The organism is Porticoccus sp. GXU_MW_L64 (assembly GCF_052983295.1).
Genome location: NZ_JBRKJK010000011.1, coordinates 57,672 through 114,145, shown reverse-complemented (window position 1 = coordinate 114,145; position 56,474 = coordinate 57,672). Strand labels below are relative to the sequence as shown.

At 55.3% G+C, this 56,474-nt stretch carries 54 protein-coding genes (1 of these 54 only partly in view); 42 read left to right on the top strand and 12 right to left on the bottom strand.

Translation table 11 applies throughout. From position 1 onward, the window contains the following. From petA to ACVBEJ_RS10585, 7 genes are all read left to right on the top strand, one after another. A protein-coding gene (gene petA / locus ACVBEJ_RS10615; protein ID WP_447129604.1) for a ubiquinol-cytochrome c reductase iron-sulfur subunit crosses the window boundary here: on the top strand, positions 1-500 show its 3' portion. It extends 91 nt beyond the left edge of the window; the window shows 500 of its 591 coding nt (coding positions 92-591); its start codon lies off the left edge, out of view; the stop codon is at positions 498-500. Further along, positions 500-2,581 carry a ubiquinol-cytochrome c reductase gene (locus ACVBEJ_RS10610; protein ID WP_447129603.1) on the top strand — a complete coding sequence of 694 codons (2,082 nt, stop codon included), beginning with the start codon at positions 500-502 and terminating at the stop codon, positions 2,579-2,581. Before petA ends, ACVBEJ_RS10610 begins: the two co-directional genes overlap by 1 nt. An 88-nt stretch (positions 2,582-2,669) precedes the next feature. Continuing rightward, complete coding sequence (locus tag ACVBEJ_RS10605; protein WP_447129602.1) at positions 2,670-3,302, top strand: glutathione S-transferase N-terminal domain-containing protein; 633 nt, start codon at positions 2,670-2,672, stop codon at positions 3,300-3,302. Between the two features lie 31 nt (positions 3,303-3,333). Then, on the top strand, positions 3,334-3,765 hold the full coding sequence (locus ACVBEJ_RS10600; RefSeq protein ID WP_447129641.1) for a ClpXP protease specificity-enhancing factor: 432 nt from the start codon (positions 3,334-3,336) through the stop codon (positions 3,763-3,765). A 117-nt stretch (positions 3,766-3,882) separates the two neighbouring features. Then, a complete protein-coding gene (locus ACVBEJ_RS10595; RefSeq protein WP_447129601.1) occupies positions 3,883-5,061 on the top strand; it encodes an acetyl-CoA C-acyltransferase in 1,179 nt (392 codons plus the stop codon). 149 nt (positions 5,062-5,210) lie between these two features. Beyond that, positions 5,211-6,392 (top strand): enoyl-ACP reductase FabV, encoded by a 1,182-nt coding sequence (gene fabV, locus ACVBEJ_RS10590; RefSeq protein WP_447129600.1) that lies wholly within the window; start codon positions 5,211-5,213, stop codon positions 6,390-6,392. A 126-nt stretch (positions 6,393-6,518) separates the two neighbouring features. Then, the gene (locus ACVBEJ_RS10585; RefSeq protein WP_447129599.1) at positions 6,519-7,352 is read left to right on the top strand and encodes an MBL fold metallo-hydrolase; all 834 of its coding nucleotides are present in this window, start codon (positions 6,519-6,521) and stop codon (positions 7,350-7,352) included. Between the two features lie 86 nt (positions 7,353-7,438). On the opposite strand, the gene xrtK is transcribed toward ACVBEJ_RS10585, so the two are convergent. The 3 genes from xrtK to nadC form a co-directional block, all read right to left on the bottom strand. Further along, entirely contained in the window at positions 7,439-8,170 is a 732-nt protein-coding gene (gene xrtK, locus ACVBEJ_RS10580; protein WP_447129598.1) for an exosortase K, read from the bottom strand. Then, the gene (locus ACVBEJ_RS10575; RefSeq protein WP_447129597.1) at positions 8,154-10,136 is read right to left on the bottom strand and encodes a VIT domain-containing protein; all 1,983 of its coding nucleotides are present in this window, start codon (positions 10,134-10,136) and stop codon (positions 8,154-8,156) included. The genes xrtK and ACVBEJ_RS10575 overlap by 17 nt, the downstream gene beginning before the upstream one ends. 140 nt (positions 10,137-10,276) lie before the next feature. Next, positions 10,277-11,119: a carboxylating nicotinate-nucleotide diphosphorylase gene (gene nadC / locus ACVBEJ_RS10570; protein ID WP_447129596.1), complete on the bottom strand. Its 843-nt coding sequence runs from the start codon at positions 11,117-11,119 to the stop codon at positions 10,277-10,279. 268 nt (positions 11,120-11,387) lie between these two features. On the opposite strand from nadC, the gene ACVBEJ_RS10565 reads away from it, so the two are divergent. The 4 genes from ACVBEJ_RS10565 to ACVBEJ_RS10550 all read left to right on the top strand — a co-directional run bounded on the left by ACVBEJ_RS10565 (position 11,388) and on the right by ACVBEJ_RS10550 (position 17,592). After that, positions 11,388-13,559, top strand: a complete 2,172-nt coding sequence (locus tag ACVBEJ_RS10565; protein WP_447129595.1) for a DUF1631 family protein — start codon at positions 11,388-11,390, stop codon at positions 13,557-13,559. A gap of 107 nt (positions 13,560-13,666) precedes the next feature. Next, on the top strand, positions 13,667-15,820 hold the full coding sequence (locus ACVBEJ_RS10560; RefSeq protein ID WP_447129594.1) for a DUF1631 family protein: 2,154 nt from the start codon (positions 13,667-13,669) through the stop codon (positions 15,818-15,820). 82 nt (positions 15,821-15,902) lie between these two features. Next, on the top strand, positions 15,903-16,451 hold the full coding sequence (gene ampD, locus ACVBEJ_RS10555; protein ID WP_447129593.1) for a 1,6-anhydro-N-acetylmuramyl-L-alanine amidase AmpD: 549 nt from the start codon (positions 15,903-15,905) through the stop codon (positions 16,449-16,451). 226 nt (positions 16,452-16,677) lie between these two features. Then, complete coding sequence (locus ACVBEJ_RS10550; protein WP_447129592.1) at positions 16,678-17,592, top strand: hypothetical protein; 915 nt, start codon at positions 16,678-16,680, stop codon at positions 17,590-17,592. Positions 17,593-17,694: 102 nt separating this feature from the next. On the opposite strand, the gene ACVBEJ_RS10545 is transcribed toward ACVBEJ_RS10550, so the two are convergent. Both ACVBEJ_RS10545 and ACVBEJ_RS10540 read right to left on the bottom strand, forming a co-directional pair. Next, complete coding sequence (locus tag ACVBEJ_RS10545; protein ID WP_447129591.1) at positions 17,695-18,687, bottom strand: ABC transporter permease; 993 nt, start codon at positions 18,685-18,687, stop codon at positions 17,695-17,697. A 1-nt stretch (position 18,688) separates the two neighbouring features. Next, entirely contained in the window at positions 18,689-19,588 is a 900-nt protein-coding gene (locus ACVBEJ_RS10540) for an ABC transporter ATP-binding protein (RefSeq protein WP_447129590.1), read from the bottom strand. Between the two features lie 82 nt (positions 19,589-19,670). Between ACVBEJ_RS10540 and ACVBEJ_RS10535 the strand changes: the two genes are divergently transcribed. Continuing rightward, the gene (locus tag ACVBEJ_RS10535; RefSeq protein ID WP_447129589.1) at positions 19,671-21,035 is read left to right on the top strand and encodes an AmpG family muropeptide MFS transporter; all 1,365 of its coding nucleotides are present in this window, start codon (positions 19,671-19,673) and stop codon (positions 21,033-21,035) included. Here the strand turns inward: ACVBEJ_RS10535 and ACVBEJ_RS10530 are convergent. After that, the gene (locus tag ACVBEJ_RS10530; protein WP_447129588.1) at positions 21,032-21,340 is read right to left on the bottom strand and encodes an MGMT family protein; all 309 of its coding nucleotides are present in this window, start codon (positions 21,338-21,340) and stop codon (positions 21,032-21,034) included. The two genes, ACVBEJ_RS10535 and ACVBEJ_RS10530, sit on opposite strands and share 4 nt — an antisense overlap. Before the next feature lie 247 nt (positions 21,341-21,587). On the opposite strand from ACVBEJ_RS10530, the gene ACVBEJ_RS10525 reads away from it, so the two are divergent. The 9 genes from ACVBEJ_RS10525 (at position 21,588) to sbcB (ending at position 31,367) form a co-directional block, all read left to right on the top strand. Then, entirely contained in the window at positions 21,588-22,028 is a 441-nt protein-coding gene (locus ACVBEJ_RS10525; protein WP_447129587.1) for an FxsA family protein, read from the top strand. Positions 22,029-22,306: 278 nt separating this feature from the next. After that, on the top strand, positions 22,307-22,600 hold the full coding sequence (locus ACVBEJ_RS10520) for a co-chaperone GroES (RefSeq protein WP_447129586.1): 294 nt from the start codon (positions 22,307-22,309) through the stop codon (positions 22,598-22,600). Positions 22,601-22,648: 48 nt separating this feature from the next. Beyond that, entirely contained in the window at positions 22,649-24,295 is a 1,647-nt protein-coding gene (gene groL / locus ACVBEJ_RS10515) for a chaperonin GroEL (protein ID WP_447129585.1), read from the top strand. Positions 24,296-24,553: 258 nt separating this feature from the next. Then, complete coding sequence (gene sodB, locus ACVBEJ_RS10510) at positions 24,554-25,132, top strand: superoxide dismutase [Fe] (protein ID WP_447129584.1); 579 nt, start codon at positions 24,554-24,556, stop codon at positions 25,130-25,132. A 135-nt stretch (positions 25,133-25,267) separates the two neighbouring features. Further along, positions 25,268-25,909, top strand: a complete 642-nt coding sequence (locus ACVBEJ_RS10505) for a urate hydroxylase PuuD (protein ID WP_447129583.1) — start codon at positions 25,268-25,270, stop codon at positions 25,907-25,909. 148 nt (positions 25,910-26,057) lie between these two features. Then, on the top strand, positions 26,058-26,819 hold the full coding sequence (locus ACVBEJ_RS10500) for a hypothetical protein (RefSeq protein ID WP_447129582.1): 762 nt from the start codon (positions 26,058-26,060) through the stop codon (positions 26,817-26,819). A gap of 144 nt (positions 26,820-26,963) precedes the next feature. Further along, complete coding sequence (locus ACVBEJ_RS10495; protein ID WP_447129581.1) at positions 26,964-28,481, top strand: fumarate hydratase; 1,518 nt, start codon at positions 26,964-26,966, stop codon at positions 28,479-28,481. A gap of 222 nt (positions 28,482-28,703) precedes the next feature. Beyond that, on the top strand, positions 28,704-29,708 hold the full coding sequence (locus ACVBEJ_RS10490; RefSeq protein ID WP_447129580.1) for an OmpA family protein: 1,005 nt from the start codon (positions 28,704-28,706) through the stop codon (positions 29,706-29,708). 237 nt (positions 29,709-29,945) lie between these two features. Then, positions 29,946-31,367, top strand: coding sequence for an exodeoxyribonuclease I (gene sbcB / locus ACVBEJ_RS10485; RefSeq protein ID WP_447129579.1), 1,422 nt, complete (start codon positions 29,946-29,948; stop codon positions 31,365-31,367). Between the two features lie 241 nt (positions 31,368-31,608). Here the strand turns inward: sbcB and ACVBEJ_RS10480 are convergent, their stop codons facing one another. Genes ACVBEJ_RS10480 through ACVBEJ_RS10470 form a run of 3 tightly spaced genes read right to left on the bottom strand, consistent with a single transcriptional unit; the run spans position 31,609 to position 33,310 of the window. Beyond that, complete coding sequence (locus ACVBEJ_RS10480) at positions 31,609-32,193, bottom strand: SCO family protein (RefSeq protein ID WP_447129578.1); 585 nt, start codon at positions 32,191-32,193, stop codon at positions 31,609-31,611. A 20-nt stretch (positions 32,194-32,213) separates the two neighbouring features. Then, complete coding sequence (locus ACVBEJ_RS10475) at positions 32,214-32,513, bottom strand: c-type cytochrome (protein WP_447129577.1); 300 nt, start codon at positions 32,511-32,513, stop codon at positions 32,214-32,216. Continuing rightward, the gene (locus tag ACVBEJ_RS10470; protein WP_447129576.1) at positions 32,510-33,310 is read right to left on the bottom strand and encodes a formate/nitrite transporter family protein; all 801 of its coding nucleotides are present in this window, start codon (positions 33,308-33,310) and stop codon (positions 32,510-32,512) included. Before ACVBEJ_RS10470 ends, ACVBEJ_RS10475 begins: the two co-directional genes overlap by 4 nt. A gap of 257 nt (positions 33,311-33,567) precedes the next feature. Between ACVBEJ_RS10470 and ACVBEJ_RS10465 the strand changes: the two genes are divergently transcribed. From ACVBEJ_RS10465 to ACVBEJ_RS10445, 5 genes are read left to right on the top strand one after another with little or no spacing between them, the layout of a single operon-like run. Continuing rightward, positions 33,568-34,104, top strand: a complete 537-nt coding sequence (locus tag ACVBEJ_RS10465) for a hypothetical protein (RefSeq protein ID WP_447129575.1) — start codon at positions 33,568-33,570, stop codon at positions 34,102-34,104. A 10-nt stretch (positions 34,105-34,114) separates the two neighbouring features. Beyond that, entirely contained in the window at positions 34,115-35,578 is a 1,464-nt protein-coding gene (locus tag ACVBEJ_RS10460; RefSeq protein WP_447129574.1) for a cbb3-type cytochrome c oxidase subunit I, read from the top strand. Next, positions 35,575-36,201, top strand: a complete 627-nt coding sequence (locus ACVBEJ_RS10455; protein WP_447129573.1) for an SCO family protein — start codon at positions 35,575-35,577, stop codon at positions 36,199-36,201. Before ACVBEJ_RS10460 ends, ACVBEJ_RS10455 begins: the two co-directional genes overlap by 4 nt. Next, positions 36,198-36,806 (top strand): hypothetical protein, encoded by a 609-nt coding sequence (locus ACVBEJ_RS10450; RefSeq protein WP_447129572.1) that lies wholly within the window; start codon positions 36,198-36,200, stop codon positions 36,804-36,806. Before ACVBEJ_RS10455 ends, ACVBEJ_RS10450 begins: the two co-directional genes overlap by 4 nt. Then, positions 36,797-37,216, top strand: coding sequence for an Rrf2 family transcriptional regulator (locus ACVBEJ_RS10445; RefSeq protein WP_447129571.1), 420 nt, complete (start codon positions 36,797-36,799; stop codon positions 37,214-37,216). Before ACVBEJ_RS10450 ends, ACVBEJ_RS10445 begins: the two co-directional genes overlap by 10 nt. Before the next feature lie 230 nt (positions 37,217-37,446). Here ACVBEJ_RS10445 and ACVBEJ_RS10440 read toward each other — a convergent pair whose 3' ends face one another. The 3 genes from ACVBEJ_RS10440 to flgA form a co-directional block, all read right to left on the bottom strand. Beyond that, the gene (locus tag ACVBEJ_RS10440) at positions 37,447-37,932 is read right to left on the bottom strand and encodes a flagella synthesis protein FlgN (RefSeq protein ID WP_447129570.1); all 486 of its coding nucleotides are present in this window, start codon (positions 37,930-37,932) and stop codon (positions 37,447-37,449) included. A gap of 3 nt (positions 37,933-37,935) precedes the next feature. Next, a complete protein-coding gene (gene flgM / locus ACVBEJ_RS10435; RefSeq protein ID WP_447129569.1) occupies positions 37,936-38,262 on the bottom strand; it encodes a flagellar biosynthesis anti-sigma factor FlgM in 327 nt (108 codons plus the stop codon). Positions 38,263-38,460: 198 nt separating this feature from the next. Beyond that, positions 38,461-39,162 (bottom strand): flagellar basal body P-ring formation chaperone FlgA, encoded by a 702-nt coding sequence (gene flgA / locus ACVBEJ_RS10430; RefSeq protein WP_447129568.1) that lies wholly within the window; start codon positions 39,160-39,162, stop codon positions 38,461-38,463. Between the two features lie 224 nt (positions 39,163-39,386). On the opposite strand from flgA, the gene flgB reads away from it, so the two are divergent. The 16 genes from flgB to ACVBEJ_RS10350 all read left to right on the top strand — a co-directional run bounded on the left by flgB (position 39,387) and on the right by ACVBEJ_RS10350 (position 56,167). After that, positions 39,387-39,776, top strand: a complete 390-nt coding sequence (gene flgB, locus ACVBEJ_RS10425; protein WP_447129567.1) for a flagellar basal body rod protein FlgB — start codon at positions 39,387-39,389, stop codon at positions 39,774-39,776. Positions 39,777-39,797: 21 nt separating this feature from the next. Continuing rightward, the gene (gene flgC / locus ACVBEJ_RS10420) at positions 39,798-40,208 is read left to right on the top strand and encodes a flagellar basal body rod protein FlgC (RefSeq protein WP_447129566.1); all 411 of its coding nucleotides are present in this window, start codon (positions 39,798-39,800) and stop codon (positions 40,206-40,208) included. A 13-nt stretch (positions 40,209-40,221) separates the two neighbouring features. After that, positions 40,222-40,908, top strand: a complete 687-nt coding sequence (locus ACVBEJ_RS10415; protein WP_447129565.1) for a flagellar hook assembly protein FlgD — start codon at positions 40,222-40,224, stop codon at positions 40,906-40,908. Between the two features lie 120 nt (positions 40,909-41,028). After that, the gene (gene flgE, locus ACVBEJ_RS10410; protein ID WP_447129564.1) at positions 41,029-42,294 is read left to right on the top strand and encodes a flagellar hook protein FlgE; all 1,266 of its coding nucleotides are present in this window, start codon (positions 41,029-41,031) and stop codon (positions 42,292-42,294) included. A 24-nt stretch (positions 42,295-42,318) separates the two neighbouring features. Next, a complete protein-coding gene (locus ACVBEJ_RS10405; protein WP_447129563.1) occupies positions 42,319-43,056 on the top strand; it encodes a flagellar basal body rod protein FlgF in 738 nt (245 codons plus the stop codon). An 11-nt stretch (positions 43,057-43,067) separates the two neighbouring features. Continuing rightward, positions 43,068-43,850 (top strand): flagellar basal-body rod protein FlgG, encoded by a 783-nt coding sequence (gene flgG / locus ACVBEJ_RS10400; protein WP_447129562.1) that lies wholly within the window; start codon positions 43,068-43,070, stop codon positions 43,848-43,850. Between the two features lie 252 nt (positions 43,851-44,102). Next, positions 44,103-44,795: a flagellar basal body L-ring protein FlgH gene (flgH, locus tag ACVBEJ_RS10395; protein WP_447129561.1), complete on the top strand. Its 693-nt coding sequence runs from the start codon at positions 44,103-44,105 to the stop codon at positions 44,793-44,795. 24 nt (positions 44,796-44,819) lie between these two features. Further along, positions 44,820-45,950, top strand: a complete 1,131-nt coding sequence (locus tag ACVBEJ_RS10390) for a flagellar basal body P-ring protein FlgI (protein ID WP_447129560.1) — start codon at positions 44,820-44,822, stop codon at positions 45,948-45,950. After that, on the top strand, positions 45,950-46,951 hold the full coding sequence (flgJ, locus tag ACVBEJ_RS10385; RefSeq protein WP_447129559.1) for a flagellar assembly peptidoglycan hydrolase FlgJ: 1,002 nt from the start codon (positions 45,950-45,952) through the stop codon (positions 46,949-46,951). Before ACVBEJ_RS10390 ends, flgJ begins: the two co-directional genes overlap by 1 nt. Positions 46,952-46,956: 5 nt before the next feature. Then, on the top strand, positions 46,957-48,885 hold the full coding sequence (gene flgK, locus ACVBEJ_RS10380; RefSeq protein ID WP_447129558.1) for a flagellar hook-associated protein FlgK: 1,929 nt from the start codon (positions 46,957-46,959) through the stop codon (positions 48,883-48,885). 165 nt (positions 48,886-49,050) lie between these two features. Next, entirely contained in the window at positions 49,051-50,253 is a 1,203-nt protein-coding gene (flgL, locus tag ACVBEJ_RS10375; RefSeq protein WP_447129557.1) for a flagellar hook-associated protein FlgL, read from the top strand. A gap of 361 nt (positions 50,254-50,614) precedes the next feature. After that, positions 50,615-52,411 (top strand): flagellin N-terminal helical domain-containing protein, encoded by a 1,797-nt coding sequence (locus ACVBEJ_RS10370; protein WP_447129556.1) that lies wholly within the window; start codon positions 50,615-50,617, stop codon positions 52,409-52,411. Between the two features lie 95 nt (positions 52,412-52,506). Further along, positions 52,507-52,881 carry a flagellar protein FlaG gene (locus ACVBEJ_RS10365; protein WP_447129555.1) on the top strand — a complete coding sequence of 125 codons (375 nt, stop codon included), beginning with the start codon at positions 52,507-52,509 and terminating at the stop codon, positions 52,879-52,881. 201 nt (positions 52,882-53,082) lie between these two features. Further along, on the top strand, positions 53,083-55,128 hold the full coding sequence (fliD, locus tag ACVBEJ_RS10360; protein WP_447129554.1) for a flagellar filament capping protein FliD: 2,046 nt from the start codon (positions 53,083-53,085) through the stop codon (positions 55,126-55,128). A gap of 329 nt (positions 55,129-55,457) precedes the next feature. Beyond that, complete coding sequence (gene fliS / locus ACVBEJ_RS10355) at positions 55,458-55,844, top strand: flagellar export chaperone FliS (RefSeq protein ID WP_447129553.1); 387 nt, start codon at positions 55,458-55,460, stop codon at positions 55,842-55,844. A 5-nt stretch (positions 55,845-55,849) separates the two neighbouring features. After that, a complete protein-coding gene (locus ACVBEJ_RS10350; RefSeq protein WP_447129552.1) occupies positions 55,850-56,167 on the top strand; it encodes a flagellar protein FliT in 318 nt (105 codons plus the stop codon). Positions 56,168-56,474 lie beyond the last annotated feature (307 nt).

Genomic DNA, 56,474 nt, shown 5'->3' with positions numbered 1-56,474 from the left:
TGCCATTTGTCGGCTCCTGGGCGCCCAGTGCCAAGGCCAAAGCTGCCGGTGCGCCGGTCAAGGCTAATATTGGCAAGCTGGAACCGGGTCAGATGATGACTGTGGAGTGGCGCGGCAAGCCGGTGTATGTGGTGCGCCGTACCGAAGCGGTACTGGAATCTCTGCAAAAAACCAAAGACCGGGTTCGCGACCCCAATTCTGAGAAGTCCAAACAACCCGCTTACGTAGACCCTTTTAACCGTGCCATCAAACCGGAGTATCTGGTTCTTGTCGGTTTGTGCACTCACTTGGGTTGTGCTCCGCAGTTTCAGCCTCAGGTTGGGCCCATGCCGTTTAATGCGGATTGGCAGGGCGGTTTTTTCTGCCCTTGCCACGGTTCCATGTTCGATTTGGCCGGGCGGGTGTTTCAGGCAGTTCCTGCACCGACTAACCTGGAGGTTCCGCCTCATCGGTTTGAGGGTGACATACTCGTAGTTGGCGAAGATCAGGAGGCCGCATAATGAATAAACTGGCCCAGTTGGGAGCCTGGTTCGACTCCCGTATGCCCATGCTCCAAGTGGAGTGGAACAAACACATGGCGCAGTACTACGCGCCCAAGAATTTTAACTTCTGGTACTTTTTTGGCGTTCTGTCACTGCTGGTGCTGGTAAACCAGATCGTAACCGGTATCTGGCTCACCATGCAGTACACCCCCAGCGCTGAAGCCGCGTTTGCTTCGGTGGAATACATCATGCGTGATGTGGACTGGGGCTGGCTGATTCGCTACATGCATTCCACCGGTGCCTCCATGTTCTTTGTGGTGGTGTATTTGCATATGTTCCGCGGTTTGCTGTACGGCTCTTACAAAGCGCCCCGCGAGCTGGTGTGGATTTTCGGCATGGCCATCTACCTGGTGCTGATGGCGGAAGCCTTTATGGGCTACGTATTGCCCTGGGGCCAGATGTCCTACTGGGGCGCCCAGGTGATTGTATCTCTGTTTGGCGCTATTCCCGGGATTGGCGAAGGCCTGGTGGAGTGGGTGCGCGGTGACTTCCTGATTTCCGGCGCTACCCTCAACCGCTTCTTTGCCCTGCATGTGGTGGCCTTGCCGCTGGTGCTGCTGGGCTTGGTGGTCATGCACATCTTTGCCCTTCACGAAGTGGGTTCCAATAACCCGGACGGCGTGGAAATCAAAAAGAACAAAGACGAGAACGGTGTGCCCCTCGACGGCATCCCCTTCCACCCCTACTTTACCGTGCACGATATGGTGCCGGTGGTGGTATTCTTCTTTGTCTTTGCCTTTATCTGCTTCTTTGCCCCGGAAATGGGCGGTTTCTTCCTGGAATACGCCAACTTTGAAGAAGCCAATGCCCTGAAGACTCCAGAGCATATTGCCCCGGTTTGGTACTTCACCCCGTTCTACTCCATGTTGCGGGCGGTGCCGGACAAGCTCGGTGGCTTTATCTGTATGGGTGCAGGTGTGGCTGTTCTGTTCCTGTTGCCTTGGTTGGACAAGAGTCCGGTCAAGTCGATTCGCTACAAGGGCATTGTCAGTCGTATAGCCCTGCCAGTCTTTGCTGCCAACTTTATTATTCTGGGTGTATTGGGCGTTAAAGCCCCCACTGACGCCCGTACCGTTTTGGCACAGATTTGCACCATTATTTACTTTGCCTTCTTTATTTTGATGCCTTTCTGGACTGCACGGGAGAAGGTGAAACCTGAGCCTGCCCGCGTGACCATGAATGGTGGAATGGGTGCCTGGAAGTCTCTGCTGGTATGGATAGGTGTGGCTTTGCTGGCCTTCCTGCCGCTGAAAGCTGTGGGTGCAGGCGGTGCGCACCCCTGTGGCACCATCGACTGCGACCCATTTGTGAATCCGGCGCTGGTTGATATAGCGGATGACTTGACCAAAAGTGACTTCAAGCGCCTGGAGCAGGAATCCCGCCAGCGCGGTGTGCAATTGTTTGCCAACTACTGCATGGGGTGTCACTCCGCCAAGTATTCCCGCTACGAGCGCGTTGCCGACGACCTTAATATGCCCCACCAGTTGGTGTTGGATAACCTGGTGTTTAACGACGGCAAAATTGGCGATCTGATGGAAATTTCCATGCCGCCGCGCAAGGCCAAGGCCTGGTTTGGCGCTACGCCGCCGGACCTGACGCTGGTGGCTCGCGCTCGCAATCCGGAGTGGCTTTACACCTACCTGCGTCACTTCTACAAAGACGACAGCCGTCCTCTGGGGGTGAACAACAAGGTATTCAAAGACGTGGGTATGCCCCATGTGTTGATGGAACTGCAGGGCTTGCAGGAGTGTGCGCCGGGGCCATCGCTGGATGCGCACGGCAACCCGAAAACTGATCCGTTAACCGGTGCTCCTATACTTGATGATGACTGCGGTGATTACAAAATTGTTCAGCCGGGTACCATGACCACGGCGGAATACGATCAGGCCATGTACGATCTGGTGAACTTCCTCGAATACGTGGCCGAGCCCATAGCTGAAAAGCGTCAGAGTATGGGCGTTTATGTGTTGCTGTTTCTCGCCTTCCTGTTTATCTGGGTGTGGTTGCTGAACCGCGAGTACTGGAAAGATATTCACTGAGTTCGGTTATATTTTTGGGCCGCCCACAGGTGGGCGGCCTTTGTTGTTTTAATAAGTGTTTTTACTGTACCAATAGATGAGGTTCCCCATGGGGGTTGTTGCTAAACGTTCTTCGATGACATTTTTTTCCGATCCACAATGTCATTACTGCCACCGGGTTCGCATCGTGCTGGCTGAAAAAGGCGTGACTGTGGATATTGAAACCGTTGATCCGGCCAACCCGCCGGAGGAACTGGCGGAAGTCAGCCCCTACAACTCTGTGCCAACCCTGGTAGATCGCGACCTCGCCCTGTACGAATCCAAAGTGATGATGGAATACCTGGACGAGCGTTTCCCCCATCCGCCGTTGCTGCCCGCTTACCCGGTAGCCCGCGCCCTGAATCGTCAGTTTATGTTTCGCATTGAGCGCGACTGGTGTCAGATGGTGGATTTGATCACCGCCAAAGGCAGCACCAAAGAGGCGGACGCGGCTCGCAAGCAGTTGCGTGACGAACTGGTGTCCATCGCCCCCATCTTTGCGGAAACCCCTTATTTTATGAATGAGGAATTTTCTCTGGTGGACTGTTGCCTGGCACCGATTTTATGGCGTTTGAACTGGTTGGGTATTTCGCTGCCCAACAACAAGCAGGTAAAACCCCTGCACGCTTATATGCAACGTATTTTCGAACGTCCGTCAGTGCTGCAAAGTTTGTCAGAAATTGAACGGGAAATGCGCCCCTGATCGTACGGGACAGGAGTATTCCATGTCTTCGATGAGTTCCAATCGGCCCTACCTGATCCGCGCCTTTTACGACTGGATTGTCGACAACGACTGCACCCCCTACGTGGTGGTGGACGCCTATTACGATGGCGTTGAAGTGCCCCAGCAGCACGTCAATGATGGCCAGATTGTGCTCAACTTGTCCCCCCGGGCCGTGGCGGGTTTTTCTCTGGAAAATCAGCAAATTCGTTTCAGCACTCGCTTTGGTGGCGTGCCTACGGATATCCGCTTGCCCGTGGAGTCGGTGCTTGGCATCTATGCCCGGGAAAATGGCCAGGGTATGGTGTTCCAGCGCGAGGAACCGGCAGTGGCCCTGGCTCCGGTACAGCCGGTTCCCGACGACAATGGCGATGAGCCCACGCCTCCGGACACGCCCCCGTCTGGGCCCTCCGGCCCACGGCCCACACTAAGAGTGGTTAAATGACACTCTGGTGTCATCCTGAGCGCAGCGAAGGATCTCACAACGATCAAATATTGATATCCTCAGGTCGGCTGCGCCACCTCAGGATGACAGCTACACGAAAAACTCCGAGGTAACCCAATGAATGACCCAATTGTAATTGTCGGTATGGCACGCACCCCTATGGGGGGCTTTCAGGGAGACTTCAGCACCGTGTCTGCCACCGAACTGGGTGGAACGGCCATTCGCGCAGCGGTTGAACGCGCCGGCGTAACACCGGATCAAGTGGATGAAGTGCTGATGGGCTGTGTGTTACCTGCAGGGCTGGGTCAGGCTCCGGCCCGCCAAGCGGCGCTGGCTGCCGGCCTGCCGAAAAGTGTGCCCTGCAGCACCGTGAACAAAGTCTGCGGTTCCGGCATGAAAACCGTAATGATGGCCGCCGCCGAACTGCAAATCGGCAGTGCCGATGTGGTGGTGGCCGGTGGCATGGAAAGCATGACCAATACCCCCTATATGCTGCCCAAGGCCCGCAGCGGTCAGCGCCTGGGTCACGGTGAAGTGCTCGACCATATGTTTTACGACGGCCTGCAGGATGCCTACGCCGGTGGCCTGATGGGAGCCTTTGGCGAAAACTGTGCTGACAAATACCAGTTTACCCGCGAACAACAGGATGAGTACGCCATCGAATCCCTGCGCCGTGCGAATGCGGCTATTGAGGGGGGCCATTTCAAAAATGAGATCGCTCCGGTGGTCGTGAAGAGTCGCAAAGGCGATACCCTGATCGATACCGACGAACAGCCGGGCAAGGCGCGCCCGGACAAGATTCCCGCTTTAAAACCTGCCTTTAAAAAAGACGGCACCATCACCCCGGCCAACGCCAGCTCCATATCCGATGGCGCGGCGGCACTGGTGCTGATGCGCCAAAGTGAGGCGGAAAAACGCGGCCTTAAACCCATCGCCGCCATTCGCGGCAGTAGCCAGCACGCCCATGAGCCGGAATGGTTTACCACCGCACCGGTAGGCGCCATGCAAACATTGCTGCAAAAACTCGATTGGTCAGTAGCGGATGTGGACCTGTTTGAAGTGAACGAAGCCTTTGCAGTGGTGAGCATGGCAGCCATGACTGAACTGGATATCCCCCACCATAAAGTCAATGTGCACGGTGGTGCCACCGCCCTGGGCCACCCGCTGGGTGCCAGCGGTGCTCGCATACTTGTCACGCTGATTGCGGCCCTGCAAACCCACGGCAAAACCCGCGGTATGGCGTCCCTGTGTATCGGCGGCGGCGAGGCCACTGCTATTGCGGTGGAGTTGCTGTAAGTCATCGCGCCTTGGCAACATGTAGCCCGGGTGCGCCCCGCTCTCAGCGGCTGAAAAAAAACCACTTTGCGCGTATCATTGCGCCCTGTTTACCCAATCACACCGACAGGCTGCCGGTTGCAGCACGCTTAATTACTGGAGACTGCTGAATGATTATCAAACCCAAAATCCGCGGTTTTATCTGCACCAATGCGCACCCGGCGGGTTGTGCCGCCAGCGTTCGTGAACAGATCGAATACGTCAAACAACAGGGCACCATCGACAGTGCGCCCAAAAAGGTTTTGGTGATTGGTGCATCCACCGGTTACGGTTTGGCATCGCGGATTACCGCGGCTTTTGGCGGCGGTGCAGATACCCTGGGTATCTTCTTTGAAAAGCCCCCCACCGAAAAACGCACCGCCTCTGCCGGTTACTACAATTCTGCGGCTTTTCACGAGGCGGCGCGGGCGCAGGGACTGTATGCCGAAAGTCTCAATGGCGATGCTTTCTCTGACGAGCTGAAAGAGCAAACCATCGCCAAGCTAAAGGCGGAAATGGGCCCGGTTGATATGGTGGTATACAGCCTGGCATCGCCGCGCCGCACCGACCCGAAAACCGGTGTGACCTACAGCTCTACCCTCAAGCCGGTGGGCCAGAGCTACACCACCAAAGGTTTGAACACCGACACCGAAGTGGTGAACGAAGTTACCGTAGAGCCCGCCAGCGACGAAGAAATTGCCAACACCGTCAAGGTGATGGGCGGCGAAGACTGGGAGTTGTGGATCGACGCCCTGTCCGACGCCGGCCTGCTGGCGGATGGCTGCAAAACCGTGGCTTACACCTATATTGGCAAGGAGCTCACCTGGCCCATTTACGGCAAGGCCACCATCGGCAAGGCCAAGGAAGACCTGGACCGCGCCTCCAGCGCCATCGCCACCAAACTGCAGGCCATTGGTGGTGAGTCCAAAGTGGCGGTTCTGAAAGCCGTGGTTACCCAGGCCAGTTCTGCCATTCCGGTTATGCCCCTGTATATCTCTCTACTGTTTAAAGTGATGAAAGAGCAGGGCAGCCACGAAGGGGTGATTGAGCAGATTTACGGCCTGTTTGCCGATCAGTTTTACACCAGGGGCGAGCGAGATACCGACGAAGTGGGCCGCCTGCGTATGGACCTGAAAGAGCTGGACGACTCCATTCAGGACAGGGTCAAGGAGTTGTGGGCTCAGGTATCCACTGAAAACCTGCGCGACCTGTCCGACTACGCCGGATACCACGAGGATTTTCTCAAGCTGTTTGGCTTCGGCTTTGACGGCGTGGATTACGACGCCGATATCAGCCCGCTGGTTGAGTTGTAAATCAGCTGCTTTCTATCCGCTGTCATCCTGAGCGTAGTGAAGGATCTCTGTACTGCTTCCTGGTGCGAGACTCTTCGTTGCGCTCAGAATGACAGATACCCACCGCGTAGCCCGAAACTCGTTGTTATGTTAAAACAACTCTCACCCTTGGTCCGCCGTATCACCGCCCCCAATCCAGGCCCCATGACCGCTACGGGTACCCACACTTACCTGGTGGGGGGGGAACAGGTTGCAGTGATCGACCCCGGCCCGGCCATTGATTCCCATATTCAGGATATTCTCGCCGCCTGTGGTGACAGGCTCAAATGGGTGGTTGTTACCCATACCCACCCGGACCATTCCCCGGCGGCTCAGGCGCTAATAGCAGCCACCGGTGCCGAGCCCATCGGCCAGGTTATGCCGGACGACGGCCACCAGGACAGCAGTTTTCAGGTGGACCGCAATATCGCCGATGGCGAATGGCTGGAGTGTGGTGAGTTTCGTTTGCAGGCTATCTACACACCGGGCCATGTGGGTAACCATGTGTGTTACCTGCTGGAACAGGAAAAAACCCTGTTTGCGGGCGACCACCTGTTTGGCGGTGGCTCGGTAGTAATTATTCCCCCCAGCGGTGACATGAAAGACTACCTGTCATCACTGCAAAAACTGCAGACACTGGATATCGACACCATCGCCCCCGCGCACGGCGGCCTGATAGATGAACCCCGGGAAAATATCGAACAACTGATCGAGCACCGTTTGAAACGGGAGCGCAAAGTCATCTCCGCTCTTGAGCAATTGGGGGAATCCAGCCTGGAAGCACTGCTGCCGGTGGTATACGGCGATGTAAGTGCTCACTTGCACAAAGTCGCCAGTTACTCCCTGTGGGCGCATTTGTTAAAACTGGAAAAAGATGGGGTCGCTCAGAAAACTATTCACAAACACTGGGCCTTTGGTGAGGAACATTGGGTGTTGGTTTGAACCACACAAGCCGTTTTTGTAGGGGGGATTAGCCGAAGGCGTAATCCACCAAGGGTTTGGCAGAATATTTGCTGGATTACGCTGCGCTAATCCACCCTGCGTGCTGGCTTGAGGGCGCGGTGAACGACAACTACTGCTCCAGTTAATACCACCAATATCGCAATCAGGCTGATATGTTGCGTAAAGAACAGTGGCTGCCGAAAAGCATTTCCGGTAATCAACGGCACAGCCACCATTAACAGCGCGTACAACACAACCGGTAATACCAGTGGCAGATACCCCCGCCGCTGCTTCAGCATCATTTGGGCTGACAACAGCGGCAGGTAAACCAGTAAACCAATCAGCCGGTGTTGTTGGCTGGCATCAATGCCCAGTGCCGACCAATCCCACTGCTGCCTGGCTGCTGTCATGGCGAGCAGAATACGCAGGCTGTTGGCCAGCAGGCAGGTCGCCCAGGCCGCTATTGCCGCAGCCGGTAACGCCAGTACCTGAAGACCTGGCTTTTTGGGTTGCCATACCCAGCAGTACACCAGCAATGACAGAATCATAAAATTAATACCGGCGCAGCCTTTTACCAGGCGCACATCGGCGCTGTAGCTAAACCATTCCAGGTTGTCGCTCTGCAAAAACCGATGGCCGCTGAGCCACTCCAGCAAGAGCGCCAGTGGTTGCATGATCCAGTTGAGGTCGGCGATGGAGGCAACGCTATAGTGGTGTTTCAACAGCAGGGCCAGCCCCAGCGACAGCGTCCACCACAGCCACCCCGTTCTCAACAAGGCCCAGCCTTGCTCCAAAAGCGGCTTAGCGGGCCAGGGCATAGTGCGCTCTGCGTCGATGCAACAGGGTTGCCAGTAGTAATGCGATCAGTGCCAGCAGGTACAGCTCCGGCTCCGGCATGGGTTTGCCTACTGCGTGGTTGCTGACTCCCTTGGGTAAGGGCAGGGGTTGTTTGACGTCTTTGCTGTTGCCGGTTGTATTGCGCACGGTTTCGTCAACGGCCACAAAAGAGGTGTGCCGTGTGAGCAATGAATATCTCAGGCCAATGTCGACAATGCTTTGGCGTTGCCGGTCGGCATCCTGGTCAGCAATAACATACATTCGTTCCAGCCGCTTGCGTGCCCACAATTGTGGCAGGGTATGGTCCGCTGCTGCGGACTCCTGCAGTGCAAATGACCACTGGTGTTCCCCCTGGCCGTTGTTTCCTTTCAGCCCGATGGTGGCCTCGGGCCCGGCGTTGCGGTATTTCCCCAGCACCATAACCGCGCGCTGTGCCAACATGTCCGGTACCCTGGCCGGCTCCATATCGTACAGTTCTACATCCTTGGCAGTTACCTGGATATTGGTGAGCGCCGGGGCAGCAATATAGTTGAAGAAGCGCTTTGCCTGGCGGTTGGCCTCGGCCCGGTTAGTGACTACAAATGCCTCTGACCGGCCAGCCTTGGCAATGCCTTCGATCAAATAGCGGTTTACCGACGAACCGATACCAAACGCAAATACATTGTTGCGGTGCAGGTTCTGGTCAATCAGCGAAAACACCCGCTGTTCGGCGCTGATGTAGCCATCGCTGATCAGCACAATATTGCGCGAACTGTTTTCGTCGCCATTCATGGCGAGGGCTTTTTGCATGGCAGAGTAGAGATTGGTGCCGCCGCCACCGGACTGGTTGTTCATCATGGCGCTGGCGCGGGCGATATTTGTGGCGGTTGCCGCCAGCGGTTGCGGTGACAACAGGCGAGAGCCCCCGGCGAAAAACAGAATATTGAAACGATCGCTCGGAGTCAGTGTGCTCAGCAGCCTGTTCATCAACTGCTTGGTGGTATCCAGCGGAAAGCCATGCATGGAACCGGATACATCCACTACGAAAAAATAATCCCGGGCGGGCAGTTGTTCCGGCAATACTTTTTGAGGGGGTTGGGCAACCAGTAGAAAGTAATTTTCACCGTTGCTTTCAAAGCGATTAAGCCCGGTGAGTATCTGCTTGCCTTGCAGCTGGTAACGCAAAATAAAGTCACGGTTGCCCGCATCTTTACTGTCGCGCAATTGCAGGTTGGCGGTTTTATCGTCTTGCCAATCGGCCATTATTTTGTGGCTGGGTGAAGTGAGGCCACTAATGGGTAAAGGCGAAGCGATTGTTACCTCAATGCCGTAACGCACCGGGTCTTGTGTGCCCTCGGCCAGATAGGGGTTGCCAATCCAGCGGGTTTCGCCACTGGATTGCGCCGCATCGCCGCCGTAGCGTGGCCCCACCACACCGGGCAGTACAAATTCGTAAATGCTGTCTTCCGGTGTGATGATTTCGGTGTAGGTGAGTTCAATTTTTATCCGGTCGCCAGGCATCACATTGGCCACATCCATAGAGAACACATTGGGCCTTTTCTGGGATAACAGCGATGCAGATTTACCGGCTTTTTTGGCGTCGTTAAAAATCTTTTTGGCCTGCTGTTTTTCCTTGATCTTGGCCACAATGCGTCGCTCGCCAATGGTCATTGTCATACCGTTGACGGCGGCCCGGGTAGAGCCGGGGAAAATATAACGGGCGTTGATGGGAATATGGCCTTCGTTGCGATATTCCTGGGTCAAGGTCACGCTGGCAATAAAACCATTGAGCCGAATATCTGCGTGACTTGCTTTTAAGGGAAGGCGATCAGTACCGGAATAGTCACCTTCTACAAAAAAGTAGGGAGCATCGCTTTCTTTTGGCGGGTTTGGTGCCGCTAAGGTGATTGTTGCTGCTGACAGTAAAAGCAAGACTGCCAGCAGCCGACGGGTGGTGGCTGGGCGCATAATTATTCTCCGTTGATAGACGGAGCTACTATGCCGACAGATTCTGTAGCTGGGCTGGAGCTACTCTGGATGTCTATGGAGACTTTGTGGAGAGCTCAAGAGCGGAATAATCGCCACTGAAAATGCCTGGGCCACCAGAATTAACTGTCCAGCCGAAACGACAAATCCACCGCTCGACAGTGCTTGGTCAGGGCGCCGGAAGAAATAAAATCAATCCCCGCTGCGGCTGCATCCGCTAAGCCTTCGGCGGTGATGTTGCCGGACACTTCCAGTTTTACCTGCCCGGCTGCCAGCTCAACTGCTTGAACAACCATCTCTTTCGCAAAGTTGTCCAGCATCACTATATCTGCACCGGCATCTATGGCTTGTTGCAGTTCGTCGAGGTTTTCCACTTCCACTTCCACCGGCTTGCCGGGGGCGATTTGCTGGGCCTGGCTCACTGCCTGGGATATGCCACCACAGGCGGCAATATGATTTTCCTTGATCAAAAAAGCGTCGTACAGACCGATGCGGTGGTTGTGGCAACCGCCGGTTTTTACGGCGTATTTTTGTGCCAGGCGCAGGCCGGGAATGGTTTTGCGGGTGTCGAGTATTTTGATCGGACTGTCGCCAAGCAAGCGGGCAAATTCGCTGGCGGCGGTGGCGGTGCCACACAGGGTTTGCAGGTAATTGAGCGCGGCGCGCTCGCCGGTTAACAGGCTGCGGGCGTTGCCGGACAGGGTAAACAGGGTCTGATCCGGGGCAATGGGCTGGCCGTCTTCCACCATCCATTCAATCATTACCTGAGGGTCCAGCTGCCGGTATACCTCGTCCACCCAGGCGCGGCCGCAAAAAGTGGCAGCTTCGCGGCTAATGACCCGTGCCGATGCCTGGCGTTGCGGGGGAATCAGCTGGGCGGTGATGTCGCCGCTGCCAATGTCTTCTGCCAGGGCGCGCGCCACACACAAGCGAATATCGTCTGCCAGTTGGGGGGTGATAGACATGCTGGTTACCGGGGGTGATTGCAGAGGGCGCGATTATAGCGGTCCCACTTCGCGAAGGGCAGTGCCGTTGAGTGGGGCTTCACCGTTGCACAGCGGTATTGGTGCCATCTGGCTTGTGAAAGGGGTCGCAAATAGTAAAAAAGTATTAAAAATCGACTTTATATTTGGTTCTTATGGTTTAGATTTATGGCGTGGGGAAGCCCCTTGAGCATTGCTCCGTTTGGTACCCACCCCCTTATTTAACCGCTACTCACAATCGGTGAACACCATGACTAGGCACCTGCACGTTGTCGACAGCACATCAGCCACCGCCAGAACCAGGCGCCCCGCAGAGCTGGACCCGGGCCTGCAAATGCTGGCGTCCAAGTCGGTGAATTTTATCGCCGACCGCCTGGAGGTGGTGTTCGAGCAGGTGGACGACACCTTCTTCGACCTGGCAGACAACGCGGAAAATAACCAGCAGCAAACACTGTACTTTGATGCCATGCGGGTTTTGCGTATGAACCGCAACTCCATCGAGCAAGAGTGCCTGAAATACGTGCGCAGCGGTTTTTATGAAAGTACCCTGGCCAGCTTGTTGATGGCCGCAGCAGAGGAGTCGGATGCGGATCTGGACTCCATGGAACTGATGGAAAACGACGAGGTAGAACAAAAAGTGGCCTTTGAGGTCATGGTGCGTCGCGCTGAAGAACACAGCAAGCGTGGCCTGCAGATTCTCTGCAAGCGCCTGGACAGCCTTTACGACTGTCAGGTCGATGACACCAATAACCCGCTGGGGGGTGAGGCCATTTGCCGCGCTTTCCAGCAGGCGACTGAAAAGGTAGAGCTGGATATTCGCTCCCGTCTGGTGTTGCTGAAATTGTTTGAGCGCCATGTGCTGTCCAAATTGGCGGAGTTGGTTCAGCAGGGCAATCTGTTGCTCAAAGAGTTGGGCGTTTTGCCCAATATTGAGCAGACCAGAAAACGCTCGGCATCAAACCGCCAAGTAGCTGGCAGCAGCCGTCAAGTGCCTGCCAGTGGTGTCCCGGCCGCCAGCGGTGTATTGGAAAAACTCAGCAGCCTGATTGCCCGGCAGCAGAATACTCGACAGCAGGGCACAGAGCTGCCCGGCAGTGCCGACAGTGAACAATACGCCCCTCACGAAGATTTATTGGCGGTTATTGGCCAGCTGCACGATAACAGCAATCACTTGAGTGCCAATGGTGATACACAATCCTTGCTGGATCACATCGGCCAGCAGTTGCCTCAGCAGCTTAGTCAGATGGACCGCACTGTGGTGACTCTGGTGGATTTGCTGTTCCAGCAGGCCTGCGAAAACAACGTGGTTTCCCCCGCCCTGAATGGCGCCATGAGAAACCTGGAACTGGCAATTGCCAAAATTGCCCTGCAGGACGGCCAGTTTTTCGACAGCGAACAACACCCGGCTCGGCAATTGCTCAATGAGGTAGCACAAGCGTCCGTGGGCTTTGGCGAAAACGAGGAAGCCAGCAACGACCCGGTGTACAAAAAAATTCACGAAGTGGTGGACCAGCTTCACCAGTCGGACGTAGACAGCGATCAGCTGCCGCAACTGCTGGATGATTTTGTGTCTTTTGTGGGCCGCGAACAGCGCCGCAGCAGGGCAGTGGAACATCGCATGTTGGAGGAAGAAGATGGCCGCTCCCGCCTGAACACCTCCCACACCATTGTTAAACAGAGTCTGGAGCAGCGTCTGTTAGGGTTTGAGCTTCCCGGTGTTGTCACGTCTTTTGTGGAGCAGGGTTGGGGCAAAGTCTTGTTTTTGGCACACCTGCGGGAAGGGGAGCTTTCCAGTGCCTGGAACGATGCCTTGCAACTGCTGGAAACAGTGATTGCTTTCGCCGGGCCGGAAGGGGCAATTGATGACGGCCTGGATCGTGAAAAGTTGATGGAAGAAGTTCGCCTGCAACTGGAAAAAGCCGCTATCGACCCCTACCAAATTGAATTTCTTGCCAAGGGCATAGAGCGTTTGATAGAGCTGCGGAAAACAGGCCGCGAGCAAGGCAAGCCGGACCCGAAACTGGTTGCCAAAAAAGTAGCGGCGCTGATGCTCAATATTCCTGGTGAGCCCTGTAAGCTACCGGTCAATAGCAACGATAAAAACGTCGAATCCCGCTACCTGAAACAAATAGACAATCTGGAAAACGGCGACTGGGTGGAATTGGCAACCGGTGAAGATACCACTCGTCGGGCGCGTTTCGCCGGTGTTGTTGGCGCCGATGACGATGGCAAAAACGGTACTCTGATTTTTGTTAATCGCCGGGGATCAAAAGTGATTCAGGGCTCCCGTCAACAATTGGCCCGCGCGGTAAAAAGCCAGCGCTTGGTGGTACTGGATAAGCAGCCATTGTTCGATCAGGCGATGGAAACCGTGCTGGATAACCTGCAGCACAGCCTGGAAGACACAAAAAATATTGCCTGACAGTCAAGGCTGAAAAAATGCTAATGCATTGAATACTGGAATTTTTTTACCAGTATGGCTATAGTTTTCCCGACAATAAATCCAAAAGTAAATCCAAAAGTGCTCCCATGGCCGAAGGGCATCTGCACATTGTTAAAAATGGAACTACCCTGCAACAGCGACAAAGTGGTGTTTTGCCGCCGCCTTTGCGCATGCTTCGGGATCGTGCAGAGCGCCATTTTTCCACGCGACTGAAAGCGGTTTTTGAACAGGTAGACGACACTTTTTTTGACCTTGCCGACCGTTCCGACAACTCCCGCCAGCAAACACTCTACTTTGATGCCATGCGCCTGATTCGCTTTGAGCGCAAAAACATCGAATCCAGTTTTCAAAACTCTCTGGAATTGGCTTTCGACAGCCTTGTCGACTCTGAGGCGGCGGAACGGCGCCAGCAACGACAACAAAAAAACAGCGCTTTTGAGTTGGCGGACGGCGATGAGCTGGAAGAAATCATTGCCCTGGATGCCATGGTGTCCAGAGCCGATGAAGGCAACCGCCAGCAATTACAGACTTTGGCAACCCGCCTGGAGTCTCTTACCGGTGAGTCGGTGTCACTGAAAGACAACCCGCTGGGGCCGGATACGGTTTGCGATACGTTTTTCCGTGCCACTGCCGATCTGGAAGTTGGTATTCGTTCCAAACTGGTATTGCTGAAATTATTTGAACGCCATGTCGTTTCCCCTCTGGGAGATTTTCTGTCGCAAAGTAACCAATTGCTGCAAGAGCTTGGGGTGCTGCCCGATCTGGAAAAACGCCAGGGGGCCGAGGCGCAGCCCATTCGCTCTCAACCACAAAAAACGCTGCTAGAAAATGGCCGTCACCCCGGGGATTTTCTCGACCGCGACAGTCTGCAACAGCAACAAAAAAACTACGGCCGTCTGGTGAGCCAACTGAATTCGGTGATGGCTCGTCACTGGCAGCAGGGTGAAGAAGAAAACAATGGCAAGCTGCCGGAGCTGCCAGAAGCGGCCCCCGCTGAAGTTTTAAAAGCGGTAGGACAATTGGAAATAAGCGGCGTATCGTCGCTGCTGGAACGTATTCAGCAACAGCTTGCCAGCGGTAGCCACCCCATGTCGCTGGGTAGCACCGAGCGGGGGTTGGTGCATTTGGTGGATGGCTTGTTCGACCATATTTGCGCGGATGAAAGTTTTCCCCCCACTCTGGAAACACAGATGGCCGAATTGCAAATTGCCATCGCCAAAGCCGCACTCAGCGATTCCGGTTTTTTTGACAAACAACGCCATCCCGCCCGCCGGTTGTTTAATGAAATCGTGCAGGCAGCGCAGGGCTTTACCGGTGCGGAAGACCTGGATAACGACTCCCTGTATCCGCATATAAGCCAGGCACTGCAACAGTTGTTGAACTGTGCCAGCAGCCCGGTGCGTCTTACCCAGGCGCTGACTGAGTTGGTGTCAGTAACGGAAAAGCAACGCCGTCAGGCGCTCTCTCGCGAGCAACACTTGCTGGAAGACGAGCAAGCCAGTTCGCAACTTCATCACTCCTACAACGCGGTCAAGCAACTGCTGCACGATGGCATGGTAGGGCGCACTGTGCCCAAAGTGGTGGTCACTTTTGCAGAGCAGGCCTGGTGCAAAGTGCTGTTTTTAAATCACCTGCGCGAGGGCGCCGAGTCTGCCCAGTGGCGCCGAGCCAAAACCATGTTTGAACAGGTGTTGGAGTGCAGCCTGGGGAATAATGGCGAACAAACCTGCGGCGTAGAGCTGGCCGCCAATATACGCAGCAAGCTGGCAGAGATTGCCCTCGACCCTTACCAGACGGAACATCTGGTGCGCGATCTGGAAAAATTGCTCACGCTGGAATCACCTGAAGGCCGCTCGACATCTGACGCCGTTGCTGTCGAACAAGTTTACCCGGCGATTCCCGGCGAGCAGAAAACCCTGATGCCGGGTGATGCCCTGCCGGATATGACGCAACTGGGTGATACCATCGAGGAGCATTTTCTCCACGATGCAGAATCCATTCCCGCCGGTTGCTGGGTGGAGTTCAGTGTTCCCGGTGGTGGCTTGCGAGCCCGTTATATCGGTGCCGCAGGCCCCCAGAATATTCATATCTTTGTGGATCGTCAGGGCCATAAAGTAGCCGCTGGCAACAGCCGCCAGTTGGCGCATTTGCTGAAAAAAAACCAACTGGTGATTATCGATAACAGCCCATTATTCGATCGCGCTCTGGCAGCGGTGATCGACAACATGCGCCAACAGTAAGCCTGTCACGCTATTGCGAGCTGTGCGGCAATCTCTCAGGCCCTAATTTATTTCACTTGCCCCTCGCGGTAAGATGACGTCAATGAATAACGCCATCGACACTCAGGGCTGGCTGCGCGATGCGCTGCCAGTGCCATCCCCCAACCATAATCAAAGGCCGCAAAATACGCCGGTGGACTTGCTGGTAATTCACAATATCAGCCTGCCGCCGGGAGAGTTTGGCGGCGGTCACGTGCAGCGTTTTTTCTGCAATGACCTAAACGGCGCAGAACACCCGTACTTTGCCACCATTGCCGACCTGCAGGTATCGTCACATTTATTGATTGACCGCCAGGGCAAGGTGACCCAGTTCGTCCCCTTTGCGGCTCGCGCCTGGCACGCCGGGGCGTCACAGTTTCAGGCGCGGGACAATTGCAACGATTTTTCCATCGGCATAGAGCTGGAAGGTACCGACGAGTTGCCCTACAGTGATGAGCAGTATGCGAGCCTTGTGAACGTCACCCGGCAATTAATGGCTCAGTTTCCCGGCATAACTGCCGAACGTATAGTCGGCCACAGTGATATAGCCCCGGGGCGCAAAACTGACCCGGGCCCGGCGTTTGATTGGGCGCGTTACAAAAAGGCCTTATAGCTGGTTATCCCCGCGCAGGCGATTAATAAATGGGTGGCTGAGAGACTTAAAACTTTTGTCATCGCGAGAGAAGCGCGGCGATCCAGAGGCTTTACTTGTCAATCGGTACTTGTACATCAGGGTCTTAAAAGACACTGGATTGCCGCGCTGCGCTCGCAATGACAGTTTGGCTGGTCATCCCGGACATTAGGCGGGAACGACAAATGTTTTCAGAATGAGGTAACAGATGGATTTTTTAATAATTCTTGTAGCCTTGGGCCTGCATCGGTTGATTCCGGATTTGCGCTTTTTGCACCAGGACGGTTGGTTTTTCAGTTGGCTCAAGCAGTTGGGTGACGGGCCTTTGCCGTGGCCTAAATTTATTGTTTCACTGGTATTGCCTGCGGCGTTGATGTGGCTGCTGGGCTATCTGGTTGCTCAGTGGGCGGGCATGCTGGGTACTACGGTATTTGGTTTGTTGGTGCTGCTTTACTGTCTGGGGCGTGGCAACTTGCCCGCCAATCTGCAGACCATAGAAGGCCATGTGGAACAGGATGATCGCCAGGCGGTGTTTCACGATACCCTGGAGTTGCAAGGGGACGATACGGCACTGGACGTATTGGACAGGAATGTACTGGACAGCGAATCCACCCCTGCCCGCAACAGCGGTGAGGAACTGCACCAGGCGCTTTTGCAAAAACTCTCTTATCGATTTTTTGAACACAGCTTTCCGGTGGTTTTCTGGTTTTTTCTGTTGGGCGCTCCCGGTGCGCTGCTCTATCGTCTCAGCGAGCTGCAGGCCAACAAAACACAGCGGGATGGCTCGGGCGGCAACTGCGATGCCGATGACGGCATTACATGCCCGGCTCTGAACCTTGCTCAACGCTGGTTGTGGTTGATGGAATGGATGCCGGTGCGCATGCTCGGCTTTACCTTTGCCCTGGTGGGCAACTTTGGTTGTTGCATGCACCACTGGAAGGAGTGTGTCGTGTGCCCCATACGCACCACCGGCCAGGTGTTGTTGCACTACGTGGTGGGCGCACTGTCGGCAAATGTGGACAGTGCCGATATTCAGGTAGCGGAACTGGAAGCCGTACACAGCCTGTTCCACCGCGCCATGGTGCTGTGGCTCTGCCTGATTGCGTTTTTGGTGGTTCTTTAAAACATAGGTTGCAGGTTACAGGACGGGCTGCGCCCTTACAGGTGACAGGTAAAACAAGGCAGCTGTATTCTGTTAGCTGTAGCGCGCAGCGCGTCCTGTCACCTATTCATTATGCCAGCGAAACAGCCAGCCAGCGGTAATTAAGAACACCAGGCTCATGGCAGTAAGCACCAGTACGCCGGGCAAAATCTGGCTCAGGTCGCCGCCTTCCAGCATTACCGTTCGCGCCGCACGTACCATATGAGTCAGCGGTGAAATTTCCGCTATGCCTTGTAGCCACTGCGGGGCGCGATCCAGGGAGAACCACACCTCCGACAGCAGCAACATGGGAAAGCTGATGGCATTGAGCAGGCCGTTGGTGAATTCTTCGCTGGCGCTGCGGCTGGCAAACAACAGTGCCAGGCTGATAATGCTGAGGTTGCCCAAAAAGGCAATCAACAGCAGTAACCAGGGGTTGCCCACCACCAGTAAATCCACCAGCCACCAGCAGGCGACAAACAAAATGGTGGTAACCACCAGCATAATCGACAACCGCGACATGCCCTGGGCCAGCAGAAACTGCCAGGCTTTTACCGGTGCTGCCTGCAACCGTTTCAGTACGCCGTTTTTGCGGTAGCGAACAATCACGTAGCCGACACCAAACAGCCCGCTGAACATAATGTTCATGGCCAGCATGCCCGGCAGCACCCAGTCGATATAGCGCACCTGGCGGCCACTGGTGGTTTGCAGTTGCCAGCTGGTTAATTCCGCAGCCAGCAATTCCTGTAGTAAACGGCTTTTGGCTGAGCGTTCGTTAAGCCAGTAGGTTTGCTCTGCCGGGTCGAACAGCATGGCGATTTGCTGGTACTGAATCTGCTTGAGTGCCCGCTCTCGGTCGCTGTAATTGATGGCGCTAATGTAACCGCGCTCGGCACCGGGAAAAGCGCTGCTGTCGCCCAGTACGCCGACGCTAAATACCTCGCTCTCCTCGCCGGAAAACGATAGCGCCAGTATCACCACCAGCATGGGGGTGAATACGAAGGACCAGAACAGCGAGGCTTTGTCGCGGTAGTATTCGCGGTTGCGGGCGGCCCAGAGTGCGAGGACTTTATTCATGTTAATTACGTAAACGATGTCCGGTTAATTTTAAAAACAAATCATCCAGAGTGGGGTTGCGCACTCGCAGGGAGCTCAGGTTTACCCGCCGCTCTATCAGCTGGCGAATGGTCTGTTCAACAGAGTCGGTTTGTATTTCCAGCTGGCTGCCAGTTTGATTGATCGGTAACGGCAAGTCTTCGAGTTGTGATGCCAATTCAGTGTTCTCCAAACAACTGTTATCCAGACAAATGTAGCTGTGCCCAAAGTGATGATTCAGCAGTTGTTTGGGCGAACCCTCGGCGATAATCTTGCCGTGATCCATAATAATTAACTGGTCGCACAGCTGCTCCGCCTCGTCCATATAGTGGGTAGTGAGCAATACGGTTTTGCCCTGCTGTTTGATGTTTTCGATCAGCTCCCAGAAATTGCGCCGGGATTGCGGGTCGAGGCCCGTGGTGGGCTCGTCCAGGAACAATAGTTTCGGGTCATTTATCAGCGCGATGGCCAGCAATAATCGCTGCTTCTGCCCACCGGACAATTTGGTGGCAAAGCTGTCGAGAAACTCCTGCAACTGGCACAACTCCGCCAGCTGTTGAATATCCATAGGCGTGTCGTAAAAGCCGCCAAACAGCTCCAACACCTCGCGAGTAGTGACAAAATCCATCAGTGCCGTGGACTGGAATTGAATACCCACATCCAGCTTGAATTGCTCATCGCGAGGCTGGCCCCGATACAGAATGTCGCCTGAAGTGGGTTTTTTTATGCCTTCAATAATTTCAATGGTGGTGGTTTTGCCAGCCCCGTTGGGGCCCAGCAGGCCAAAGCAGATGCCCTCGGGAATATCGAAGGAAATATCGTTCACGGCGCAAAAGTCGCCGAATTGTTTAACCAGATTGCGGACTTGGATAATTGGTTGCATTGTTCTTTGTTCCTGAGGCGGCGGCAGTATAGCATTGGTGCCTGTGACGCTGATGGCGATCAATACAACAATGGAAAAATAAATGGTTCAGACAAATACTGTATCAACCTGGCGTGAAGCATTTCGGGTTTATCAGAAGCCCCAAGTGGTTACGATGTTGTTTTTGGGGTTTTCTGCAGGCTTGCCTTATCTGTTGGTATTTTCGACCTTAACGGCTTGGTTGAGGGATTATGGAGTAAGTCGCACCGCAATTGGCTTTTTCGGCTGGGTGGGTATCACTTACTCAATCAAGGTGCTGTGGGCTCCGGTGGTGGATCGGATTGCTTTGCCATGGCTGACCGAAGCACTGGGGCAGCGTCGCAGTTGGATGATTGTTGCCCAGGTTGGCATTATGGTCGGTTTGCTCAGTATGGCAGTGTTGCAACCAGATCAGGCGTTATACCCGTTTGCATTAAGTGCCGTGTTGATTGCATTTTCGGCAGCTACTCAAGATATTGCAGTCGATGCTTTCCGCATTGAGTCCGCTGTTGATGAGTATCAGGGGGCCATGTCAGCCACCTATATCTTTGGTTATCGCCTGGCGCTATTGGTGGCGGGTGCCGGAGCTCTGTATATCGCCGATTGGGCGAGTTGGGAAAGTGCTTATACGTCAATGGCTGTCCTGATGTTGGTGGGGGTCATAACCGTGCTTTGCATTCGCGAGCCAGAGAGGGTTATTTCCCATGAAACACAGGAAATGGAGCAGCAGCTGAGGCACTTGACGCACAGTGACCGCCCGGGTCGTTGGCACAAAATAGAAGCATGGTTTATCAGCGCTGTAGTTAGCCCGTTCGTGGATTTTTTCAAGAGAAACGGCAGAGATGCACTATGGATACTGCTGTTTATCAGCCTGTTCAGGTTGAGCGATATCACAATGGGTATTATGGCTAACCCGTTCTATCTGGATATTGGGTTCACCAAGTCAGAGATCGCGACGGTTTCCAAAGTATTTGGGTTTTTTATGACGATTGCAGGCTCTTTTATCGGCGGTTTGTGTGTTGTCAGGTATGGAATTTATAAGCCACTTATTGTGGGTGCTGTAGCAGTAGCTTTGGCAAACCTGCCATTCGCATGGCTTGCGAGTGTTGGCCCGAACGTGGAGTGGCTGGCTGTGGTTATCAGTACAGATAACTTAAGCGGGGGATTCTCGAACGCAGTTTTTATTGCTTACCTTTCCAGTTTGACCAACAGAGCTTATACGGCAACTCAATATGCACTGTTTAGTTCTTTAATGACGTTGCCGGGTAAATTTATCAGTGGTTTTTCCGGTGTTGTGGTTGATAGCTTCGGATACAACAGCTTCTTTTTATATGCTGCGGCTATAGGTATACCGGCCATAGTATTGGCGATATGGTTTTTCTATCATTTCCGCAGTGAAAAGATTAAAGCAGTAGCCCATAGCCACTAAGGCCGCCATTGATATTCCCGCAGTTTCACTCTATCTCCAGTAAACAACACGCCTTCCTCCAGCAGCAATTGCCGCTGGCGCTTGTGATTGGGGTGTTCGCCGGGAAAGCTGATTTTACCGGCGGAGTTAATCACCCGGTGCCAGGGCAGGGTAGAGCCAGCGGGGAGTTTCTTCAGTGTTGTACCCACCAGCCGCGCCGCCCGTGGCAAACCCGCCAGCTCTGCCACCTGGCCGTAGGTAACCACTTTGCCGGGCGGGATGGAGTGAAGTACGGCGTAGATGCGTTGTTGGGGGGTGGATTCCATGGGGGTAGGGTAACTGCAATTGCTTCGAGCTGCGAGCCTCGGGCGGCGGGCAGGATGTGCCAATTTGTCATTCTGAGCGCAGCGAAGAATCTCGCAATTTAAACAGGCAAAGAGATCCTTCACTGCGCTCAGGATGACAAGCACGCTCGATCTGCTCGCAACCCGACGCTCGCAGCAGCCCTTGAAACTCCCATACTTACCCCCACCTAATAACTACCCAAGCACTGCAAACGACCGGAACCCGCCAATGCGCGCACTGTTTTTACTGTTCATCATTATGCCCATCCTTGAGATGTGGCTGCTGATCGAGGTGGGTGGTGTTATCGGTGCGGTGCCCACTATCGCCCTGGTCTTTCTGACCGCCGCTATCGGCTTTGCGCTGTTGCGCAAGCAGGGGTTCGACACTTTGCGGCGGGGCAACTGGAAAATGCAACAGGGCCAGATGCCGGCGCAGGAAATGGCCGAAGGCTTGATGCTGGCGGTCAGTGGTGCGTTGTTGCTGACGCCGGGCTTTGTTACCGATGCCATTGGCTTTGCTGGCCTGACGCCGGGTATTCGCCGTTGGCTGTTCAGCAAATTGTCCGGGTTGGTAACTGTTGCCGGGGCTGGCGGTACGGTTTATGAGCATCGCTCGACCCGCCGCGATGAAAATGATGTGATCGAAGGCTCGTACCGCCGGGAAGACTGATCTTGCCTTTCCTGTTCCCTGTAGGGCGAAGCCCGTCCTGTCAGCAGGCGCAGCCTGCGACCTGTATCCTCTCTTTACCCCTTGAAACTCCCATATCAGCCCCTATCTATGTGATGCCCCGGTTGTTTGGGGCAACAAATTTTTGTGTCGATGCCCTTGAATTTGCCGCAGCAGCCACCACATAGGCTTGGAACGCGACTTTTATCTCGCGCACAAACCAAATAACTCTTTGTTTTACATAAAATTGTTTTGCAAATAAAAAGTTGGAGACAACCAAGATGAAAATTCGTCCATTACACGACCGTGTGGTAGTACGCCGCAAGGAAGAGGAAGAAAAAACCGCTGGTGGCATTCTGCTGCCCGGTGCTGCCAAAGAGAAGCCCAACCAGGGTGAAGTAGTGGCCGTAGGCGCTGGCAAAGTATTGGATAACGGCGATGTGCGTGCCGTATCTGTAAGCGTAGGCGACCAGGTGGTATTTGGCCCTTACGCTGGCAGCAACACCGTAACCGTAGACGGTGAAGAACTGATCATCATGAACGAAAGCGAAATTTTTGGCGTAATCGAAGCGTAACGCTCGGTTAACACATTACAGACAGACTGAAAGATAAAGGAAAAAATCATGGCAGCTAAAGACGTAAAATTTGCTGACGACGCCCGCCAGAAAATGCTGGCCGGTGTAAATGTACTGGCCGATGCCGTCAAGGTAACCCTGGGTCCCAAAGGCCGCAACGTGGTTCTGGACAAGTCCTTCGGCGCCCCCACCGTCACCAAAGACGGTGTCTCCGTGGCCAAGGAAATCGAACTGGCGGACAAGTTCGAGAACATGGGTGCGCAAATGGTGAAAGAGGTGGCCTCCAAAGCCTCTGACGAAGCCGGTGACGGCACCACCACTTCTACCGTTCTGGCGCAGTCCATTCTCAACGAAGGCCTCAAATCCGTTGCGGCGGGCATGAACCCCATGGACCTGAAGCGCGGCATCGACAAAGCGGTTGCCGCCGCTGTGGAAGAAGTGGCGAAACTGGCCAAGCCCTGTGAAGACTCCACCGCCATTGCCCAGGTAGGCACCATCTCTGCCAACAGCGATACCGCTGTGGGCGACATGATCGCCAAAGCCATGGAAACCGTTGGTAAAGAAGGCGTTATCACCGTAGAAGAAGGTTCCGGCCTGGAAAACGAACTGGACACTGTAGAAGGTATGCAGTTCGACCGCGGCTACCTGTCCCCGTACTTCATCAACAACCAGGACAATATGAGCGTTGAGATGGAGAGCCCCTTCATCCTGCTGGTGGACAAAAAAGTCTCCAACATCCGCGAGCTGCTGCCGCTGCTGGAAAATGTCGCCAAAGCCGGCAAGCCGCTGGTGATCGTTGCCGAAGATGTGGAGGGCGAAGCCCTGGCCACACTGGTAGTGAACAACATGCGTGGCATCGTTAAAGTTGCCGCCTGTAAAGCTCCTGGCTTCGGCGACCGCCGCAAGGCCATGCTGGAAGACATCGCTGTTCTCACCGGCGGTACAGTAATCTCTGAAGAAGTGGGCCTGGAGCTGGAAACCGCCACTCTGGAGCACCTGGGTCAAGCCAAGCGCGTGACCATGAGCAAAGAGAACACCACCATTGTTGATGGCGCTGGCGACCACGGCTTTATCGAAGCCCGTGTTAACCAGATTCGTGCCCAGATCGAAGAAACTTCTTCCGATTACGACCGCGAAAAACTGCAAGAGCGCGTAGCGAAACTGGCTGGCGGTGTTGCCGTAATCAAGGTTGGCGCAGCCACCGAAGTGGAAATGAAAGAGAAGAAAGCTCGCGTGGAAGACGCCCTGCACGCCACCCGCGCTGCGGTGGAAGAAGGTGTGGTTCCCGGCGGTGGTGTTGCCCTGATTCGCGCGGTACAAGCCATCGACGGCCTGGCCGGTGACAACGAAGACCAGAACGTGGGTATTCGCCTGGCGCGCCGCGCCATGGAATCTCCGCTGCGTCAAATCTGCGACAACGCCGGTGAAGAAGCTTCCGTAATCGTCGACAAAATCAAGCAGGGCGAAGGCAACTTCGGCTTTAACGCCGGTACCGGCGAATACGTAGACATGATCGAGCAGGGCATCCTCGACCCCGCCAAAGTAACCCGCACGGCACTGCAGGCCGCTGGCTCTATCGCCGGCCTGATGATCACCGCAGAAGCCATGGTTGCCGATCAGCCGGAAGACAGCGCCCCAGCCATGCCGGATATGGGTGGCATGGGCGGAATGGGTGGCATGGGCGGTATGATGTAAGCCCAAACCGCCGCAAAGCCCCGACTTGAAAAAGCCGGGGCTTTTTTTCGGTATATCATTCCCACGCAGGTGTATTGTTGTTTGGTATAGCGTCATCGCGAAGGAGCGAAGCGACTGTGGCGATCTCCAGCCAGTTGCCCCGCTATTAAGAGATTGCCGCGTCGCCTGCGGCTCCTCGCAATGACAGTGAACATGACAGCAGTGTGATTTGCCGGGCTACCCATCACTTATTAACTTTTCACAATAAAGGACCAAGCCATGAGTATCGAACTGCCCGCGCTGCCCTATGCGCAAGATGCACTGCAACCGCACATCTCTAGCGAAACCCTGGAATACCACTACGGCAAGCACCACCAAACCTACGTGGACAAGCTCAACGGCCTGCTGCCTGGCAGCGAGTTTGAAGGCAAAACCCTGGAGGAAATCGTCAAAACCTCCTCCGGTGGAGTATTCAATAACGCCGCGCAAATCTGGAACCACAGCTTCTACTGGAACTGCCTGAGCCCCAATGGGGGCGGCGAAGCCACAGGCGCCATTGCCGATGCCATCAACAGCGCGTTTGGTTCTTTCGACGCTTTCAAAGAAGAGTTTACCAACAGCGCCATTAACAACTTTGGCTCCAGCTGGACCTGGCTGGTGAAAAAAGCCGACGGTTCCCTGGCCATCGTCAACACCAGTAACGCGGCAACTCCGCTCACTGGCGACGACACCCCGCTGCTGACTGTCGACCTGTGGGAACACGCCTACTACATCGACTACCGCAACGCTCGCCCGGCCTATATGGGGGCGTTCTGGAATCTGGTGAATTGGGAGTTTGTAAACGCTAACTTCGCTTGATTTTTGCCTATTCCCCGAAAGCCCCGGCTGTAATGCAGTCGGGGCTTTTTTGTGGTTTCCTTTCCCAGCGACTAGAATCTGCACAGGATATGGATACCTATTACAACAAACACAATTACTCTTGGGAGGTACGTTATGGAGCATTTACTGGAATTGCTGGCCCGCTGGGGTCATGGCCTGTTCGGTGTTACCTGGATCGGTTTTCTCTACTATTTCAACTTTGTTCAGGGCGGGTATTTCAAAAAAGCCTCGCCGGAAGCACTGGCCGATGCCAAACAGCATCTGGCACCTGCCGCCCTGTGGTGGTTTCGCTGGGGGGCGATGTTTACCTTTATCACGGGCCTGTATTTGTTTGGCCGACTCGCTGGTGGCTTTAATAGCCTGATTCTGGTGGCTGCGGTGATGGGCACCATTATGTTCCTCAATGTGTGGCTGGTGATCTGGCCCAATCAGAAAGTTGCATTGGGCATGGTGGAGGGCGATGCGGCCGCTGCCGGTGCCAAGGCACTGCTGGCGTCGCGCACCAATACGCTGTTTTCCGGCCCGATGCTGCTGGGTATGGTGGGCTCTCACAGTCACGCGGGGGCATTGGACCCCTGGTGGTCCAATGTGGATGGCAGCAGCACCACCGGTTTGATTGTGATGCTGGCGATTGTGTTGTTGCTGGAACTCAACGCCCTGTTTGGCAAGCAGGGGCCGCTGGCCAGTGTGAAAGGGGTGATTCACTGTTCCGTGCTGCTGTCGGTGGTGATGGCTGCGGTGCTGCATTATCTCTAACAAAATGCGTTTAAATGTGCTGCTGCAAAGCCGGTGTTCGCACCGGCTTTGCTGTTTTTGCAGGGGGCTGTACAGGGGTCTCTTTTTCCGCGCTGAGGCAGTGTATAATCGCCGCCACTGAATTCGCTATTCATCCCACGGGGTAAGCATGCCAGACAGCAAGAACTTTAATTCCATTGTGCCGGATCAGGACGAGCGCATCGGTGCCCGTGGGCCGGCAACGCCATCACGCCGGCCCAGAGCGCGCAATTCCGCACCCGCAGCCCCTCAGGGGAAGCCGTCAACCGGTGGTGTCTGGAAGCTGTTGGTGATGGTGTTGTTGCTGGCGGTCGCCGCCGGTGGCTGGTACGGCTGGCAGCAATATCAGCAATTGACGGCGTTGCAGCAGAGCTTTGACCAACTCAATGATCGCCTGGCCTCCACCGACGATTCCCTGAGTAAATCCGGTGATGCGCTACTGCTAAAGATCAAGGAGCAGAACGAGACTCTGGAAAAGCACTGGAGCGAAATTCGCAAGTTGTGGGGCGTGTCCAACGACCGCAACAAGAAAAAAATCGAGAAAAATCAGAAGGATGTGGCGGTACACAGCAATCGCCTCGCCAAGCTGGATAAAGCCACCGCCGGTCTCGACAAGGTGGTGAAGCAGAGTGAACTCAACAGCAAGCAAGTGGCCAGTATCAACAGCACACTGTTGTCGGCCAATGTGGATATGGAAGCGTTGCAGCAGCAATTGCAGGAAACCGTGCAGCAGCTCAACAGCATGGAAAGCAGCCTGAAGAGCTGGCAGCAGCAAGTGAATGGCCGCCTCAACGAAACCGACGAAGCCATTGATTCCATCGATGCCTTCCGCCGTCAGATCAATCAGCAACTTTTGCAGTTGCGTCAGGGTAATGCTGTCGGCGGCCAATAGTTAGCCGGGGCGGAGGCACTGCTGTTCAGACACGCCGTATATACGTCCCTGTAGGCTCCTCTGCGGCATCCTTGCCGCAGAAGGTCTGAAAAGCAGTACCTCCACCCCTATGAAAGTAAAGCCCACCATCCAGCCGGGGGACATATGACCACCATTCGCCAAGATGACCTGATCGACAGTGTGGCCGATGCGCTGCAATTTATTTCTTACTACCATCCGCTGGACTATATCAACGCAGTCCACGAAGCGTATTTAAAGGAAGAGTCCAAAGCCGCCAAAGACGCCATGGCGCAAATTCTTATCAACTCCCGTATGAGCGCCATGGGTCACCGGCCCATCTGCCAGGATACCGGCATTGTTACGGCCTTTGTAAAAATTGGCATGGATGTGCGCTGGGATGGCGATATGAGTGTCGGTGACATGATTAACGAAGGCGTACGCCGCGCCTATCTGCACCCGGATAATGTGTTGCGTGCTTCTATTCTTGATGATCCAGCGGGCAAGCGTCAGAACACCAAAGACAACACTCCGGCGGTGATTCACTACGACATTGTGCCCGGCGATAAAGTGGAAGTGGACGTGGCCGCCAAAGGCGGCGGCTCCGAAAACAAATCCAAAATGGTGATGCTCAACCCCTCCGACAGCATTGTCGATTGGGTGGTAAAAACCCTGCCCACCATGGGTGCGGGCTGGTGCCCGCCGGGGATGCTGGGTATCGGCATCGGCGGCACCATGGAAAAGGCCGCTGTATTGGCCAAAGAATCCCTGATGGACGAAATCGATATTCACGAACTGCGCGAGCGCGGCCCGCAAAATCGCGTGGAAGAACTGCGTCTGGAAATCATGGATGCGGTCAATGCCCTGGGTATTGGTGCCCAGGGGCTTGGTGGTTTGACCACCGTGGTAGACGTAAAAATCAAGGATTACCCCACCCACGCCGCTTCTCTGCCGGTGGCGATGATTCCCAACTGCGCTGCCACTCGCCATGCCCACTTTGTGTTGGACGGTTCCGGCCCGGCGCTGCAAACTCCGCCGGATGTGGATCAGTGGCCGGATATCGCCTGGGAAGTGGGTGACGATGTGCGCCGCCTCAATCTGGATACGGTCACTCGTGAAGACGTGGAATCTCTCAAGCCCGGTGAAACCGTGTTGCTGTCCGGCAAAATGCTCACCGGTCGCGATGCCGCCCACAAAAAAATGATCGATATGCTGGCCAAAGGCGAGCAATTACCGGTGGATCTGACCAACCGCTTTATCTACTACGTGGGCCCGGTAGACCCGGTGGAAGGCGAAGTGGTTGGTCCGGCGGGCCCCACTACCGCTACCCGTATGGACAAATTCACCCGCACCATGCTGGAACAAACCGGTTTGGTGGGCATGATCGGCAAGGCTGAGCGGGGCCCCGCCGCTATCGAAGCCATCCGCGACAACAAAGCGGTGTATCTGATGGCGGTGGGCGGAGCGGCCTACTTGGTGTCCAAAGCCATTACCGCTGCCGACGTAGTGGCCTTCCCGGAAATGGGTATGGAAGCCATCTATGAATTTGCAGTAAAAGATATGCCGGTAACGGTGGCGGTGGATTCCAGCGGTGAATCCGTCCACCAGACCGGCCCGCAAATCTGGAAAGCAAAAATCGAAGAACGCGCGGTGCAGGTTCGGTAGCAAGTTTTGCGTTCATAATTTTTTGCTACTGTGGAGACAAAATAAATTCCAGTGAATGTGGCAGGAATGTTACAAATGCCTGATTTACATGCATAAAGCCCACTGGTATAAATGCTGAATATGGCCGCATCGACTGCAGTGTGTGGCCGGGGGAAACATTGTAAGCACCACCAAAAAAACAATATTTATTTTTTAAATTTTTAATAGAAGAAGGAATCACTTATGCGTAAACAAATAACCATAGCTGCTGCCGCAATAGCTTTTGCCGCCGCTGCAACAACCACTCAGGCCGAGAGCAGCCACATCTACCTTGGTCCAACTCTGGGTTACTACCACGCCGCCAGCAAACGTTCATTCAATAGCGACAGCAACGATTCTCCGTTTGTTCAGCTTACCGGCGGTATTCGCTTTCACAACAACTGGGCATTGGAACTGGGTTACGGCACCGATATCGCTGGCAGCGACCTGGAAAAGAGCGAGCTGAACGCCATTTTTTACCTGGGCGATGAGGCGGAGTACAAAAACAAGTTGCGCACCTACGTTGTCACCGGCATCAGCCGTTTCAGCAGCGACGAAGCCAACCTGATTGATGGCTTTGATAGCACCTGGCAGGGGCGTTTGGGTTTTGGTTTGACCAAGCTCTACCAAAACAATTGGGAAGTGCGTGGTGATGTGAGTGTTTACCAACAGATTCGTGACGAAGGCCCTTTCGAAAACGCCACCGACACCGCTTTCAGTCTGTCTTTCCTGAAACACTTTGGTGAAGTGGCCGCTGCCCCGGCACCGGTGGTAGAGCTCGAGCCGGTTGTCCAACCTGAGCCCGTGGTGGAGCCTGCTCCCCAGCCTGAGCCCGAGCCCGAAACGCGCACCATTACCGTTCGCCTCAACGTGGAATTTGAATTCAACAGCGATGTGGTGCGCGGCATCTACGGCGACGAGCTGGAAGCCATTGCCAACGCCATGAAAGTTCAGAAAGACATCGAACTGGTGCTGGAAGGCCACACCGACTCCAAAGGTGCGGATGACTACAACCAGAAGCTGTCCGAGCGCCGCGCCAAAGCGGTAAAAGCTCAGCTGGCTGAAACCTACGGCATCAGCGCCGAGCGCATTTCCGCAGTGGGCTATGGCGAATCCCGCCCGGTGGCCAGCAACGACACCGACGAAGGCCGCCAGCGCAATCGTCGCGTAGTGGGTGAAATGTCTTATACCGAGGTTGCTCCTCAGTAAAACAGTTTGACGTTCGAAGTTGGACGTTTGACGAAAAACCCGGGCCCTGGCTCGGGTTTTTTCGTTACGGATTCCGAGACTTCTCTGTCATCCTGAGCGCAGCGAAGGATCTCTATACTGGCGGCGTCTAACGAGATTCTTCGCTGCGCTCAGAATGACGGGGCCAGAGCAACCCTCAAGCTGTAATTTTTGCTAAAGTGCCAATGGATTTTCGCTCACCAAAATCAGGAAGATACCATGCCCACAACCTTGTACTGGCACGATTACGAAACCACTTCCGCCGAGCCCGCCCGCACTCGCCCCTCCCAATTTGCCGGGGTGCGCACCGATACGGAATTAAATGTTATTGGCGAGCCGTTGATGATTTATTGTCAGCCCAGTCGGGATTTGCTGCCCGCTCCTGGTGCTTGTTTGGTAACCGGAATTACGCCTCAGCAGGCACAAAAAGAAGGGTTGTCGGAGCCGGAATTTATCGCCCGCATTCACCACGAGCTGTCACAGCCGGGCACCTGCGGTGTGGGTTACAACAGCATTCGTTTTGACGACGAGGTTACTCGCTATACTCTGTACCGAAACTTCTACGACCCCTATGAACGGGAGTGGAAAAACGGCAACAGCCGTTGGGACATTATTGACATGTTCCGTCTGGCGCGAGCCTTGCGGCCGGCAGGCATTAACTGGCCAGATTACGACGACGGCTCGCCGTGCTTTAAGTTGGAAGAACTGACCAAAGCCAACGGGTTGTCTCATGAGTCTGCTCACGATGCCCTGTCCGATGTGTACGCCACCATCGCCATGGCCAAACTGCTGCGGGACAAACAGCCCAAGCTCTACCAGTATCTGTTCGACAATCGCGGCAAGCAGCAGGTAGCAAAAAATATGGATGTGTACTACCAGCGCCCGTTTTTGCACGTTTCTTCCCGGCTGCCAAGGGAAAACGGCTATCTGGGCTTGATGATGCCGTTGGCAGTCAATCCCAACAACAAAAACGAAATACTCTGCGCCAACCTCAATGGCGACATCGAACCGTTGCTTGCTCTGGATGCGGAGCAAATACGGGAGCGACTGTACACCCGCAGTGAAGATTTGCCGGAAGGGGAGAGCCGCATTCCATTAAAAGGCGTACACCTAAATCGCGCCCCGGTGGTGGCCACCGCCAAGTTGCTGGATGATGCCAATGCTGAACGCCATGGTATTGATTTACCCCACTGCCGCAGCAACTGGCAACGGCTGCGCGATGCATCGCTGACCGACAAACTCACCCAGGTGTACAACGCCCCTCGGGAATGGAGCGATAACAACCCGGAAACCGCCCTGTACAACGGCTTTTTGCCAAACCAGGACAAAGCGTTGCTGGCAGAAGTTCGCAACAGTTCACCGGCAGAACTGGCGGATGATGCCGTTCATTTCAGCGACTCCCGTTACCGGGAACTGCTGTTTCGCTATCGGGCGCGCAATTATCCCGACACCCTCAACGCAGAGGAGCAACACCAGTGGGAGGAGCTTCGCTTTGCCCACCTCAATGATCCGGAGAGTGGCTACCTGACACTGGAAGCGTATTTTGAAGACATTGAAAAACGGCTGGCGGAGCCGGATTGCAGCGAACGGGATCAGCAGATTTTGCAGGCGTTGCAGGATTGGGGGGATGAGATTCTCTAAGGCTGTCATTGCGAGTCGCGAAGCAGCGCGGCAATCTCGTCCAGTATGGCAGAGGGGTTGGAAAGTGCGGTAGTAACTGTATGGAGATCGCCGCGTCGCTACGCTCCTCGCGATGACGGGAAATATCCTCCTCCCTCCGTCATTGCGAGTGAGCGAAGCGACCGCGGCAATCTCGACCAGAATGGCAGAGGGCTTGAAAAGTGCGGCAGTAACCGGATGCAGATCGCCGCGCTGATGATGTTTAAAGCAGCTGTTGCAAGCGCGCTGTCATGCTGTCAACACCGGTTTCAAACGGGATGACCTCAACTATCCGGCTGAATGGGTCAACCACATAAACCACTGCAGAATGAGTGAGTTGGTAACCTTCTTGCCGCTGTTCCGGGGCCTCTTGCAGAAACATTTTGAATGATTTGGCGGTGCTCTCCAGAGCAGTTCGCGATCCGGTTAGCCCCACAAATCGCTTGTGAAAAGAGGCCACGAAAACAGCTACTTTTTCCGGGGTGTCCCGCTCGGGGTCTATGGAAATAAAGGTTGGGGTGATGTGGTCGGCATGGCCGGATTCTTCCAGTTGATTGATCACCCTGGCCAGTTTTGACATCTGCGTCGGGCATATATAGGCGCAGTGGGTAAAGCCAAAAAACACCAGTTGGTGACGCCCGGCAAAATACTGCTGTGACACTTGCTCGCCAGTGTGACTGGTCAATAAATAGCGCACACGCTGGCCGTTGTCTTGCTGATACCACAGAGCCAGCGCAAAGCTGCTTGCCACCATCGCCAATACGCTGAAAAACAGCAGAGCGGTTTTTTTTCTGGGGGTGTTTTTCATGGCATGTCTCTATTTACGGCTCAGGGCTTCAGGCTGGCGAAGTAAGCGGCGATATTTTTAATATCCTGGTCGGACAGGTGTTTGACCATCGGGGTCATTAGCGGGTCTTTGCGCTTGCCATCCCGGAAGGCAATCATTTGTTTTTCCAGATATCTGTCTTTTTGACCGGCGAGATTCGGCCACTCCGGATTGTTGCTGATTCCCTGGGGGCCATGGCAGGCGGCACAGGAAGCAGACTTTGCTTTTCCGGCCTGGATGTCAGCGGCAGTAGCTACGGCGGGCAGGCCCAGGGTAATGATCAGAGTCAGTAGGTATTTCATGATTGTCCTCGTTGGTCAGATTGAGAAAGTGCAGTTGGTTTTCCGGATGCCAGCCAGTAGCCGAAAGCCATAAACAGGCCGCCGCCGATAATGTTGCCCAAGGTGACCCAGAACAGGTTGTGTGCCATCCCTCCAAGGGTGACTGCCTCTGTGGGGTTGGCCAGCAGAGCGAGAGCCAGCAAGGTCATGTTGGCGACGCAGTGTTCATAGCCGCTGGCGATAAAGGTAAACAGGCACCAGAAAATCACCACGCATTTGGCAACGTCGTTGCGGGTGCGGGCAGACATCCACAGTGCCAAACACACCAACCAGTTGCAGAGCACGGCCCGGGCCAGCAGAGCAATGGCCGGGGAGTTCATTTTGTATTCCGCCACCTTGTTGAGCAGGGCGGCATTGTCGTAAATCAGGGCGCCACTGCCCCCAACCATAAACAGGGCAGCCAGGCCGACAGAACCAATCAGGTTACAGCCCCAGGAGCTGAGCCAGGTTTTGGCGAGGTCGGTCCAACTGGTCAGGCCTTTTAACTGGCCAATAACCATGTACATGGTGTGGCCGGTAAACAATTCAGCTCCGGCAAATACCACCAGTGTCAGAGCGATTCCGAAAGACACTCCCATAACCAGCTTTTGCCAGGATGGGTCGATGCCCACCGCCACTGAAAAAATCAGGATGATTCCCAGGCCCACATAGGCGCCAGCCATCAGTGCCCCCACACAGAATGCAGCGGGTTTGTCCCTCAGTACATCAGACTTTTTGCGCGCCAGCTCAGCAAAGTGTTGCAGGGTTTGTTCGTACATTCTGGTTGCTATGTGCTCATCGAATTTGTGCGCAGTATAAAGGGCTAATTATAAAAATGTAAATAAAATATATGTTAAATTGAGTCGTTTTACTTTAGTATTGCCTGGTGGTTAGTCTGTTATGCGAACTTTTCACAGATAAAAATAGTTAATAAACAGTTATTTATTTAATTTTTGGTTTTTTGTGGATACTTGAGATTGGCTTCTGAAATTATAAAAATTTATTTCATATATATGTATAAAGTGGAGAAAATTCGATGATTCAAGAAACAGTTCTGGTGCTGAGCCTGGTGTTGATGGCGGTTGTTCTGGGCGGTTTTGTGTTCGTCGCCCTCAACGCCAGCAAAGATGGCGGTGATTATCAGCCCATTCAAAAGCGAGCTTACGGTGTGCGTCGCAAGCTGTTCTGGCTGTTGTTGGTGGCGGGCATTCCCATCACTGTAGCGACAACGGTGGACTTGCCGTTTGCAGCCACCAGGGGCGATGTGGCCGATGCTGACAGGCAAATAGAGGTGGTCGGCTATCAGTGGTACTGGCAGCTGAGTGGCAGTTCTGCCGAAGTAGGTGAAACAGTGGTGTTCAACGTGGCGGCGGCGGACGTGTCACACGGTTTGGGTGTGTACGACAAACACATGCGGCTGATTGGCCAGACCCAGGCGATGCCGGGTTATACCAATTCCTTGAAGCTCACTTTCGAACAGCCGGGGACCTACAAGCTGATGTGCCTGGAATATTGCGGGCTGGCTCACCACGCCATGGTGAGTGATTTTATTGTGACTGAAAAACAACAGTGAAGGAAAAACCATGAATGATGCAATAACAACTTCGCCTTCAAAAACAACCTCGCCCTCAAAGGATTCCGGACGCACCGCCATACTGACGTACCTCAGTCTGTCGGCGCTTGTCTATGTGTTGATGATGCTGTTTGGCCTGTTGATGCGCATGGGTCAGGCGCAGTGGCTGGGAATTGACCCGGGTTTGTTCTACGAAATTCTCACCGCTCACGGCGCTGGTATGGTGGGTATTTCCGGGTTGGCCGGCAGCGCGGTGATGTGGTACTTCCTGCGCCGCCATGTGGAGCTGAGCACCGCTATATTGTGGACCAATCTGGGCTTTTTTCTGTTGGGTGTGGTGTTGATACTCGGAGGTATTTTCCTGGGGGGCTACGCCGGTGGCTGGACCTTCCTGTTCCCGCTGCCCGCCAAAGGTCTGGGTGCCTGGGGCCCCGCGGGGGCAGCGTCATTCCTCAGCGGCCTGTTGTTGATCGGGGTGGGTTTTTTGCTGCTGTATCTGGACGTGGCCAGGGCTATTCTTGCCAAATACGGTTCTCTGGCACGGGGGCTTGGCTGGTCACATCTGTTTGGCCGCAGTGAAGACGTACCGCCGCCGGCGGTGGTGGCATCGACCATGGTGCTGATTGTCAATATCACCGGTATTGTCGCAGGTGCGGTTGTTCTGGTGTTGCTGCTGGTCAATCTGTTTATGCCGGAGTTTGAGGTGGACGCCCTGCTCACCAAGAACCTGACTTATTTCTTTGGTCATGTATTTATCAATGCCACCATTTACCAGGCGGTGATCGCAGTGTACGAGGTGTTGCCGGAATACACGGGCCGCCCGTGGAAAGTGAACAAGGTGTTTCTGGCCGCGTGGACGGCGGCGACGGTTATGGTGATGGCGGTTTACCCCCACCATCTGTTGATGGACTTTGTTATGCCCACCTGGGTTCTGATTATTGGCCAGGTGATTTCCTACACCAGTGGCTTTCCCATTCTGGTGGTGACCGCTTTTGGTGCCCTGACCATTGTGCACCGCTCGGGTATCAAGTGGGATATGGCTTCCGGGTTGTTGTTCCTGTCCATGTTTGGCTGGGCGGTTGGTGTGGTGCCTGCGGTGATCGACGGTACCATTGCGGTCAATCAGGTCATGCACAACACCATGTGGGTGCCCGGACACTTCCATATGTACCTGATTGTGGGCCTGGTGGCCATGCTGTTTGGCTTTAAGTACTACATCGCCAACCAGGTAGGCGTCACCCGTGTGATTGACCGGATTGCCTTCTGGCTGTTTGCCGTTGGCGGGTTTTTGTTCTCGGTCAGCTTTCTGGTGAGTGGCTATAACTCCATACCCCGGCGCTGGGCCCAGCATTTGCCGGAGTGGGTCGATTACAGTGAATCCGCCGCCGTGGTTGCTGTTGCGGTGGCGCTGGGGGCAGCGATATTCGCCCTGCGTTTTCTCACCAGTTTGGGCCAGGCAAGGGCAGCCCGGTGAAACATTGGGCATCGGTACTGGCAACGGTGGGGGTCCTGGCCGCCGGGTTTGCCGGGTTGTCTATAGGTACCGGTGGCTGGCAAATCTGGACCGCTGAAAGTGCCCGGCGGGTGGCGGTGCAGAAAGCGCCGTTGACGCTCCCTGAAGCCAACCTGCTGAACCAGGAGGGTGAGGCCATGGCGCTGGCCGCTGACAGAGAGTTGTGGCTGATGGAGTTTGTCTACACTCGCTGCCCTACGGTGTGTCTGGCTATGGGCGCGGAGTTTTACCAGTGGCAACAACAGCTGCGGCAGCAGGGTTTGGAGGACCGAGTGGGCCTGTTGAGCTTGACGTTCGACCCAAGGGACAGCAGCCGTGACTTGCAAGGCTATTTGCAGCGTTTTTCCGGCTCGGCTGATATCTGGCGGGCCGCCCGCTTTCAGGATGCGTCAAAACTCACGGAAATTATGGAGTTGCTGGGGGTCATTGCCATTCCCGAGCCCACGGTGGGGTTTGTGCACAATGCGGCGGTGTATCTGGTGTATCGTGGTCAGGTGGTGGGTATTTATGACTACGACGACCGCCAGAGTATTCAGGTGGCATTGCAGCGTCACTTGTACGGCCAAGCGGTGAGCGCCTTATGACTGCTCAACGCTGGAACCTTGTGCTGGCCACCGTGCTGGGATTGCTGCTTTTCCCCCTGCTGGCAAGCTGGCTGGAATCTCGCCTGTTCACCCATGTGCTGGTAGAAATCCCCCTGTTGGTGTTTATCGGATTTATGATCGGGCGCCGGTTGAGCCTGCCGGTGCGCGCCGTCCTGTTGCGGGTGAATGCCGGTGGCATCAATGGTGTATTGGTCGCCAGTTTTGTGCTGGCGTTCTGGATGATTCCCCGGTGGCTGGACGCATCCCTTGGTTCCCCCCTGGTTGCCTGGGCGAAATACCTGTCATTGGTGGTGGCGGTGGGTATTCCTCTGGCGTTGAGTTGGCCACAGATGCATGTGGTGGCGCGAGCGGTGGTGAAAATAGAGTTTCTTACCATGTTGTTCCGGCTGGGTTGGATTTACCTGATTTCCCCACAGCGGTTGTGCAATAATTATTTGCTGAGCGATCAGGTGTTCCTTGGACAAGGCTGTTTTGTAGTGGGAATAACGCTGATTATTACCTGGTTGATACCGGTTTTTTCCGGTAGCGCCACTAACACCACTAACGCTGACAAAGCAGATAATCGGCCGATTAAATGCAATTGACGAAATACACCGACCTGTCATTGCGGGTCATTATGTACTTGGCTCTCCATGACAATAAGCGCGATACCATCAAGCGCATAGCAGAGCGCTACCAGGTATCCCGCAACCATTTGGTAAAAGTGGTTCATCAACTGGCCACCCTTGGATTTATTGATTCCACACAGGGGCGCGGTGGCGGCATTGCGCTGGCTGAGGCGCCGGAAAATATCATTGTTGGTGATGTGGTGCGGGCCATGGAGCAGTCGCTGGATATTATCGACTGCGAAAAGGAAACCTGCCCGCTCCGGCCTGCCTGCCTGCTAAAAGGGGTGCTCAATGAAGCATCCCATGCCTTTCTGAAAAGTCTCGATCAATACTCCATCGCCGATTTGGTGAGAAACCGGCCCCAGTTGTTGCGGTTGATTGGCTGACGGGAGATACCACCACCCCTTCCACCATTGCGAGGCCGCGGGCCGCGGCAATCTCGACCAGAGTGGCAGAGGGTTTGAAAAGTGCGGTAGTAACCGTATGGAGATCGCCGCGTCGCTACGCTCCTCGCGATGACGGGAAATATCCTCCTCCCTCCGTCATTGCGAGTGAGCGAAGCGACCGCGGCAATCTCGTCCAGTATGGCAGGGGGTCTGAATATGGCAGTAAGCCGTCAGGCCTTGGCCAGATTACGGCTCTGTGCGCTGCTACCGGCACTTTGGCCGCTGGCATCGTAGGAGTGGTTTTCGGCGGGGGTGCCCCGTTGCAGAATGTGTTGGGCCTGGCGAATGCTGCCCTGTTCCCGTTGAATCAGCATACCCAGTTGGCGATTTTCTTCCCGGCATTGCTCGGCAGCGCTGCTGAGGTTTTGCCAGGTGTTTTCAAGTTGCGCATTGCTGCTGGCTGCCAGCAGCTGTTGCATGCCATCGCGGTCGGCGCTATATCCCGCCTGGGTGAGCAGTGTTTCCCGCAGCCGGGCGGCAGCTTCTAACTGTTGCACCAACTGACTTTTGTGGTTGGCGTTATCAACCAGGCCTTCCGTGTCTTGCTGTTGCAGAGCTTCCCGCTCTTTGCCCAGGCACTGTTGCAGCGCCTGGGTAAGTTCCCATTCCTGATGCAATTGTTGTTGCAATTGTTGTTGCAGGTCAGTGGCTGTCATTACTTACAGCAGTTTCCTTTCCAGTTGACTGAGTTTGTCGGCAATGCGCTGCGGGTCGGGCTGATAGCTGCCGCTGGCGATGGCTTCGCGCAGCTCGGCAACACGGGCGCTGTCTACCACGGGGGTATTGGCCAGGCTTTGCTCCAGCTCTTGCAGGCGGGCGGCCTGGTTGGTCACGGTCACGGTGTCACTGGCGGCCGGGGCATCTGCCTGGTTGCGCCCGTGAACGCTGTTGTCGTTGGCGTTTTCCGGGCCTTTGGCCTGGGATGGTACTCTTGACGCCGGTGCCGGTATATTGCCGGGTCTGAGTTGTTTGATATCTGAGTCCATAGGACTGCTCCACGAAATTTTCAGGTCTGCCCCTTGATGGCGGCATTCTGGGGGAAAACTTTAGGCTAAAAACCTTGAAAACGCCCCGTTTATCTTGAAATGTTACCCGTCTGACTCATTATCCCTGAATCCGTTACTCCAGCATATTTGCTTGGAGATCGCCGCAGTCGCTGCGCTTCTTCGCGATGACGGGGAAAGTTAATCCACCACAACGGCGCCTGTTTTGTCGATGGTGCCTTCAACGATTTTCTTTGAGCTGAGGTTCTGCACCCGAATCCGGTCTCCAACGGCACCATTGGCCAGGGCTTTGCCGTTCATTCGTACTTCAAAATTGCGCTGTTGGGCAATCAATGTCACCTGCTGGCCGCGCTTTATCAAGGTGGGGGATTTTAGCATGTTGCGGGTGAGGGTTTTGCCGGCAGATACGGTGCGTGTCAGCTCTTTGCCCACCAGTTCCTCGTAGTGCTCCATATAACCGGCGGGAATCTGGTGCAATGCCTGCTCTACCATGGTGAAGTCATCCCCGGTGAGCAGTGCACCTCTTTGCAGCGGATGGTTGGCGGTGGCTACCTCCGCATAGGCCATTACCGTTACCGGCACGTACAGGGTCCAGGGTGAAGGGCCGGTGCAGCGCACACCCACGGTACTTTTGCCGATCAGTTTGCCACCGGGAGGCATAAATATCTGCAGTGAGTCCCCGCACTGTTCCAGTTTCAGGCGTTTGTCCAGCTTGCCAGTTGCCACATTGACGGAACTGAAATGCTGTATTTGCGGCTGTTGCAGCAGGTAGTTTTTTACCGCTGCGCGAATACTGGTGTGTGACTGGTTGTCGCCAGCCTGTGCCACCTGTATTCCGGCGCAGCCGATCAGCAGCAAAACGAGCAAATAGTGTTTGGTCATTGACGGGTTCTCCTATCCAGAGGATTCGTAGCAATTAGTGTGCCGCCATGACCGATGGCTTCAAATAATCCGCTTCGACGGGCGGCAAAACGGCGGACAGAGGTTGCCGCTTCCCGCCTTCTTGTCTGCCGGTTGGTTCTTAACTTGTTGAAAAATAGATAAAAATATTTTGGCACGGGCTTTGCTAACTCTCTTGTGAATGCACAACGCAACGAGAAACGGCCATGCCAAGCTGGATTAATAACGCTCTGGATTTACACGCTCAGGCCATCGCGGTTCGTGGGCGGCGCGCCGAAATTTTGGCGTCCAATCTGGCCAATGCCGACACTCCGGGATACAAGGCCAGAGACATCAATTTTCGTGAGGTGATGGCTCAGGTGCAGGGTGGCTCTACCTTGCGCACCACCAGCGAACGTCACTTTGGCAGTGCAGGCGCGGGAAGCAATGGTGAGTTGATTTATCGCATTCCCAACCAGGCGTCGCTGGATGGCAACACCGTGGAAACTCAGGTGGAGCAGGCTCAGTTTGGCGAAAACGCGTTGCGCTACCAGGCCAGTTTGAATTTTCTCAACGGCTCCATCAGGGGGTTGATGTTGGCCCTCAGAGGCGAATAGAGGTGAGAACCAGGAGAGAGCATGAGTTTATTTAATGTAATGGATGTATCCAGTTCTGCGTTGCAGGCCCAGTCGGTGCGGCTAAATACGGTGGCCAGCAATATCGCTAATGCGGGGGTGGTGAGCTCCTCTGCGGAGCAGGCGTATCGCGCTCGTCAGCCGGTGTTTTCCACGGTGATGCGCGATGCTTTTAACGACTCGGTGGCCGGAGTGCGGGTGTCGGAGGTGGTCACCACAGAGGCCGCCCCGGTGAGCCAGTTTTCGCCGGGACATCCCATGGCGGATGACAGTGGTTATATCTACTTTTCCAATGTGAACCCGGTGGCGGAAATGGCCAATATGATTTCCGCGTCCCGCTCTTATCAGAACAGCGTAGAGGCGATGAAAACCGCTCGGCAGCTGTTGATTCAGACACTCAATATTGGCCGATAGGAAGGAGTGAGCCATGCAGTTAGAAAACCCGTTTAGCAGTATCTCAGGCCTTTCCACGGCGGAGCAGCTGGCTGGCGCCCGTCAGCAGGGCAGCAACGACCCCAATGATCTGGGGGTAGAGGAATTTCTCAGCCTGATGGTGGCACAGCTGGAAAATCAGGACCCCACCAACCCTCAGGACAGCAGTCAATTCCTGGCCCAGATTGCCCAGTTTGGCACTGTGTCCGGCATCGATGAATTAAATAATTCTGTGGGTGGCCTGGTGAATTCGCTGTCGTCCAACCAGGGTTTGCAGGCCGCGTCTTTGGTGGGGCGCGATGTTACCGCCAACACCAATATCGCTCCCCTGGCTCAGGGGGGGGATTTTGGCGGTGTGGTAGAGCTGCCCACAGCGGTCAATGGTTTGACTGTTGAAGTGGCGGACCTGGCGGGTAACCTGGTCGCTCAGATACCTCTGGGGCCTCAGTCTGGCGGCGCGGTGCCGTTCGCCTGGGATGGCACCAATCTGGATGGCGATGCGGTTGCGCCGGGGCCTTACCAGGTGACGGCGACCGCCAATATCAACGGTCAGGCCGCGGCAGTGCCCGCGTTTACCCGGGTGAGCATCGACAGTGTTTCCCTGAGTGGCAGCGGCGACCCAATACTCAATCTGGAAGGCGGTGCCACCATGAGGCTGTCAGAAATTCGCGAATTTTATTAATGCGCTCATTGTCATTCTGAGCGCAGCGAAGAATCTCAATATTTGTTCGAAGTACGAGATCCTTCGCTGCGCTCAGGATGACAAAAGCTAAAACAGAACAAAACCATCAGGAGAATAACCATGGCATTTGATACCGCAGTATCCGGTTTACAAAGTGCGTCCGCAGAGCTGGGGGTGATTGGCAACAATATCGCCAACAGTGCCACTACGGGCTTTAAAACATCGCGGGCGGAATTTGCCGACCTGTTCGCCACCGGCTTGCTGGGCTCCGGCTCCAACGCCATTGGCCGCGGTGTCAGTTTGAGTGCGGTCAGTCAGCAGTTTACCCAGGGCAATATCAGCTTTACGGAAAACTCCCTGGATGTGGCCATCAACGGCAACGGCTTCTTTATTCTCAACGATGGCGGTTCCGAAGTGTTTTCCCGGGCGGGGCAGTTTGGCCTGGACCGGGATGGCTTTGTGGTGAATAACGAGGGGCTGCGCCTGCAGGCATTTCAGGCGGATGTCTCCGGCACCATTTTGCCGACGCTGGGAGACTTGCAGCTGGATACCGGCCTGATTGAGCCCGAAGCCACCACTTCGGCGGAAATTGTCGCCAACCTGGACTCCCGGGAAGCGGTTCCACTGACCCCTTGGGCCGGCCCGTTTGATGCCTTTGCAACGCCGCCAACGGCACCCACCTCGGACCAGTTCAACAATTCCACGTCGACCACCATATTCGACAGCCTGGGTAATCCTCACATCCTCAGCACCTTCTATGTGAAGTCGGCCACCCCAAACCAGTGGCAGGCATACACACTGGTGGATGGAGTGTCCACATCCGGCCCGGACACGCTGCAATTTGACCAGACGGGCAGGCTGGATACCGCCGGTGGTGTTATTGCCCTGAATATTGCCGGCTGGGTGCCGCTCAATTCCGATGGCACACCCACAGGGGCGCAGGCCCAGTCGTTTGCCGTGGATGTGGCGCAAACCACCCAGTTTGGCAGCAACTTTGCGGTCAGCAATATCAATCAGGACGGCTTTACCAGTGGCCAGCTGCGGGGCATTGAAGTAGATGCCAGCGGTGTGGTGTTCGCCCAGTACAGCAATGGCCAGTCCCGGGGGCTGGGACAAATCGTGCTGGCCGGATTCTCCAATACCCAGGGCCTGCAACCTCAGGGTGGCAGTATCTGGACAGAGACCTTCAGCTCTGGCCCACCCACCCGTAACCCCGCCGGCGATGGTGGCTTGGGTGTGTTGCAGTCCGGCGCGCTGGAAGATTCCAACGTGGAAGTGACCGAGCAACTGGTGGCCATGATTGTTGCCCAGCGCAACTTCCAGGCCAACGCCCAGGTGATACAAACCCAGGACGCGGTAACGCAAGCGGTCATTAACCTGCGTTAATGACATGAAACCGGAGGCCAGATAATGGATCGCTTACTGTACATAGCCATGAATGGCGCCAGCAGCGCCATGCGCGAGCAGGTGCACACCACGCACAATCTGGCCAATGCCTCCACTACCGGTTTTCGCGCTGATCTGGCGGCACTGACCACCGCCACAGTCAACGCCAGCGGCACCCGCAGCTATGTGCAGCTGGCGGGTGTCGGTGCGGATACCGGTAACGGCCACGTTCAAACCACCGGCCGCGATCTGGATGTGGCGGTTAACGATGGCGGCTGGCTGGTGGTGCAGACCCCTGAGGGTGGCGAGGCAGTGAGCCGCCGCGGTGACCTGCAAATCGACCCCTTTGGTCGCATGACCAACGGCGCGGGCGACCCAATTATGGGGGATAACGGTCCCATTGCCATTCCCCCTTTCGCCAGTATGGAAATCGCCCCGGATGGCACTATTTCCATTGTTCCATTAGGGCAGGACGCTACCGCCCAATCGGTGGTGGATCGACTCAAACTGGTGCGGGTGGAAGACCCGAGCCAGCTGGAAAAGGGGCTGGATGGGCTGTTGCGCCTGAAAGACGGCGGTGAGTTGGTGGCAGACGCTAGCGTGCGGGTGATCCCCGGTGCCCTGGAAGGCAGCAATGTCAATCCGGTGGCGGCCATGGTAAGGATGATCGAACTGTCCCGCTCCTTTGAAAGCCAGACCAGACTTATGCAGATGGCGTCGGAAAACGACCGGCTCTCTGCCGAAATAATGCAAGTTAGCTAGAGGATTGCACCATGAACCAGGCACTGTGGATATCAAAAACCGGACTGGATGCCCAGCAAACCAGGCTGGCGACCATTTCAAACAACCTGGCCAATGCCAGCACAGTGGGATTCAAGCGTGGCCGGGCGGTGTTCGAGGACATGCTCTATCAGAATCTGCGTCAAGTCGGCGCGCAGAGCTCCCAGGATACCGTGTTGCCCAGTGGCTCGATGTTGGGTACCGGGGTGCGGGTAGTGGCCACTGAAAAAACCTTTACCCAGGGCAACCTGTCCAACACTCAGAAGCCTCTGGACATTGCCATCGAAGGCCGGGGCTTTTTGCAGATCACCATGCCCGACGGCACTCTGGCTTACACCCGCGATGGCTCCCTGCAACTGGATGCTCAGGGGCAGATAGTTACCGCCAACGGATTTTCCCTGCAACCCACCATCATCGTTCCGGAAAATGCCCGCTCGGTTACTGTGGGGGGAGATGGCATTGTCTCGGTGGTCACCGAAGATGGTGCCTCTACCCAGGTGGGCACGCTCACCATTGCCGATTTCGTCAACCCGGCGGGTCTGGAACCGCGAGGTCAGAACCTGTTTGTGGAATCCACCGCCAGCGGCACCCCCCAGGTGGGTAACCCCGGCACCAACGGCCTGGGCACCCTGGCTCAGGGCTTTCTGGAAAGCTCCAACGTCAATGTGGTGGAAGAACTGGTGAACATGATCGAAACCCAGCGCACCTACGAGATGAACTCCAGAGCCATATCCACCACCGACCAAATGCTGCAATTTCTGACGCAGCAGATTTAAGGGAGAATTGAGATGATTCGTTTTTTGGGTTCGACGTTCGACGTTCGACGTTCGACGCGGCGCTTCGTCCAACGTCGAACGTCCAGCGTCAAACCAATACATCGACAGCCCCTTATCGCCACCCGTCATTGCGAGGAGCCGCAGGCGACGCGGCAATCTCGTGATGCTCGCTGCCAGGCTGATGGAGATCGCCGCGCTTTGCTCGCGATGACGAGTGTTCCAGGTTCCAGCGTGCGACGTGCGACGTGCAACGTGCGACCGGTTTGTTACCGGCAACTCCTTGCCGCCTTTGCCGTTGCATCCCTCGCCGCCTGCAGCTCTGCTCCGCAGAAATACGGCAACCACTACATCGACAATGAAATTCCCTACGAATATCTGGCACCGGCACCGCAGGATGGCGCTATCTACCAGTCCGGCTATGAATTGGCGTTTTTCGAAGACATCAAAGCGCACCGGGTAGGTGACACCATTACGGTGTTGTTGAGCGAGCAGACGTCGGCGGAAAAGAGCAGCGCTACCAGCCTCGACCGCACCAGCAGTACCACCATCAACGGCCCCAACGTCAATGTGTTGGGCAGTACCCCCAGTGTTAACGGGCGCTTTAATCTCGGTGCCGATCTGGACTCCCAGCACGACTTCAGTGGCGCTGGCAGCAGCAACCAGAGCAACAGTCTCAGTGGCAGCGTTACGGTAACCGTGGCACGGGTTTTGCCTAATGGTAATTTAGTGATTCGCGGTGAAAAGTGGATCGAAATTAACCAGGGTCAGGAATTTATTCGCATACAGGGAATGGTAAGGCCGGTGGATGTCAGCAGCGGAAATACGGTGTTATCCACACAAGTGGCCAACGCCCGCATCAGTTACAGCGGCAAAGGCCAGATGGCCGATACCAATCGCATGGGCTGGCTGGCGAAGTTCTTCCTGGGACCGCTGTGGCCGTTTTAATGGTCGCTTCAATGGGGAAAGGATATGTTGAAGGTGTTTTCAAAAAACTGTTGGTTTGCCGCCTGTATAATGGCGGCGGCAGTTTGCACATCCGCCAGCGCCGACCGGGTAAAAGACATCGCCAGCGTTGCCGGGGTGCGCAGTAACCAGTTGATTGGCTACGGTCTGGTGGTAGGGCTGGACGGCACCGGCGATCAGACCACGCAAACCCAGTTCACCGTACAGAGCCTGCGCAATCTGCTGTCGCAATTGGGTGTGGTGATTCCCCCCAACATCAACCCGCAATTAAAAAATGTGGCTGCGGTAATGGTGCACGCAGACCTACCGCCCTTTGCCAAGAGCGGCCAGAATATCGACGTGACCGTTTCCTCAGTGGGCAATGCCCAGAGCCTGCGCGGTGGCAGCCTGTTGATGACGCCACTCAAAGGAGCTGACGGCCAGGTGTACGCCGTGGCTCAGGGCAGCCTGGTGGTGGGCGGTTTTGGTGCCGAAGGTGCCGATGGCTCACGGATTACCGTGAACATTCCCAGCTCCGGGCGCATTCCCAACGGCGCTAGCGTGGAACGCAGTGTTGCCACCCCCTTTACCCAGGGCAATGAACTGGTGCTCAACCTGCATCAGCACGACTTCACCACCGCCCAGCGACTCTCCAATGTTATCAACAATCGCTTTGGCCCCGGCACGGCGGCTCCTCTGGACGGGTCCTCCATCAAGGTCAATACGCCGGTGGACCTGGCTCAGAAAGTGGCCTTTTTCGCCGAAGTGGAAAATCTCGAATTTACCCCCGGTCAGGCCGCCGCCCGTATTGTGGTGAACGCCCGCACCGGCACGATTGTGATGGGCCGTGGCGTGCAAATACTGCCGGCGGCGGTGGCCCACGGCAATCTCAGCGTTACCGTTTCCGAGAGCTTCGATGCCAGTCAGCCGGAGCCGTTCTCCGACGGCGAAACCGTGGTGCTGCCGGCATCGGAAATTGCAATTACCCAGGAACAGGCGAGAGTCTTTGCCATTGGTGCCGAGGGCACCGGTGTGGCCAGTGTGGACGAGGTCGTGCGCGCCATTAACCAGGTGGGGGCCGCTCCCGGCGACCTGATTGCCATACTGGAAGCGCTCAAGCAGGCAGGTGCCCTGCGCGGCGAACTGGTGGTGATCTGATGGACCTGCAAGCCGCTCAGGTGATTGGTACGCCATCTGCGAACAGGGGCTCTGCGGTGACGGATTTGTCGTCTTTGGCGGATCTGCGTGGCCGCGCCGGACAAAACAACCCGGCGGCACTGAAGGAAGTGGCGCAACACTTTGAAGCGCTGTTCGTGCAGATGATGACCAAGGCCATGCGCGACGCCATTCCGGAAGGTGGCCTGTTTAACAGCGACGAAATGAAGTTCCACCAGGGCATGTTCGACCAGCAGCTGTCCCTGCACCTGGCCGAAAGTGGCGGTATCGGTCTGGCTGCCATTATTGAGCGCCAGCTGTCTGGCCCCCAAGCGGTCGTCAGTGGCGGCGAATTACAGTCACTAGAACAGGCCTGGCAGCGCTCCACAGCCATTGGTCCCGTGGCCGCCAACGAGCCGGTTTTCAAGCCCGAATTGGAAACCTTTGAACCGGAAACCCTTGAATTACAAACCATTGAATCACAAACCTTTGAACCGCAAACCCCGCAGCAATTTATTCAGGCACTGTGGCCCCACGCCCAACGCGCCGGTGAAAAGCTGGGGGTGGATGCGGAGGTATTAGTGGCTCAGGCGGCGCTGGAAAGTGGTTGGGGCAAATACACCATTCGCGATGGTGATGGCCGCAACAGCCTCAACCTGTTTGGCATCAAGGCGGATGATCAGTGGCAGGGGCAGCGGGCCAGCAAAGTGACCCTGGAATACAGTGACGGCATCGCCCGCAAGGAGCGCGCCAGCTTCCGCGCTTACGAATCTTTGGAGCAGCTGTTCGACGACTATGTCCAGTTCCTGCAAAAACCCCGCTATCAAAGCGTTCATCAGGCCGCCAATGGCGATGAATTTGTCCAGCGTTTGCAGGACAGCGGTTATGCCACCGACCCGAACTACGCACAAAAAATTACCGCACTGATGCAGCGCGACAGTTTTCGCGCTCAGGTGAACGATGCAAAGCTGTCTCAGCTTGAACCCGTTGCGGTCAGGAGATAATTGTTATGGCAGATGCTTTTGGAATAGGTGTTTCCGCGCTCAACTCGCTGCAGCGCGCCATCACCACCACTGGCCACAATATTGCCAACGCCAACACCGAAGGCTACAGCCGCCAGCAAGTGAGTTTTGCCACCCGCCCACCGCAGCGGGATGGCAACAACTTTATTGGCGCCGGTGTGGAGGTGCAGACCATACGTCGCGCCTACGATGAATTTCTTGGCAACGAACTGCTGTCGCGGCAATCGTCGTTCAGCGCAGTGAATGCCTATCACGACCTGGCTGCCCGGCTGGACAGCCTGGTGGCGGACCAGGACAGCGGCCTCAACGTGTCGGTGCAGGCGTTTTTCCAATCCATTCAGGATGTGGCCAACGACCCCACCTCTCTGCCCGCTCGCGAAGTGCTGTTGGGCCGCGCTCAGGCATTGGAAAATCGTGTGAGCTTTTTCAATCAGAGCCTGGATTCGCTGGAAAACGCCAGCAATCAGCAACTGCGCAGCGCCGTTGCTGAAATCAACAGCCTGGCGGATTCCATTGCCAGCGTCAGTCAGGATGTGGCGGAAGCGTTGGTGAGCAACCCCAACAGCCCCCCTAACGATTTGCTGGATGAACGTGACCGCCTGCTGTCCCGGCTGTCGGAAATCGTTGGCATTACCCCTGTCCAGCAGGGGGATGGCTCCCTTAACGTGCTGATTGGCAATGGTCAGCCCCTGATTGTTGGGGGGCAGGTGCAGCGCCTGGATGTGCAGTTCGACCCCCTTAACCCCAACCGCCTGGATGTGGCTTTTACCGGCTTGACCGGCAATGGCGATGTGATCACCAACCAGATTCGCGGTGGTGAGTTGCAGGGTATTCTGGATTTTCGTGGTCAGGTGCTGGACCCGGTGCGCGCAGAAGTCGGCCTGTTGGTTCAAGGAATCACAGACCTGGTTAACGAGCAGCACCGCTCCGGGCTCGACCTCAATGGCCAGGTGGGGGGCGACTTTTTTACCCCGATTGCGCCACAGTCTATCGCTTCTGGTAATAACCTGGGCAGCGCCGCCGTGTCGGTAGCCATTGACGATGTGGGGGCGCTGCTGCCCACGGATTACCGGCTCAGTTTTGACGGTGCCCAGTTTCAACTGCGCAACCTGGCGGATAACAGTGTGCAAACCTTTGCCACATTGCCGCAAGCTGTCAACGGCATCACCATATCCAGTACCGGTACTCCCAGTGCCGGGGATGAATTTCTGCTGCGCCCGGTAGGGGGCGCAGCAGCCCGTTTCAGTGTCGATATTGAACGCCCGGAACAATTCGCCGCCGCTGGCCTGGTGCGCGGCCAGGCAACCATTGGCAATGGCGGCGACGCCACCCTGACTCGCCTGAGCGTGGGCGATGCCAGCGGCCTGCCGCTGGCCGGGCCAATCACCTTGACGTTCAACCCGGATGCACTGGGGGCAGGGGTTCCCGGTTTTGATGTCACCGGTGGCCCCGGCGGTACCCTGGCCTACGACCCCGCCACAGACAGCGGCGGTGCAACCCTTACCCTGGCGGGTTTTGGCAATATCAGTTTTAGCGTTTCCGGTATTCCCCAGGCGGGGGATACCCTGACCATCCAGAACAATACCGGTGCGGTGGGAGATAACAGCAATGCCCTGTCCATCGCCGGTTTTCAAAACAGTCGTTTGCTCAATGGCGGTACCAGCAGTTTTTCTGAACTTTACGGCAGAACGGTCGCTACTGTAGGCATACGCACCAGCCAGGCACAGGCGAGCCTGGCGACAGAGCAGTTGCTGTTGACCAATGTTGAATCGGAAGTGCAGGGAGTGTCCGGAGTCAACCTGGATGAAGAAGCGGCCAACCTGCTGCGCTTTCAGCAAGCGTACCAGGCAGCGGCGCAAATTATCTCCGCTGCCAGCGAATTGTTCGATACCTTGCTGGCGGCCACCAGACGATAACCGTCACCCTGTACGTAATTGTAGGGTGGATTAGCGCAGCGTAATCCACCGCAGTGCCAGAACATTGGTGGATTACACTGCGCTAATCCACCCTACGAATACCAGACGACAACCGTCATCCTTCGCTGCGCTCAGGATGACAGGGGAAGACCAAAAGAGGCTTTTATGAGACTCTCCACATCACAAATTTTCCAGCAGGGCATTAATGCCATACTGGACCAGCAGGCCAGACTGAACCAAACCCAGTTGCAGATATCCACTGGCCAGCGCATCAATACCCCTTCCGATGATCCCAGCGGTGCGGTGCAGATTCTCGATTTTAATGACCAGATCGCCACCATCGAACAATACCGGCGCAACGCCAGCGCCGCCGAAACCCAGCTGCAACTGGAGGAAAATGTACTGACCGGTTTTGGCAACAACCTGCAACGGGTTCGGGAGCTGTTGGTGCAAGGCAATAACGATGTGTTGTCCGACAACGACCGCCAGAGCATCGCCACGGAATTAAGCGGTATTCGCCAGGAATTGCAGGCGCTGGCCAACAGCCGCGACAGCAATGGCGATTTTTTGTTTGCGGGCTATCAGGTCAATACCCAGCCGTTCACCTTTAACAACGGCAGCGTTCAGTACAACGGCGATCAGGGTCAGCGGCTGATACAACTGGGGCCGGCTTCCCAGGTGGCGGTTAACGATTCCGGGGCAGATTTGCTACTGCGCATTCCCGAAGGCAGTGGTCAGTTTACTGCGGAGCCAGCGCCTGCCAACACCGGCACCGCAGTGGTGGGGGCGCTGAGCAACAGCGGCAACTTTGTGCGCGACACCTACACCATCAACTTTGCCCAGGCCACACCTTCAGACCCCATCACCTATCAGGTGTTGGATTCCGGCGCTGGCCTGGTGTCATCCGGCACCTATGAGCCCGGCGACAGCATCGGTTTTAACGGTGCACAGATCGATTTTTCTGGCACCCCGGCGGATGGCGACAGCTTTACTGTCAGTCCTGCGGGCAACCAGGATTTGTTCTCCATCGTCGATTCCGCCATTGCCGCGCTCAACAACCCCGGCACCAGCGATCCCCAGCAGGCGCAATTTCACAGCACCCTGAATCGCGCTCTGGAAGGCATCGATAACAGCCTGGAAAATATATTGCAGGTGCGCACCAGCATTGGCGTGCGCCTTAATACCATCGACAGCCAGCAGAGCGTCAACGACGACAGCCTGCTGCGCCTGCAGCAACTGCGCTCGTCGGTACAAGACCTGGATATCACCCAGGCCATCAGCGACCTCAACTTCCAGCAAGTCGCCCTGCAAGCGGCGCAACAATCCTATGTGCGGGTGCAGGGGTTGTCGTTGTTCCAGCTTTTGTAGGTTTGTCGTTTGAGGTTTGACGTTCGACGTTTGACGAAAAAATCTTGACTCGGCAGTGATGCCGGGCATTATCGTACCGTCCAACGTCCAACGTCCAACGTCCAACGTCCAACGTCCAACGTCCAACGTCCAACGTCCAACGTCCAACGTCCAACGTCCAACGTCCAACGTCCAACGTCCAACGTCCAACGTCCAATGTGATCAAGTTGGCAAAATTTCATACTTTTTCCCTAAAGGTTCCCTTTCAAGGGTCGTTAATGGGGGTGTTGAAAGTGATGGCATATGCTTTCGCGCCCTAATTAACCACCAATCTCAATCCGCAGGCCCAATGGCAACGCGGGAGAAATAAAGGGGATTTGACATGACTCAAACAATTAATACCAATATTGCTTCGCTGACGGCCCAGCGCAACCTGAACAGCTCCCAGGGTGCTCTCAATACTGCCCTGCAAAGACTGTCTTCCGGTTTGCGGATTAACTCGGCCCGTGACGACGCCGCTGGTTTGGCTATTTCCGAGCGCTTTACTACTCAGATTCGCGGTCTCAATCAGGCGGCCCGTAATGCCAACGACGGCATCTCTCTGGCGCAAACCACTGAAGGGGCGCTGGGTGAGGTGACCAACAACCTGCAGCGGATCCGTGAGCTGGCGGTGCAGTCCGTGAATGCCACCAACAGTGACTCCGACCGCGCCGCGCTGAACCTGGAAGTGCAGCAGCGGCTGGCAGAGATTGACCGTATTGCCAATCAGACGTCCTTTAATGGCAGAAGGGTGCTGGATGGCTCCTTTGGCAATGCCCTGTTCCAGGTGGGTGCCAATGTGGGTGAAACTATCAGCCTTAATCTGAATACCAGTGTTCGTCAGGACGGCCTTGGTGCTATTGCCTCGGTAACATCCAGTGATTTGGATACCTTGATCAGCCCGGCAACCGCTGGTACTGCTGCGTCTTACACTACAGGCCAGCTTAACAGTCTTGATTTCAGTACAGCCGCAGTTGCGTTTTCTGGCGGGTCGGCAACAACGACTGGTGGTATTAGTGTTACCGATTATCAAGGCGGCGCGGCAGTTACGTTTGATGTGGACGGTATAGGTATCAACCTGAATGCTGACTATACAAACTTTGCTGGGGTTGTAAGCGAGATACAGACTCAGTTAGATGCGGGTAATGCTGGTGAATATGTTGTAAGTGATGATGGTACTGATATCACCATTACCAAAACTGCAGCGGCTACTAACCCAACCACAGCTGTTGTTATAGATAACGGTTCGGGTACTACACAAGCCGAGTTTACAGGTGCGACAGGTGCTGCAGGTACTGCAGCTGTTACCACCAGTAATTTGGTGTTTGATGTGGATGGCAACACAGTAACAGTTAATACTGACCATTCGGGTGATTTGGCAGCCTTGGTAACTGATATTCAAGATCAATTGAATACTGCCGCCAGCGGAGCTTACACCGTAGCAGCAGATGGTGCTGCAGGTTTTAGCATTACCAGTAATACTGCTGCGGCTTCTCCTGCGGTTACAGTTGATAACTTCCAAACTAGTTCTATTACTGGTGCCAGTGGTGGAACAGCTGTGGCGGGTGTGGATGCGGTGGCGGCCAACACCTTTGTTGTCAATAATGACTTCAGCATTCAGGTTGGCGATGGAACCGCGGTTGCGGTTGCCAATGCCACTTACTCCACTACACAGTCACTGGTAGATGCCATCAATACCGCCTTGGGCAGTAATGGCAGTGCGGAGCTGAATGACGATGGCACGGCGACTATCAATGCCTCTGAAGCCATTACCTTTACCGGTGCTCAGGCAACCGCTGCCGGTTTCGCTGATGCGGCGCTTTCCGGTAATCTGACGTCTACCAACGTATCCACAGTGGCTGCTTCCAACGAAACCATTCGTCGTATTGACTCGGCACTGACCTCGGTGAACGATTTGCGCAGTACCTTTGGTGCGATTCAAAACCGCTTTGAGTCAGTAGTAAACAGCCTGCAGACCACCTCTGAAAACCTGTCCGCTTCCCGTTCGCGGATTCAGGACGCAGACTTTGCTGCAGAGACCGCAGCATTGACTCGCGGCCAGATTCTGCAACAGGCAGGTACTGCAGCACTGGCCCAGGCCAACTCGCTGCCTCAGAACGTATTGGCCCTGTTGCAGTAATTCAAACGCCATAAAAAGAGCCTGGAAGGGGGGTAATCCCCCCTTCGTCATCGGGTTCTACCCGTTTTTGAGGAAAGAAACTAGAGGACTTAGATATGTCCAGCCCTGATATAAGAAGCGTCTCTCCTGTGCTGCCGCCAAGCGGCTTAAGCCAGGATGTCGGGCGGCAAGGTGGGGTGGAAAGCGGCAAGGAATTGCCGCAGACAGTGTCTGGCCAATCAGGACGCCCATCGCAAGAGTCTGTTGATCAGGCGGTGGTGCAAATATCCGACTTTGTTCAGAACATTGCCCGTGAACTGCAATTCCAGGTAGATGATGTTACTGGTAATACTCTGATTACCGTTACAGACAGCGATACCCAGGAAGTTATCCGCCAGATTCCCTCTGAAGAAGTTGTCGCTTTGGCGCAGTATATTGCTGAAAGTGGCGATTTTCCGCTCAAAGGTGCCTTGCTCAATAGTGAGAGCTGACTTCGGTCAGCTCCTTGCTGTTGCCTGCTTTTTTCTTTGTTATTCAAATTGGCACCGAATTTGCTGTTCTCTCAAATAGATAGTTTAAATAGATAGTTTGAATAGTTAGTAAAGACCTAAAGAGATCACGCAAGGAGTCCATGCCTGCGGCTTTTTGACCCCTGTCGAAAACTGCCAGGCCTTTGGATACGGGAGTACATTATGATTACCTCAGCCGGTGTTGGCTCCGGGCTCGAACTCGAATCGCTGATTAACCAGCTTGTCACAGCGGAGCGTACCCCGGTTGAGTCCCGTCTGGTCAGCAGACAGTCTGCACTGACCATTGAATTGTCCGCGTTTGGCAATTTTCAGGGGTCATTATCCTCCCTTCAAAACAGTCTGAACGATTTAAACCAAGCTGCTTCGTTCGGCCAGCGCAATACCACTTCCAGTGATGAAGATATTGTTTCTGTATCGGCCACCAGTGCAGCGGCTGCTGCCAATTACAGTATTTCCGTCACGCAGTTGGCCAGTGCTCACTCACTGGCTAGTGCGAGTTATGACTCGCTCACCGATGCGGTGGGTGAAGGTACCCTGACTTTCCGCTTCGGCACTACAGATTATGTGGCCCCCGATCCAGGCCCGGAAAGTTACAACGGTTTTGCCATAAATCAGGACAGGGACGTGGCAACCATTACCATCGACGATACCAATAACACTCTGGAAGGGGTGCGGGATGCGATCAACAGTGCCGATATTGGCGTTGGAGCTTCTATTGTTAACGATGGTACCGGCTTTCGTTTGTTGTTGAGCTCCAGTGATACCGGGGCTGAAAACAGCCTCCAAATTTCTGTGTCCGATGTTGGTGATGGCAACAATACAGATGCTGCCGGTTTATCGGCGCTGGCGTTTAATGGTTCAGCGACCAATTTGACCCAGACCGTGGCAGCGCAAGATGCACTTTTTACCCTTAATGGGCTCTCTGTCAGCAGCAGCTCCAACGTGGCCAGTGAAGTGATTGAGGGCGTTGAGCTGACTCTCAATGACATCACCTCAACATCGCCAGTAACTGTTTCAGTCAGCGAAGACAGGGGGGCGGTTCGCACACTGATTACTGACTTCGTGGACAACTACAACAACTTCGTCAATGCCGCCAACACGCTGACGGCCTTTAATGCCGAAACCCAGGTTGCCGGGCCGCTGCAAGGGGATTTTGCCGCCCGTTCGGTAATCGCCCAGGTGCGCCAGGCCATCACTGCAGCGGTGGAGGGTTTTGACGGGCCGTTTTCCAGCCTCAGTGAAATTGGCCTGACCACTCAGACAGACGGCACCCTTTCCATCAACAGCAGTCGTTTGGATACGGCGCTGGAAGAAAACTTTGACGACATCGTTGGCCTGTTTGCCGCGGCGGGGTTCCCCTCTGACAACAGCGTAGAATTCGCTGCCTCCAGCGATGCCACTCAGATTGGCAGCTACGCTGTTACCGTGACGCAGCTTGCCACCCAGGGGCAATTGGTGGGCGCGGCCAGCAGCTTCCCACTGGATATTGATGCCGACAACGATGCCCTGACCATTGTCGTCAACGGCATAACCAGCAACCAAATTCTGCTCACCCAGGGCAATTACACCAGCGGTGCAGACCTGGCGGCGGAATTGCAGGCCCGTATTAACGGCGACAGCGCTTTGAGCGAAGCCGGGGCGCGGGTGTCAGTTAGCTACAACGGCAGCGGCTTTGAGATTACCTCAGCCACTTACGGTTCGGAATCCACCGTGGAAATCACCGCAGTGGATACCAATACCCTGGCTGAATTGGGATTGGACGTGGCAACCGGTAGTGCCGGAGTGGATGTGGTCGGCACCATCAATGGCATTGCCGCCACCGGCACCGGGCAGCTACTCAGCGCCGCAAACGGTGATGACGCCGAGGGCATTCAACTGGTGATTGCCGACGGCGCGCTCGGCTCACGGGGTACGGTGAATTTTTCCAGAGGGGTGGCAGACCGCCTCAATACCCTGATTGAAGGTCTGCTTGACCCGCAAGGCATACTGGGTGTGCGCAGCGATGGCATTCAAGATCGTCTGGATGATATTGACGAAGAGCGAGAGGCTCTGGATCGCCGCATCGAAACCATCGAAGCCCGTCTGCGCCGCCAGTTTACTGCCCTTGATGGCTTGCTGGCGCAGCTGCAGCAAACCAGCACTTTTTTGGAACAGCAACTGGCCAATATCCCGCGGGCGGGAACCCTGGTCAGAGGCAATAACAACTAGGGGGTGTTAACAATTAATGAGTCACTACTGTTGTCCCTGAAAAGGCGTCAGTCAAGGCATGAGGAGTGCGGTTTGGTCGCTCCCCTCTCTATAGTGGGGAGTAGCGACGAATAACGCAGGATGACGCCTTTTCAGGGACAACCCGAAGGGCTGGGCTCACTTACTTTTGTAATGAAAGTCGCCCCAGCTGCGTTATCGGTCGCTTATGTAGAGTGACTACACGGCACTCCCTCTGTCTTGCTGGAGCAAAAAATGAACTCCAGCAGTAGCGGCTCATTAATTGTTAACACCCCCTAACCCAATTAACCCACATTGAATACGAGGTCATTATGAGCCCATCCGCCCTGAAAGCGTACAAGAGTGTTGGCGTTCAAAGTGGTATGACGGATGCCACCCCCCATCAACTCATCAGTAAATTGTTTACCGGTGCGCTGGATCGCATCGCTTCTGCCAAAGGTGCCATTGGCAGAAGCGAGCAGACTCAAAAAGGCGAATTGCTGGGCAAGGCGATTGCCATTGTCGATGGTCTGCGCGCCAGCCTGGATCACGAAAACGGCGGCGAAATTGCCACCAATCTGGCCTCTCTGTACGACTACATGGAGCAGCGCCTGCTGGAGGCCAACCTCAATAACGATATCGAACGCCTGGACGAAGTGGCCGGGTTGTTGAAAGAAATCAAGGCAGGTTGGGAAGATATGCCTGTTGAATATCGGTAGCGCCCATGCACAGCCATTCAAACCGTCAGTCTCATTTGCAAGCGGCCATCGAACTGTCCCGGCAAATGGTCAGCGCTGCTGATAGTGGTGACTGGGAACAATTTGCCGAGCTGGAAAAAAGCCGCCGCAGCGATATGTTGGCCTGCTTTGAGCAGCCGGTAGCCAGCGTTGAAGCCAGTGCGGTACGCCAGGGAATTGAGCAGCTGATGACCCTCAACGACGAACTGACCCGCTGCCTGCAAAGTGCCCGGGAACAGAGCGCCCGCCAGTTTCAGGCATTGCGCCAGGGCCAGCGGGCAGTGGGAGTTTACGGGGGGCAGTAGATAGGGCCACCTTATCTAAATATCGACTTTTTTGGCAATGATAGAGGTAAAGGCAGTTTAAAACCCCTGAAACCTCACCTTGTCAGATACATGGATCCCCGCCTGCGCGCACCGCTGTCCGAATAATTTAGAGGCTTTCCCCACGATACTTACCAAGTAAGGCATATCGCTAAATGGGTGGCAGCAAGACTTAAAAAATCGTCATCGCGAGCGAAGCGCGGCGATCCAGCGGCTTTTCTCGTAAATCAGTCACTTAAAAGACACTGGATTGCCACGCTGCGCTCGCAATGACAGCTTGGGTGGTTAT

Excerpts from the sequence above, each read along its gene's own strand:
- ACVBEJ_RS10610 (WP_447129603.1), top strand. The coding sequence starts at position 500 with ATGAATAAACTGGCCCAGTTGGGAGCCTGGTTCGACTCCCGTATGCCC.
- ACVBEJ_RS10605 (WP_447129602.1), top strand. The coding sequence starts at position 2,670 with ATGGGGGTTGTTGCTAAACGTTCTTCGATGACATTTTTTTCCGATCCA.
- ACVBEJ_RS10600 (WP_447129641.1), top strand. The coding sequence starts at position 3,334 with ATGAGTTCCAATCGGCCCTACCTGATCCGCGCCTTTTACGACTGGATT.
- ACVBEJ_RS10595 (WP_447129601.1), top strand. The coding sequence starts at position 3,883 with ATGAATGACCCAATTGTAATTGTCGGTATGGCACGCACCCCTATGGGG.
- fabV (WP_447129600.1), top strand. The coding sequence starts at position 5,211 with ATGATTATCAAACCCAAAATCCGCGGTTTTATCTGCACCAATGCGCAC.
- ACVBEJ_RS10585 (WP_447129599.1), top strand. The coding sequence starts at position 6,519 with ATGTTAAAACAACTCTCACCCTTGGTCCGCCGTATCACCGCCCCCAAT.
- xrtK (WP_447129598.1), bottom strand. The coding sequence starts at position 8,170 with ATGCCCTGGCCCGCTAAGCCGCTTTTGGAGCAAGGCTGGGCCTTGTTG.
- ACVBEJ_RS10575 (WP_447129597.1), bottom strand. The coding sequence starts at position 10,136 with ATGCGCCCAGCCACCACCCGTCGGCTGCTGGCAGTCTTGCTTTTACTG.
- nadC (WP_447129596.1), bottom strand. The coding sequence starts at position 11,119 with ATGTCTATCACCCCCCAACTGGCAGACGATATTCGCTTGTGTGTGGCG.
- ACVBEJ_RS10565 (WP_447129595.1), top strand. The coding sequence starts at position 11,388 with ATGACTAGGCACCTGCACGTTGTCGACAGCACATCAGCCACCGCCAGA.
- ACVBEJ_RS10560 (WP_447129594.1), top strand. The coding sequence starts at position 13,667 with ATGGCCGAAGGGCATCTGCACATTGTTAAAAATGGAACTACCCTGCAA.
- ampD (WP_447129593.1), top strand. The coding sequence starts at position 15,903 with ATGAATAACGCCATCGACACTCAGGGCTGGCTGCGCGATGCGCTGCCA.
- ACVBEJ_RS10550 (WP_447129592.1), top strand. The coding sequence starts at position 16,678 with ATGGATTTTTTAATAATTCTTGTAGCCTTGGGCCTGCATCGGTTGATT.
- ACVBEJ_RS10545 (WP_447129591.1), bottom strand. The coding sequence starts at position 18,687 with ATGAATAAAGTCCTCGCACTCTGGGCCGCCCGCAACCGCGAATACTAC.
- ACVBEJ_RS10540 (WP_447129590.1), bottom strand. The coding sequence starts at position 19,588 with ATGCAACCAATTATCCAAGTCCGCAATCTGGTTAAACAATTCGGCGAC.
- ACVBEJ_RS10535 (WP_447129589.1), top strand. The coding sequence starts at position 19,671 with ATGGTTCAGACAAATACTGTATCAACCTGGCGTGAAGCATTTCGGGTT.
- ACVBEJ_RS10530 (WP_447129588.1), bottom strand. The coding sequence starts at position 21,340 with ATGGAATCCACCCCCCAACAACGCATCTACGCCGTACTTCACTCCATC.
- ACVBEJ_RS10525 (WP_447129587.1), top strand. The coding sequence starts at position 21,588 with ATGCGCGCACTGTTTTTACTGTTCATCATTATGCCCATCCTTGAGATG.
- ACVBEJ_RS10520 (WP_447129586.1), top strand. The coding sequence starts at position 22,307 with ATGAAAATTCGTCCATTACACGACCGTGTGGTAGTACGCCGCAAGGAA.
- groL (WP_447129585.1), top strand. The coding sequence starts at position 22,649 with ATGGCAGCTAAAGACGTAAAATTTGCTGACGACGCCCGCCAGAAAATG.
- sodB (WP_447129584.1), top strand. The coding sequence starts at position 24,554 with ATGAGTATCGAACTGCCCGCGCTGCCCTATGCGCAAGATGCACTGCAA.
- ACVBEJ_RS10505 (WP_447129583.1), top strand. The coding sequence starts at position 25,268 with ATGGAGCATTTACTGGAATTGCTGGCCCGCTGGGGTCATGGCCTGTTC.
- ACVBEJ_RS10500 (WP_447129582.1), top strand. The coding sequence starts at position 26,058 with ATGCCAGACAGCAAGAACTTTAATTCCATTGTGCCGGATCAGGACGAG.
- ACVBEJ_RS10495 (WP_447129581.1), top strand. The coding sequence starts at position 26,964 with ATGACCACCATTCGCCAAGATGACCTGATCGACAGTGTGGCCGATGCG.
- ACVBEJ_RS10490 (WP_447129580.1), top strand. The coding sequence starts at position 28,704 with ATGCGTAAACAAATAACCATAGCTGCTGCCGCAATAGCTTTTGCCGCC.
- sbcB (WP_447129579.1), top strand. The coding sequence starts at position 29,946 with ATGCCCACAACCTTGTACTGGCACGATTACGAAACCACTTCCGCCGAG.
- ACVBEJ_RS10480 (WP_447129578.1), bottom strand. The coding sequence starts at position 32,193 with ATGAAAAACACCCCCAGAAAAAAAACCGCTCTGCTGTTTTTCAGCGTA.
- ACVBEJ_RS10475 (WP_447129577.1), bottom strand. The coding sequence starts at position 32,513 with ATGAAATACCTACTGACTCTGATCATTACCCTGGGCCTGCCCGCCGTA.
- ACVBEJ_RS10470 (WP_447129576.1), bottom strand. The coding sequence starts at position 33,310 with ATGTACGAACAAACCCTGCAACACTTTGCTGAGCTGGCGCGCAAAAAG.
- ACVBEJ_RS10465 (WP_447129575.1), top strand. The coding sequence starts at position 33,568 with ATGATTCAAGAAACAGTTCTGGTGCTGAGCCTGGTGTTGATGGCGGTT.
- ACVBEJ_RS10460 (WP_447129574.1), top strand. The coding sequence starts at position 34,115 with ATGAATGATGCAATAACAACTTCGCCTTCAAAAACAACCTCGCCCTCA.
- ACVBEJ_RS10450 (WP_447129572.1), top strand. The coding sequence starts at position 36,198 with ATGACTGCTCAACGCTGGAACCTTGTGCTGGCCACCGTGCTGGGATTG.
- ACVBEJ_RS10445 (WP_447129571.1), top strand. The coding sequence starts at position 36,797 with ATGCAATTGACGAAATACACCGACCTGTCATTGCGGGTCATTATGTAC.
- ACVBEJ_RS10440 (WP_447129570.1), bottom strand. The coding sequence starts at position 37,932 with ATGACAGCCACTGACCTGCAACAACAATTGCAACAACAATTGCATCAG.
- flgM (WP_447129569.1), bottom strand. The coding sequence starts at position 38,262 with ATGGACTCAGATATCAAACAACTCAGACCCGGCAATATACCGGCACCG.
- flgA (WP_447129568.1), bottom strand. The coding sequence starts at position 39,162 with ATGACCAAACACTATTTGCTCGTTTTGCTGCTGATCGGCTGCGCCGGA.
- flgB (WP_447129567.1), top strand. The coding sequence starts at position 39,387 with ATGCCAAGCTGGATTAATAACGCTCTGGATTTACACGCTCAGGCCATC.
- flgC (WP_447129566.1), top strand. The coding sequence starts at position 39,798 with ATGAGTTTATTTAATGTAATGGATGTATCCAGTTCTGCGTTGCAGGCC.
- ACVBEJ_RS10415 (WP_447129565.1), top strand. The coding sequence starts at position 40,222 with ATGCAGTTAGAAAACCCGTTTAGCAGTATCTCAGGCCTTTCCACGGCG.
- flgE (WP_447129564.1), top strand. The coding sequence starts at position 41,029 with ATGGCATTTGATACCGCAGTATCCGGTTTACAAAGTGCGTCCGCAGAG.
- ACVBEJ_RS10405 (WP_447129563.1), top strand. The coding sequence starts at position 42,319 with ATGGATCGCTTACTGTACATAGCCATGAATGGCGCCAGCAGCGCCATG.
- flgG (WP_447129562.1), top strand. The coding sequence starts at position 43,068 with ATGAACCAGGCACTGTGGATATCAAAAACCGGACTGGATGCCCAGCAA.
- ACVBEJ_RS10390 (WP_447129560.1), top strand. The coding sequence starts at position 44,820 with ATGTTGAAGGTGTTTTCAAAAAACTGTTGGTTTGCCGCCTGTATAATG.
- flgJ (WP_447129559.1), top strand. The coding sequence starts at position 45,950 with ATGGACCTGCAAGCCGCTCAGGTGATTGGTACGCCATCTGCGAACAGG.
- flgK (WP_447129558.1), top strand. The coding sequence starts at position 46,957 with ATGGCAGATGCTTTTGGAATAGGTGTTTCCGCGCTCAACTCGCTGCAG.
- flgL (WP_447129557.1), top strand. The coding sequence starts at position 49,051 with ATGAGACTCTCCACATCACAAATTTTCCAGCAGGGCATTAATGCCATA.
- ACVBEJ_RS10370 (WP_447129556.1), top strand. The coding sequence starts at position 50,615 with ATGACTCAAACAATTAATACCAATATTGCTTCGCTGACGGCCCAGCGC.
- ACVBEJ_RS10365 (WP_447129555.1), top strand. The coding sequence starts at position 52,507 with ATGTCCAGCCCTGATATAAGAAGCGTCTCTCCTGTGCTGCCGCCAAGC.
- fliD (WP_447129554.1), top strand. The coding sequence starts at position 53,083 with ATGATTACCTCAGCCGGTGTTGGCTCCGGGCTCGAACTCGAATCGCTG.
- fliS (WP_447129553.1), top strand. The coding sequence starts at position 55,458 with ATGAGCCCATCCGCCCTGAAAGCGTACAAGAGTGTTGGCGTTCAAAGT.
- ACVBEJ_RS10350 (WP_447129552.1), top strand. The coding sequence starts at position 55,850 with ATGCACAGCCATTCAAACCGTCAGTCTCATTTGCAAGCGGCCATCGAA.